This window comes from Streptomyces sp. NPDC004667, from assembly GCF_040609475.1.
GTDB lineage: Bacteria > Actinomycetota > Actinomycetes > Streptomycetales > Streptomycetaceae > Streptomyces.
This window is the reverse complement of the sequence record NZ_JBEXKC010000058.1, coordinates 1-51426: the sequence shown is the minus strand read 5'-3', so window position 1 is coordinate 51426 and position 51426 is coordinate 1. Positions and strand designations below refer to the sequence as shown.

Here is a 51426-nt window from a genome sequence, read left to right as displayed (position 1 = left end):
TCACCGTCCAGGGGACGGTGACCGGGCCACGGCCGTTCCCCCCGCAACCGCCGGAGGACAAAGGCAGGAGCCCTGTCTCCCCCGCCTGGGCGGGGGAGACAGGGCTCCTTGGGTACTGCTTAATCCAGCCGCGATCCGGCCGGCCAGGCGACTAGGCCGGGGTGACGTTCTCCGCCTGCGGGCCCTTCGGACCCTGCGTGACGTCGAAGTTCACCTGCTGGTTCTCCTCGAGGGAGCGGAAGCCAGAGGCGTTGATCGCGGAGTAGTGGACGAAGACATCCGGGCCGCCGCCGTCCTGGGCGATGAAGCCGAAGCCCTTTTCAGCGTTGAACCACTTCACGGTTCCGGTAGCCATGAGCCCTCCTATGGGCCAAAGGGTCGCCCTGCTCCAGAACCTGCTAAGAAGTCTGAAAACTACAAAAGCCTGCGGGTTACATGCTCCGCAGGCCTCGTACTGCAAGGGAAACCAAACTGCAACTTGCGTCGAGCCTAGCACGCACCCTCGGGGCGAGACCAGAGGGAAAGATCACGTCACCCGGACGTTTGAGACCCGCCTGATCGCTGACGGAGAGCCGGGGGCTAGTCTCGCGATGTGGACGTCTATCGCAGCCGGCCCCGTGTCGGCCACATCCAGTTCCTGAACTGCCTTCCCCTCTACTGGGGACTGGCCAGAACCGGCACGTTGCTGGACATGGACCTGACCAAGGACACCCCCGAGAAGCTCAGCGAGCGCCTCGTGCGGGGTGAGCTGGACATCGCCCCGATCACCCTCGTGGAGTTCCTCCGCAACGCCGACGAGCTCGTCGCCTTCCCCGATCTCGCGGTCGGCTGCGACGGTCCCGTCATGTCCTGCGTGATCGTCTCGCAGGTCCCGCTGGAGCAGCTGGACGGCGCCCGGGTCGCCCTCGGATCGACCTCGCGCACCTCCGTACGCCTCGCCCAGCTGCTGCTCGCCGAGCAGTACGGGGTCCGCCCCGACTACTACTCCTGCCCCCCTGACCTGGGGCTGATGATGCAGGAGGCCCAGGCGGCGGTGCTGATCGGCGACGCCGCACTGCGCGCCTCGCTGCACGACGCCCCCCGGCTCGGCCTGACCGTGCACGACCTCGGGCAGATGTGGAAGGACTGGACGGGACTGCCGTTCGTCTTCGCCGTCTGGGCGGCCCGCAAGGACTACCTCGCCCGTGAGCCGGAGGTGGTCCGTGAGGTCCACGAGGCCTTCCTCGCCTCCCGTGACCTCTCCCTCGAAGAGGTGACCAAGGTGGCCGACCAGGCGGCCCGCTGGGAGGCCTTCGACGCCGAGCTGCTGGAGCGGTACTTCACCACCCTCGACTTCCGCTTCGGTCCCGAGCAGCTGGCCGGCGTACGGGAATTCGCGCGCCGAACGGGGGCCGACACCGGGTACCCGACGGATGCCGCCGTAGAGCTGCTGAAGGCGCCCGTCCCGGAGCGCTGACCGTCTTATCCCGGTGATCTCCGGCGCCGCCAAACCGGTGATTGTTCCGTTTGCCGTGAATTCGTTCCCCTTTCGTATTCTCGTCCCTCGAAGGTGAATACGAACGAGGGACGGGGGATCCCATGGCATTCGGCAGGAACCGGCCCACCGGACCGATTGAACAGGTGCCCTGGGAAGAGATCACCCGGTTCACCGTCGGCCGGTCGCTGCGCGACGCCGTGCGCGCCTCCCGGCGCGGCGCGGGACCGTACGCGATACGCGTTCCGAGGACGCTCGGCGGGGACATGGTCCCGGCCGTGTTCATCACACCGGCCGTGCCCGGTGCCCCGCCGCGCCGGGGATTCCGGTTGTCCGCGGACGAGGGCGGTCCGCGCCCGCTGTGCTCGGTGGCCCCGGCCGGTCCCGAGCCGGGGGAGGGCCCCTACCGGGTCACCGGACCCGACGGGCGGGAGCTGGGCTCCGTCCACCGGACCCCGGCCGCGCAGCGGCTGGTCCGCCACGGCTGGTGGCTGGAGCGCCCCGGGCAGCCCGAGGCGGTGGCCGTGCGCGGCTGGGCCCGCGGCGGCCCCCGGCGGACCCTGGAACGCGGCGCGGGCAAGCTGCTGGGCGGCGTCGTCGACAACCTGCTGAGCCTGGGTGCCGAGGACGAGGCGGCCGACGGCCCGGCGCCGGTGGTCTGGCGGGCCGGGGAACGGCCCGTGCTCACCTTCCAGCCCTCCCAGGGCCCGCGCTGGTACACGGTGGACCGCGACGGCCCGCTCGACCCGCGGCTGGCCTTCGCCCTGGCGGTGCTGCGCGAGAGCGAGGTGTGGGGAGGTGACCGCCGCTGAACCCCGGCGACCGCGGCGCGCGTGAGTGGCCGCGGATCCGCGGTCCGGCGATGATGGGCAGACGTGGCCAGGACGCCCGCCCCCACGGTGGCGGTGAGCGCGGGCCGCGCGTACGTCACGGCGCGGCGCGGCCGTCGGCCCACCGCACGGATCCTGCACGGCCCCGCACCGGCCCCGGCCGGAGCCCGTGGCCTAGGAGGCGCTGTGAGCGACTACCCAGCGATCGCCGATCACGGAATCGTCGGCGACCTGCAGACCGCGGCGCTGATCGCCGCCGACAGCACCGTCGACTGGTGGTGCACCCCGCGGTTCGACTCTCCCAGCCTGTTCGCCTCGCTGCTCGACAGTGACCGCGGGGGCTACTGCCGCCTGCGCGCCGACATCGGCGACGACGCCACCGTCCGCCAGCTCTACCTGCCCGACACCGCCGTCCTGATCACCCGCTTCATGGCACCGGGCGGGGTCGGCGAGGTCGTCGACTTCATGCCGCCCGACACCTCCCCCACACCGTCGGCCCGGCACCGGCTGGTCCGTGCCGCGCGGGTGGTGCGCGGCAGCCTGCCGTTCGAGCTGGTGTGCCGGCCCCGCTTCGACTACGGCCGGGCCCCGCACGACCTCCACCGCCTCGACGACGGATCCGTCCTGTTCCGCGGACCCGGCACCGACCTGCACGTGCAGGCCACCGCGCCGGTCGACCTGCACGAGGAGGGCACCGACGTCCATGCCCGGTTCACGCTGAACGCCGGGGAGCGCGCCGCGTTCGTCCTCACCAGCGAGAGCGGCGGGCCGGCCGGGCTCAGCGGCCGCCCCGGCGGCCCGCTGCCCACCGCCGACACGGTCCTCGCCGACTTCGAGGAGTGCTCCGCGTTCTGGCGGAACTGGCTGCGTTCCTCCCGCTACCGGGGCCGTTGGCACGAGATGGTCGCCCGCTCGGCCATCACCCTCAAGCTCCTCACCTACGCCCCGACCGGTGCCCCGGTCGCCGCCGCCACCATGGGCCTGCCCGAACAGATCGGCGGCGAGCGCAACTGGGACTACCGCTACACCTGGGTCCGTGACGGCTCGTTGTCCGTGCGGGCCCTGATCGACCTCGGCTTCACCGCGGAGGCCGACGCCTTCCGCCGGTGGCTGCGCGCGCGCCTGGACGCCGGAGCCACCGAGTCGGGCGAGCCGCTGCAGATCATGTACCGCGTCGACGGCGAGCCCCACCTCACCGAGGAGACGCTCCCCCATCTGGAGGGCTACCGGGGCTCCGCCCCGGTGCGGGCGGGCAACGCCGCCGCCGACCAGATCCAGCTCGACATCTACGGCGAGGCGGTCTACGCCATCGCCCAGGCCGAGGACATCGGCGGCATCCGGGGCTGGCAGGCCTTCGCCGACGTCGTCGACTGGCTGACCGACCACTGGGACCGTCCCGACGAGGGCATATGGGAGACCCGGGGAGGCCGCCAGAACTTCACCTACAGCCGCCTGATGACCTGGGTCGCCTTCGACCGTGCCGTCCGGATCGCCACCGCCCGCTCCCGCCCCGGCGACATCGCCCGCTGGCAGGAAGCCCGCGACGCCGTCTTCCGGCAGGTCATCGACCGCGGCTGGAGCGCGGAGCGGCGCGCCTTCGTCCAGCACTACGACACCCACGTCCTCGACGCGTCCCTGCTCCTCATGCCCAAGGTCGGCTTCCTGACCCCCAACGATCCGGACTGGCTGAGCACCCTCGACGCCATGGACACCGAGCTGGTGAGCGACAGCCTCGTCTACCGCTACGACCCCGCCGCCTCCCCCGACGGCCTGCGCGGCTCCGAGGGCACCTTCAACCTGTGCACGTTCCTGTACGTGGAGGCCCTCGCCCGCGCCGGACGCCTCGACCAGGCCCGCTACGCCTTCGACAAGATGCTCACCTACGCCAACCACGTGGGCCTGTTCGCCGAGGAGATCGGCCCCTCCGGCGAACAGCTGGGCAACTTCCCGCAGGCCTTCACCCACCTGTCCCTGATCGACGCGGCCCTCGCCCTCGACGAGGAACTCGACCGCGCCGAGGGCCAGTCGGGCTGACCCGGTGAGTCAGTCCGGCTGACCCGGTGGGCCGCGCCGCCGTCACCGCGGGCCGGGCGGTCCTCCCGTACCGGTCGCCGCGTTCGCCGCGGTCGCCTGCCGGGGGCCGCGCGGCAGCAGCGCCGCTGCCGCCAGCCCCGCCAGGCCGATGACCCCGAGGACCGCCATCGCCGCGGCGTAGGCGCCCTGGCTGAGCCCCGAGACCAGGATCGTGCCCGCGACCGCGGTCCCCAGCGAGGAGCCGAGGTTGGAGACGCTGCGCGACAGCCCGGAGATCTCGCCCTGCCGGGACTCGGGGAAACACGACTGGACCACGTTCACCGACGGGGTGAGCATCACGCCCAGCCCAAGCCCGATCAGCAGCAGGCCCGGGGCGAAGGCCCAGACCCCGGGCGTCCGGGCGACCAGGGCCAGCAGCAGGGCGACGCCCGCGATCGTCACGACGAAGCCGGTCATGATCAGGGTGCGCTGCGCATGCCGCCGCGCCAGCTTCTCGGCGGCCAGCGACGAGGCGAGGATGCCCAGCGTCGCGGCGGTGAAGATCACGCCGGTCCGGATCGCGTCGTAGCCGCGCACCACCTGGAGGTAGGCGGCGACGGTGAACGAGACGCCCATCAGCATCAGCCACTGCGTGTTCTGGGTGACCAGGCCGAGGTTGGAGGTGCGGTTGCGGAACAGGCCGGTCGACAGCAGGGCCTCCCGGCCGGTGCGCTCGCGGGCCCGGACCCAGGCGAAGAACCCGGTCAGTACCAGGGCGCCGGCCACCAGGAGGCCCAGCGCCAGCCAGCCGTTGTTGTCCACCGCGAGGATGCCGGTCACCAGCAGCACCAGGCCCGCGGCCGACAGCACCGCCCCGACGGTGTCGAAGGGCCGCGCGGGGTCGGGCGGCAGCGGATCGGCGATGCCGCGGCTCAGCACCACGATCACCACGATCACCAGCGCCTGGAACACGAACGCCGCCCGCCAGCTGATCGCACTGGTGATCAGCCCGCCGATCAGCGGGCCGGCGGCCGCGCCGACCCCGCCCATCGCCATGATCGTGCCGAACGCGCGCGCCCGGGACGCGGTGTCGGTGAACAGCAGCGTGGTGAGGATGTAGACCGGTGGGATCAGCAGGGCCGTCCCGACCCCTTCCAGGATCGAGTTCCCGAGGATCAGCACCCCGAGCCCCGGCGCGAGCGCGCTGAGCACCGCCCCCACCCCGTAGACCACCAGACCCGCCACCAGGCAGCGCTTGCGGCCCCATTTGTCGGTCAGCTTCCCGCCCGGGATCATCAGCGCGGCCATCACGAGCAGGAAGATCGTGATGGCGATCTGGACGCCCTGCACCGTGGTGTCGAGGTCCTCGCTGATGTCGTTGATCATCACGTTCATGTTCGAGCCCGCGAAGCTGCAGATGAACTGCGCCAACGCCAGCGGGGCGAGCACGCCCCGCGCCGCCGGAGCAGGTCCTGGAGCTCCCGCGGCAGCCGATCCCGCCATGACACCCGTCCCGTCCGTCCGCCGGCCCCGGGGGCCGAACCCCTCGCCGCGCGCCGCCGCCGTCCGCGGACCGGCGCCGTCCGCCGCCCCGACCGTCCCACGGACACCCGCCGTCACGGCGAAGACGCGCAGCACCCGGGCGCGCCGGTCACCGTGATGCCTGCGGCGCCCGGCGGCCGGCCGTACGGGCCCGGCGAAGACGCAGGTGGGGGGAGCGAGTTGGGGAGTAGCCTGCTCGGGTGCGGCCGGCGCCGCCGGAGGCCGGACCGGACGCGACCCCGGCCGCGGCCCTGTACCCGATGCGGTTCCCCGGGGGATACAGGGACACCACACACACCGGGGGACGGGGGACGGGGACGCGATGCAGCCGCTCGAAGCCGGAGAGCCCCGGGTCATCGGCGCCTACCGACTGCTGGGCCGGCTCGGCGCCGGCGGGATGGGCCGGGTCTACCTGGGGCGCAGCGCGGGCGGCCGGACCGTCGCCGTCAAGATCGTGCACCCGCACTTCGCCGCCGACGAGGAGTTCCGCGCCCGGTTCCGTCGTGAGGTGGAGGCCGCGCGGCGGGTGGGCGGGGAGTGGACCGCGCCCGTGCTGGACGCCGATCCGGAGGCGGCCGTGCCGTGGGTGGCGACCGGGTACGTGGCGGGGCCGTCGCTGGACCGGGCGGTGGCCGGGCACGGTCCGCTGCCGCAGGCGTCGGTGCGGGCGGCGGGCGCGGGGCTGGCCCGGGCGCTGGTGGCGGTGCACGCGCTGGGACTCGTCCACCGGGACGTGAAGCCGTCGAACGTGATGCTGACCCTCGACGGGCCGCGGCTGATCGACTTCGGGATCGCGCGGGCCACGGACGGCACGGCCTCGCTGACCTCCACCGGGGTGTCCATCGGTTCGCCCGGCTACATGTCCCCGGAGCAGATCCTGGGCAAGGGCGTCACCGGTGCCTCGGACGTGTTTTCGCTGGGCGCGGTGCTGGCCTTCGCGGCGACCGGGCGGCCGCCGTTCACCGGGGACAACTCGGCGACCCTCCTCTACAAGGTGGTCCACGAGCCGCCGGAGCTGGACGGGGTCCCCGCCGGGGAGCTGCGCGACCTGATCGCGTCCTGCCTGGAGAAGGCGGCGGCGCGGCGCCCGGCGCCCGAGGCGCTCGTGGCCGCCCTGGGCGGGGCTCCGGGCGGCCGGGGGTGGCTGCCGGGGCCGCTGGTGGAGGAGGCCAGCCGGGCGGCGGTGGCCCTGCTGGACCTGGACGCCGATGCCTCCGAGGGCGGTGGCGGGGGACCGGCGGGGCCGGGCGCGGGCGGGGCGTTCGCGGGCGCCGGCTCGGGCTCCGGTTCCGGTTCCGGAGCAGGCTCCGGGTACGGTCCGGCCTCCGGCTCCGGGCCGGTGCCGTTCACGCAGGGGTCCTTCGGTGAACCCGTGGGCGTCGGCTTCGGCACCCCCGATCCGTCCTACGGGGGGCGGGTCCCGGGGGCCGCGCCGTACTCCGCCCCGGCGGGTCCGTACGGCTCCTTCGGCGCGCCCGGCGGCATCTACGGGGTCCCCACCGAGACGGCGGGCGGCGCGCGGGGCGCGGGCGGCGCGGCGGGTGTGCCCGGCGGCCCCGGCGGCCCCGGCGCGGCCGTGCCGGGGCAGCGGACGGCCGGTCCCGGCGGACGCCGGGCGAGCCTCAGCGTCGCGGGCCGCCGCTTCAGCTGCACCCTGGTGCTCGGCGCGGCCGCCGTGCTCGCGGCGCTGTCCGGAGGGCTGTACGGGACCGGGCTGCTGCCCGGTCAGGGGGACGCCCGGGACGCGGCGGCGGGCAGGCCCCCGACCGCCTCGACCCCGGATCCCGCCGCCTCCGCCCCCTCGTCCTCCCCCTCCGCACCGAAGGGGAAGCGCAACGAGGTGCCCGAGCAGTTCATCGGCACGTGGAAGGGCAGCGTCACCACCAGCATCAAGGCCACCACCGAGTTCGAGATCACCATCAAGGCCGGCAAGATCGGCGAGGTCGTCGGCCGGGACAAGTCGGTCCTGCCGGTCCTCGGCACCGACTGCAGCGGCGACTGGAGGCTGTCCTCCGCCACCGACGGCTCCCTGGTCCTGGACAGCTCGGTCGGCCCCAACCCGGCCCCGGGCATCTGCTCCGGCGGCTCCGCCGACGAGCGGTTCACCCTCAACCCCGGCGGCACGCTCCACTACAGGTCGGGCGACCGGGGGGCCGGCAACCCGGAGGGCGACCTCGTCCGCAGCCCCTGACGCGGGTCCGCGCCCCCTGGAGGAGCCCGGCACGGCCCCTGGCGTAGGCTGGATCGGTCCGAACCCCTTGACACACCGCCGAAAGGTGACGCACCGGTGACCGACCAGGCCGCTCTCCAGTCTGTCCTCGACCGTGCCGCCGCAGGGGGCCGGATCACCAGGGAAGAGGCGCTCGACCTCTACCGGCACGCCCCGCTGCACGCGCTCGGCCAGGCCGCCGACGCCGCGCGCCGGCTGCGCTACGCCGGTACGGAGCACATCGCGACGTACATCATCGAGCGCAACATCAACTACACCAACGTGTGCGTCACGGCGTGCAAGTTCTGCGCCTTCTACGCGGCCCCCAAGGACACGAAGAAGGGCTGGTCCCGCGACCTCGACGACATCCTGCGCCGCTGCGCGGAGACCGTCGAACTGGGCGGTACCCAGGTCATGTTCCAGGGCGGGCACCACCCGGACTACGGCGTGGAGTACTACGAGGAGCACTTCTCCGCCATCAAGAAGGCGTTCCCGCAGCTGGTGATCCACTCCCTCGGCGCGTCCGAGGTGGACCACATGGCCCGCATCTCCGGCGTCAGCGCCGAGGAGGCCATCAAGCGGATCCACGCGGCGGGCCTCGACTCCTTCGCGGGCGCCGGCGCCGAACTGCTGCCGGAGCGGCCGCGCAAGGCGATCGCCCCGCTCAAGGAGTCCGGCGAGCGCTGGCTGGAGATCATGGAGCTCGCCCACGGGCTGGGCGTGGAGTCCACCTCCACCATGCTGATGGGCACCGGCGAGACCAACGCCGAGCGCATCGAGCACATCGCGATGATCCGTGACACGCAGGACCGCACGGGCGGCTTCCGCGCCTTCATCCCGTACACGTACCAGCCCGAGAACAACCACCTCAAGGGCCGGACCCAGGCGACCGTCTTCGAGTACCTGCGCATGATCGCGATCGCGCGGCTCTTCCTCGACAACATCGCCCACATCCAGGGCTCCTGGCTGACCGTCGGCAAGGAGGCGGGCCAGCTCTCGCTGCACTACGGCGCCGACGACCTCGGTTCGATCATGCTGGAGGAGAACGTCGTCTCCTCGGCCGGTGCCAAGCACCGCTCGAACCGCCAGGAGATCATCGACCTGATCCGCAAGGCGGGCCGCGTCCCCGCGCAGCGCGCGACGACGTACGAGCACCTGCTGGTGCACGACGACCCGGCCAACGACCCCGTCGACGACCGCGTCGTCTCCCACATCTCCTCGACCGCGATCGAGGGCGGCACCGCGCACCCCGAGCTGAAGCTCATCTCCACGAACTGACGCCCGCCGATGCTGACGCTGCACACCGCCGAGCTGCTCGTCGCCGGACCGGGATCGGCGCCCGTCGAGGGCGGCGCGGTCCTGGTCGAGGGCGACCGGATCGTCCGCGTCGGCCCGTACGAGGAGCTCGGCGCGGCCGTCCCGCACGCCCGGGTCCGGCGCTGGCCCGGGGTGCTCACCCCGGGGCTGCTGGCCCGCGGGGCGGACGTCCTGCTGGAGGGGACGTACTACCCCGACGACCCGTCCGAGACCACCGATCTCGGCGCCGGACCGATCACCGGCGCCGAGGCGCTCGCGGCCCTGGGGATGACCGAGGCCCGCTGGGGCCACAGCGCCCGGCGCGGTACGCAGAAGCTGCTCGCGCGCGGGGTCGTCGCGGTGGCCGGGCGGTTCACGATCCCCTCGGTGCGCACCGCGGTGGTCCGCTCGGGCCTCACCGTCGTGCCTCCCGTCCCGTACGGGGGCACGCCGTCCCTCGACCCGTTCGCGGGGCTCCGCACGCCGCAGGAGGCCTTCCACGGGGAGCTGCGGGAGGGCGCGGCGGCCCGTTTCGCGGTGTTCGCCGTCGCCGGGCCGGCGGAGCTGCCCGAGCGGGGCGCGAGCACCTGCGTGGCCACCGTCATCGCGGGCCGGCTGCTGCACCGCCGCCGCTGATCCGTCCTCAGGGGACGCGGGGTCCGGCCAGGTAGGTGCCGTCGGCGGAGTAGGGCCAGGCGTTCGAGGTGCAGCCGAGCAGGCCCTTGATCTGCTGCATCATCGCGGGGGCGGGTGCTCCGGGGCGCGGGCAGGTCTCGTGCTCGTGGCCGAGTTCGTGGCCCACCTCGTGGTTGACGATCAGCGCCCGGTACTCCTGCGGGGACCCGCTGAACTGGGGCGAACCCTCCTGCCAGCGCTTGAGGTTCACCACGACGGTGTGGCCGACCCGGCAGTTCGTCTCCCCGACGAGCTCCGGCGTGACCACCTCGCACAGCCGGTCGGTGGTCCCGGGGGTGGCGATCTTGACGACGAAGTCCACGGGTTCCCCGCGCCCGGCCAGCCGGAAGCCGTACGCGGGGTCGCGTATCCAGCCGCGCCGGTCCCCGAGGATCGCCTCGACGGTCCGGGCCGCGCCGTCCGGGTCGACCCCGCTGCCGTTCTCCACCTCCACCCGCCAGCGCAGCGCCGGCCCCTCGCCCTGGGCCTTGCCGCCGGCCGAGGAGGCCGTGAACCCCACCGAGGGGGAGGTCCCGGGCCCCTGGGCGGCGCCGTCGGCGTTCCCCCGGTCGGAGCGGGCCGGGGGGCGTGCGTCGGCGGGGCGTGCGTCGGCGGGGCGTGCGTCGGCGGGGCGGTCCTGCGCCGGCCCGAGCCGGTAGGCGGCGACCGACAGGGCGGCTAACGCCGCCGCCCACAGGACCGTGCGGCGCAGCCGCCTGCGCCGCTCGATCCGTCCCGCGCTGAGTGTCTGGCCTGTCGGCATCCTGAAACCCTTTGTTCGGTATGTCCGTCCAGTGTGCCCGGCAGGCTTGTGGCCGCGCCGGATCCAGGGCGGGGCCGGACCCGGGACGGGGGCCTGAGAGGATGGGCCCGTACCCGCCGAACCGCAGATCCACCGAGCACCGAGGGGCCAACGCCAGTGACAAGGGCTTCCCTGGACAAGCAGCCGCACGAAGTCGCCTCCATGTTCGACGGTGTGGCCGCCAACTACGACCTCACCAACGACGTCCTGTCCCTCGGCCAGGCTCGGCTGTGGCGCAAGGAGGTCGCCAAGGCGGTCGCCGCCCGCCCCGGCCAGCAGGTGCTCGACCTGGCCGCCGGAACCGCGACCTCCTCGCTGCCCTTCGCCGCGACCGGCGCCTACGTCGTGCCCTGCGACTTCTCCCTCGGCATGCTGCGCGAGGGCAAGAAGCGCAACCCGTGGCTGCCGCTGACGGCGGGCGACGCGACGAAGCTGCCGTTCAAGGACGACGCCTTCGACACCGTGACGATCTCATTCGGCCTGCGCAACGTCCAGGACACCGACGCCGCGCTGAGCGAGCTGTACCGGGTGACCAAGCCCGGCGGACAGGTCGTGATCTGCGAGTTCTCGCAGCCGACCTGGGCCCCCTTCCGGACGGTCTACACCGAGTACCTGATGCGGGCGCTGCCGCCGGTGGCCCGCGCGGTCTCCTCCAACCCCGACGCGTACGTGTACCTCGCCGAGTCCATCCGCGAATGGCCCGACCAGCCCGCGCTGGCCGCCCTGCTGCAGAAGGCCGGCTGGGGCCGGGTCGCGTGGCGCAACCTGAGCGGCGGCATCGTGGCGCTGCACCGCGGGGTCAAGGCGTAGCGCACGGTGGAGACCCGGCCCTTCGACTACGCGGGACTCCTGGAGCGGGTCGCGGCCGACGTCGCCCCGCTCGTGGGCAGCGGCACCCCCGCCGAATACATCCCGGCACTGGCGTCCGTGGACCCCGGGCAGTTCGGGATCGCGATCGCCGACCTGGACGGGAACGTCTACGGGGCGGGGGACTGGCGCGTCCCCTTCTCCGCCCAGTCCGTCACCAAGGTCTTCGCGCTCGCCCTGGCGCTGGCGGAGGGCGGCGACAGCCTGTGGGACCGGGTGGGCCGGGAGCCCTCCGGCAACCCGTTCAACTCCCTGGTCCAGCTGGAGTACGAGAACGGCATCCCCCGCAACCCGTTCATCAACGCGGGCGCGCTCGTCGTCACCGACCGGCTGCAGACCCTGACCGGCGACGCGAGCAGCGAACTCCTGGACTTCCTGCGCCAGGAGAGCGGCAACCCGGACATCGGCTTCGACGCGGAGGTGGCCGCCTCGGAGCACGAGCACGGTGACCGCAACGCGGCCGTCGCGCACTTCATGGCCTCCTACGGCAACATCGACAACCCCGTACCGGCACTGCTGGACCACTACTTCTGGCAGTGCTCCATCGAGATGAGCTGCGCCGACCTCGCCCTGGCGGGCGGCTTCCTCGCCCGGCACGGCCTGCGCGCGGACGGCTCCCGGCTCCTCACCCGCAGCGAGGCGAAGCAGATCAACGCGGTGATGCTGACCTGCGGGACGTACGACGCGGCGGGCGAGTTCGCGTACCGGGTCGGGCTGCCGGGCAAGAGCGGGGTCGGCGGCGGCATCGTCGCGGTCGTCCCGGGCCGGTGCAGCCTGGCGGTCTGGAGCCCGGGGCTCGACGCCCAGGGCAACTCGGTCGCGGGCGTCGCGGCCCTCGACCGCTTCACGACCCTGACGGGCCTGTCCATTTTTTGACGCGCAGCTCGCACCGCTCAGCGCTGGCGCGCTTCCCGGGCTTCGCTGCGCTGCGCCGGACTCCGTCCGGCGGCCTGCCGGGCGGGGCCGCTGCCGGTGGCCGGTGTCCGGCCGTCGGGTGCGGGTGGGTGGCCGCTGCGCGGGGCTGCTCCCCTACCCGCCCTTCCACCGTTCCCGCCTCAGTCGCCGGCGCGGCTGGATGACCCGTGCGGGTCAGGACACGGCGCTCCGCGCCCGCGCCTCAAGCGCCGGCGGGGCTGGAATTGCCCTGCGGGCAATCCAGCCGCCGCCAGGCGGAAATCCAGCCTCGCCGGCGTTTGAGGCGCGGGGGTCCGGGGGCGGAGCCCCCGAAGGGGTCCGGGCGGAGCCCGGGGAACGGGGGAAGGGCGGGTAGGGGACAGCCCCGCGCAGCGGCAACCCCGCCCCCGGGGGGAACCGGCAGGCCCCCCTACCCCGCCACGAGCGACAGCTCGTAGCGCCGCCCCACCCGCCGGCCCCCCGGCAGGGGAAAGGTCTCCGCCAGGGTCATGCCCAGCCGCTCCGCCACCGCCGCCGAGCGGACGTTCGCATCGTCGATCATCGCCACCACCTTCGGCACCCCCGCCTCCCGCACCCGTTCCAGCGTCGCCAGCGCAGCGGCGTAGGCGTAACCCTGCCCCCACGCCTCGCGCCCGAGCCGCCAGCCGATCTCGATCTCGCCGACGGGGCCCCACGCCTTCGCCGCCGGCCACGGCTGCGCCCCCGTGAAGCCGAGGACCTCGCCCTCGCCGTCCAGGAGCGTCCACAGGCAGTACCCGAGCTGCGCGTCGTGCATCCGCTGCCGGGCGGTGATCTCCTCGTAGAAGGACAGCTCTGCCGGGCCGCCGAGGAACTCCATCACGTCGGGGTGGTCGAAGACGTGGTGCCAGGCGTGCGCGTCCTCGTCCGTCGGCACGCGCAGCGTCACGTCGGGGAGTGGCCGGGTCGGTGAGGTGGTCATCGGGGCAGCCCTTCGGGATCGCGATCTCTCTCGCTGCATAGACTGCGTCATGTCCCGTGCCGTTGGGCACCCCTTATCGAGCCTTCGGGAGACCCCGCAGTGACCGAGCCCCTCTCCGAACACTCCGCGGATGTGATCGTCGTCGGGGCCGGGCCCGCCGGCTCCACGACCGCGTACCACCTCGCCCAGGCCGGGCTGGACGTCCTGCTGCTGGAGAAGACGGCGTTCCCGCGCGAGAAGGTCTGCGGCGACGGTCTGACCCCGCGGGCGACCAAGCAGCTGGTGTCGATGGGCATCGACATCTCCGAAGAGGCCGGCTGGCTCCGCAACAAGGGTCTGCGCATCATCGGCGGCGGGCAGCGGCTCCAGCTGGACTGGCCGGAACTGGCCTCGTACCCGGACTACGGACTCGTCCGAAAGCGTGACGACTTCGACGAGACCCTGGCCCGCCAGGCGCAGAAGGCCGGTGCCCGGCTGTACGAGCGCTGCAACGTCGGCGAGCCCGTCCGCGACCCCCGTACCGGGCACATCACGGGCGTTCAGGCCAAGCTGGGCGAGGAGAAGACCCCGGTCACCTTCCACGCCCCGCTCGTGGTCGCGGCGGACGGCAACTCCTCGCGGCTGTCGCTCGCGATGGGCCTGCACCGGCGCGAGGACCGTCCGATGGGCGTCGCGGTGCGCACCTACTTCACCTCCCCCCGCCACGATGACGACTACCTGGAGTCCTGGCTGGAGCTGTGGGACCGGCGCGGCCCGCAGGACCGGCTGCTGCCGGGCTACGGCTGGATCTTCGGCATGGGCGACGGCACGTCCAACGTCGGCCTCGGCATCCTCAACTCCTCCTCCGCGTTCAAGGAGCTGGACTGGCGCGAGGTCCTCAAGGCCTGGTGCGCGTCGATGCCGGAGGACTGGGGTTACAGCCCGGAGAACATGACGCAGCCGATCCGCGGCGCGGCGCTGCCGATGGCGTTCAACCGTCAGCCGCACTACACCAAGGGCCTGCTGCTGGTCGGTGACGCGGGCGGGCTCGTCAACCCGTTCAACGGCGAGGGCATCGCCTACGCGATGGAGTCCGGGCAGATCGCCGCCGAGGTGATCGTGCAGGCCCACGCGCGGGCCACCCCGGCGCAGCGGGAACTGGCGCTGCACGGCTACCCGAAGGTGCTGAAGGAGACGTACGGCGGTTACTACACGCTGGGCCGCGCCTTCGTGAAGCTGATCGGCAACCCGACGGTCATGAAGATCGCGGCGCAGCGCGGTCTGACGCACCCGGTGCTGATGCGCTTCACCCTGAAGATGCTGGCGAACCTGACCGACCCGACGGGCGGCGACGCGATGGACCGCATCATCAACGGCCTCTCGAAGGTGGCCCCGAAGGCCTGAGGCGCGGCCCCTGGCGCCGCCGAGCCGCCTCCCGGTCCGTCGGGGGGCGGTTCAGTCGTTCCCGGGGCCCTCGGGGGCGTTCTGGACGTCGTGTACCGCGCGGACGCAGCGGGTCAGCAGGACCAGGCCGGACACCAGCAGGGCGCCCGAGAGGGTCCAGCCGAGGGCCAGGGTGAGGGGATGGCCCGGTTTCTGCCAGGGGCGGGCGGTGGTCAGGAGCCAGCCGCCGACGGCGAGGAGGGCGAGCCCGGCTGCGGCCGGGACGGCGGTGGGGTCGTCGCCGGTGCCGTGGTCCTCGTAGGACCGTCTGCTCACCGGGTCACCACCTCCAGGTCTCGGTCCGGCGCCCGCCCATCTTCTCAGGGCCCCGGGGGCTTGGGTACCGCGTGGCCGATCGCGCGCGGGCGCGCCCGAGGGCCGGCACTCCGCCCCCGAGCGGGGGAGTGCCGGCCCTCGTGGCGACCGGAAGGATCAGAGGACGCGGACGGCGCCCGTCGGCATGTCGTAGCTGAGGTTGCGCTCGACGATGCCGGTGCTGGGGTTCTGCGCGCCGACGAACTTGCCGCCGCCGACGTAGATGGCGACGTGGTAGGCGCTGCCCTTGGGGCCCCAGTAGAGGATGTCGCCGGGCTGGAGGTTGCTCAGCGAGACCGAGCTGCCGGCCAGCGACTGGTCCTGGGAGGTGCGGTCCAGGGAGATGCCCGCCTGGCGGTAGGCGGCCTGGACGAGGCCCGAGCAGTCGTACGCGGAGGAGCCGGTGGCGCCCATGACGTACGCCTTGCCGATCTGGGCGCGGGCGAAGTTCACGATGGCGGCGGCGGAACCGGTGGCCTTGGAGGAGGAACCGGTGCTGGCGGAGCCGCTGCCCGAGCCGTTGGAGGTGAAGCCGCTGTCGTCCGACGCGGAGGCGTTGGTGAGCGAGGTGCGGCCGGCGCCGCGGGTGGCGCGCTCGGCGTCGGCCTTGCGGTCGGCCTCCTGCTTGGCCTTCTGCTCGGCGGCCTTGGTGGCGTCTTCCTTGGCCTGCTTCGCCTCGGCGGCGGCACCCGTACGGGCGCTCTCCTCCTGGGCGTTCAGCTCGCCGGTCACGGCGGCCTCTACGGCGGCGACGCGGGTGTTCTCGGCGGCGGTGGTGACCGCGTTGGAGACCTCGGCGCCCAGGTTCAGGTCGAGGACCGGCATTTCGAGCGTCGTCTCGGCCACGGGCTCGGGGGACGAAGGGGTCGCGCTCGCGGTGCCGGCCATGGCGAGGGTGCTGAGGACGCCACCGGCAACTCCGGCGCGAACCGCGAGCTTCGAGGCGCTACGGCGCGGCTTCCGGTGGCTGGGTATGTGAGCGGTGTGGGACATGGGACAACCGCTATCAGGGGTGCCGGGTTTCCTTCAAGAAACGTGGTCTGCGCCACAGTTGCGGAATTCGGCCGCGAACCGGGCGCGTCGCGATGCTTATTGACGCCGTAACGGGCGAAACGGACACACCCTCACAAGGCTGTGATCATGGGGTTTCAGCAATAAGTCCGAATTGATCCACTGCCTACCATCGACCCGCACAGATGGCCAAGCCCCCTTTTCGCGGTCTCGATCCGGTGTGGTGCAGGTCACAGTTACCTCCTGTCGTGAGGGCGCTGTGGCCGGTCCGTGATCCGACCGTGAACTTGCCGTGCGGTTCGTGAACGGATGCACAGCATCGACCCCCCGTTCCGCTCGCCGTCGACTCTCGGCCACCGCGTCCACTCCCGTACCCCCGGGCCCCCCGACCGGGGGACGTGGGTTCCCTTATCACCTGGGCGGAGGGAGGGCCAATTTGCCTGCGATGGACATCATTTGATAGGGCGACACGCCTTTCACCTGGGACGACGGGCTCGGATGTCACCTTTGGTGATCATGTGGATGCCTTGCGTACGAAGATCACCCCTCGATGGGCTTCATGATCGTTCGTCAGGTGGTGGAGATCACAAACTCGGTGTTGTTACCCGTGTCGCAGATCACAGACCGGCAGGCATAAGATGCGCACCAGCCCGGCTTGTGAACTGCCTCACATGCGGTCCCCCGGCTCCCGGGGCGATCTTCACGAGGGGGGAGCTCACCCGTCGCCGGCGCAGCGGTCCAACGGTCAAGGACGACTGGAAGGAGCGAGGAGCGTGAATGCGTACGCACCCATCCTCGTGCTCGGCGCCATCGGCGCAGGGTTTGCGATCTTCTCCGTGGTCATGGCCACGCTGATCGGCCCAAAACGGTACAACCGGGCGAAGCTTGAAGCCTACGAGTGCGGCATCGAACCCACCCCGATGCCCGCCGGGGGCGGTCGCTTCCCCATCAAGTACTACCTGACGGCGATGCTCTTCATCGTCTTCGACATCGAGATCGTCTTCCTCTACCCCTGGGCCGTCACCTTCGACTCCCTGGGGATCTTCGGGCTCGTCGAGATGCTGCTCTTCGTGCTCACCGTCTTCGTCGCCTACGCCTACGTCTGGCGCCGCGGCGGCCTGGAATGGGACTGAGGGGCTGAATTTTCCATGGGACTGGAAGAGAAGCTGCCGAGCGGCTTCCTGCTGACCACCGTCGAACAGGCCGCGGGCTGGGTGCGCAAGTCATCCGTCTTCCCGGCAACCTTCGGCCTGGCGTGCTGCGCCATCGAGATGATGACCACCGGAGCCGGCCGCTACGACCTGGCCCGCTTCGGCATGGAGGTCTTCCGCGGCTCCCCGCGCCAGGCCGACCTGATGATCGTCGCCGGACGGGTCAGCCAGAAGATGGCGCCGGTGCTGCGCCAGGTGTACGACCAGATGCCCGCCCCCAAGTGGGTCATCTCCATGGGCGTGTGCGCCTCTTCGGGCGGAATGTTCAACAACTACGCGATCGTCCAGGGCGTCGACCACATCGTCCCGGTGGACATCTACCTCCCCGGCTGCCCGCCCCGCCCCGAGATGCTGATGGACGCGATCCTCAAGCTCCACCAGAAGATCCAGGGCTCCAAGCTCGGCGTGAACAGGGAAGAGGCGGCGCGCGAGGCGGAGGAGGCGGCCCTCAAGGCCCTCCCCACCATCGAGATGAAGGGGCTCCTCCGGTGAGCGACGACCCGGCCGTCGAGAACGGCAACGCCGAGAACGGCAACAACGTCCCCGCTCCCCGTACCTCGGCCGGGCCCGAGGTGATCGGCGTGCGCAAGGGCATGTTCGGGGCGGAGAACGGCGGCGACACCAGCGGCTACAGCGGCCTCGTCCGCACCGTCGCCCTGCCCGGGGCGACCGCCCGCCCCTACGGCTCCTGGTTCGACGAGGTGGCCGACGAGCTCGAAGGCGCCCTGGAGGAGCAGGACCTGCTCCCCGGGCACGCCATCGAGAAGACGGTGGTGGACCGCGGCGAGCTCACCTTCCACATCGCCCGCGAACACCTCGTACGGGTGGCCTCCACCCTGCGCGACGACCCGGCGCTGCGCTTCGAGCTCTGCACCGGCGTCAGCGGGGTCCACTACCCCGGCGACAAGGGCCGCGAGCTGCACGCCGTCTACCACCTGCGCTCGCTCACCCACGGCAGGATCGTCCGCCTGGAGGTGTCGGTCCCCGACGCCGACCCGCACGTGCCGTCCCTGGTCGCGGTGTACCCGACCAACGACTGGCACGAGCGCGAGGCCTACGACTTCTTCGGCATCGTCTTCGACGGCCACCCGGCCCTCACGCGGATCATGATGCCGGACGACTGGCAGGGCTTCCCGCAGCGCAAGGACTACCCGCTCGGCGGCATCGCCGTCGAGTACAAGGGCGCCCAGATCCCGGCTCCCGACCAGCGGAGGTCGTACAGCTGATGAACACCCCGAACGCATCGCACCCCGCGTCCTCCCGCGAGACCACCGAGGGCACCGTCCACACCGTCACCGGCGGCGACTGGGACGAGATCGTCCAGTCGGCGGCCCGCGCCGACGACGAGCGCATCGTCGTCAACATGGGTCCCCAGCACCCCTCCACCCACGGGGTGCTCCGGCTGATCCTGGAGATCGACGGCGAGACGGTCACCGAGGCCCGCTGCGGCATCGGATACCTGCACACCGGCATCGAGAAGAACCTCGAATTCCGCAACTGGACGCAGGGCACCACCTTCGTCACGCGCATGGACTACCTGACGCCGTTCTTCAACGAGACGGCGTACTGCCTCGGCGTCGAGAAGCTCCTCGGCATCACCGACCAGGTCCCGGACCGCGCCACCGTCATCCGCGTCCTGCTGATGGAGCTCAACCGGCTCTCCTCCCACCTGGTGTGCATCGCCACCGGCGGCATGGAGCTGGGCGCGACCACGATCATGATCTACGGGTTCCGGGACCGCGAGCTGATCCTCGACGTCTTCGAGCTGATCACCGGCCTGCGCATGAACCACGCCTTCGTCCGCCCCGGCGGCCTCGCCCAGGACCTGCCCCCCGGCGCGGTCGACCAGCTGCGCGAGTTCGTGAAGACCATGAAGAAGAACCTGCCGGAGTACGACAAGCTCGCCACCGGCAACCCCATCTTCAAGGCCCGCATGCAGGACGTCGGCTACCTCGACCTCACCGGCTGCATGGCCCTGGGCGCCACCGGCCCGATCCTGCGCTCCGCCGGGCTGCCGCACGACCTGCGCAAGGCGGACCCGTACTGCGGCTACGACACCTACGAGTTCGACGTCCCCACCACCGAGAGCTGCGACTCCTACGGACGCTTCCTGGTCCGCCTGGAGGAGATGCGCCAGTCCCTGCGGATCGTCGAGCAGTGCCTGGACCGGCTGGAGCCCGGCCCGGTCATGGTCGCCGACAAGAAGATCGCCTGGCCCGCCCAGCTCGCGATGGGACCCGACGGCCTCGGCAACTCCCTCGACCACATCAAGAACATCATGGGCACCTCCATGGAGGCCCTGATCCACCACTTCAAGCTCGTCACCGAGGGCTTCCGGGTACCGGCCGGGCAGGCGTACGCCGCCGTGGAGTCCCCCAAGGGCGAGCTCGGCGTGCACGTCGTCTCCGACGGCGGAACCCGCCCCTACCGGGTCCACTTCCGCGACCCGTCCTTCACCAACCTGCAGGCCATGGCCGCGATGTGCGAAGGCGGCCAGGTCGCCGACGTCATCGTCGCCGTCGCCTCCATCGACCCCGTGATGGGAGGCGTCGACCGATGACAGCCAATCCGACCGGTCAAGGGGTGAGCCTGGGGATGCCCCAGCTTCCCGCCCCCGACTTCCCGGCCGACGTACGCGCCCGGCTGGAGGCCGACGCCGCCGAGGTCATCGCCCGCTACCCCGACAGCCGCTCCGCGCTGCTGCCGCTGCTGCACCTGACGCAGTCCGAGGAGGGCCACGTCTCGCGCACCGGCATCCGCTTCTGCGCCGAGGTGCTGGGCCTGACCACCGCCGAGGTCACCGCGGTCGCCACCTTCTACACGATGTACCGGCGCAAGCCCTCCGGCGACTACCAGGTCGGCGTCTGCACCAACACCCTGTGCGCCGTCATGGGCGGCGACGCCATCTTCGACGAGCTCAAGCAGCACCTGGGGGTCGGCAACAACGAGACCACCCCCGACGGCAAGGTGACGCTGGAGCACATCGAGTGCAACGCGGCCTGCGACTACGCCCCCGTGGTGATGGTCAACTGGGAGTTCTTCGACAACCAGACCCCCCAATCCGCCAAGGCCCTCGTCGACGACCTGCTGGCCGGGCGCCCCGTCGAACCGACCCGGGGCGCGCCGCTGTGCACGTACAAGGAGACCGCCCGGATCCTGGCGGGCTTCCCCGACGAGCGCGAGGGCGCGGTGGCCGCGAGCGGCGGCGCCGGACCCGCCTCCCTGATCGGACTGCGCATCGCCCGCGGCGAAGCCCCGCACGCCCCGGTCGTGCACCCCCGCGGCGAGGCCCGCGGCGAAGCCACCACAGAGGGAGGGGAGTGATGAGCGTGTCCACGGAACTCAGCAAGAACGGCACCAGCCCGGAGAAGCTCCTCGCGCCCGTCCTGTCGGCGTTCTGGGACGAGCCCGAGTCGTGGACGCTGGAGACCTACCGGCGCCACGACGGGTACGAGGGCCTGCGCAAGGCGCTCGCGATGACCCCGGACGAGGTGATCGCCTACGTCAAGGACTCCGGACTGCGCGGACGCGGCGGCGCGGGCTTCCCCACCGGAATGAAGTGGCAGTTCATCCCGCAGGGCGACGGCAAGCCGCACTACCTCGTCGTGAACGCGGACGAGTCGGAGCCGGGAACCTGCAAGGACATCCCCCTCCTCTTCGCCAACCCGCACTCCCTCATCGAGGGAATGATCATCGCCTGCTACGCGATCCGGTCGGAGCACGCCTTCATCTACCTGCGCGGCGAGACCGTCCCCGTGCTGCGGCGCCTGCACGAGGCCGTGCGCGAGGCGTACGCGGCCGGGTACCTCGGCAAGGACATCGACGGCAGCGGACGCGACCTCGACATCACGGTGCACGCGGGAGCGGGCGCGTACATCTGCGGCGAGGAGACGGCACTGCTCGACTCCCTCGAAGGCCGGCGCGGTCAGCCCCGGCTGCGTCCCCCCTTCCCCGCGGTCGAGGGGCTCTACGCGTGCCCCACTGTCGTCAACAACGTCGAATCCATCGCCTCGGTTCCCGCGATCCTGAACAAGGGCAAGGACTGGTTCAAGGCGATGGGGACGGAGAAGTCCCCCGGCTTCACGCTCTATTCGCTGTCCGGGCACGTCGTCGGCCCCGGCCAGTACGAGGCGCCCCTCGGCATCACCCTGCGCCAGCTCCTCGACATGAGCGGCGGCATGCGCCCCGGCCACCGGCTGAAGTTCTGGACCCCCGGCGGCTCCTCCACCCCCATGTTCACCGACGAGCACCTCGACGTCCCGCTGGACTACGAGGGCGTCGGCGCGGCCGGCTCCATGCTCGGCACCAAGGCCCTCCAGTGCTTCGACGAGACCACCTGCGTGGTGCGCGCCGTCACCCGCTGGACCGAGTTCTACGCCCACGAGTCCTGCGGCAAGTGCACGCCCTGCCGCGAGGGCACGTACTGGCTCGTCCAGCTGCTGCGCGACATCGAGGCCGGCAAGGGCGTCATGTCCGACCTCGACAAGCTGAACGACATCGCCGACAACATCAACGGCAAGTCCTTCTGCGCCCTCGGCGACGGCGCCGCCAGCCCCATCTTCTCCTCGCTGAAGTACTTCCGCGCCGAGTACGAACAGCACATCACGGGCAAGGGCTGCCCCTTCGACCCCAGGAAGTCGACCCTCTGGGCTGACACGGAGGTGAACGCATGACCGTCACCACGAACGCTCCGACCGGTGGCGGAGAGGCCGCCGTGCCCCCCGACTCCGTGTCCCTGACCATCGACGGGCTCGAACTGTCGGTCCCCAAGGGCACCCTCGTCATCCGGGCCGCCGAACAGCTCGGCATCGAGATCCCCCGGTTCTGCGACCACCCCCTCCTCCCCCCGGCCGGCGCCTGCCGCCAGTGCATCGTCGAGGTCGAGGGCCAGCGCAAGCCGATGGCCTCCTGCACGATCACCTGCACCGACGGCATGGTCGTCAAGACCCAGCTGACCTCCCCGGTCGCCGACAAGGCCCAGCGAGGGGTGATGGAGCTGCTGCTCATCAACCACCCGCTGGACTGCCCCGTCTGCGACAAGGGCGGCGAATGCCCCCTGCAGAACCAGGCGATGTCCCACGGCAACGCCGAATCCCGCTTCGAGGGCCACAAGCGCACCTACGAGAAGCCCGTCCCGATCTCCACCCAGGTGCTCCTGGACCGCGAACGGTGCGTGCTGTGCGCGCGCTGCACCCGCTTCTCCAACGAGATCGCCGGCGACCCCATGATCGAGCTGCTGGAACGCGGCGCGCTCCAGCAGGTCGGCACCGGCGAGGGCGACCCCTTCCAGTCGTACTTCTCCGGCAACACCATCCAGATCTGCCCCGTCGGCGCCCTCACCTCGGCCGCCTACCGCTTCCGCTCCCGCCCCTTCGACCTCGTCTCCTCCCCGAGCGTGTGCGAGCACTGCGCGGGCGGCTGCGCGACCCGGACCGACCACCGGCGCGGCAAGGTGCTGCGCCGCCTCGCCGCCGAGGACCCCGAGGTCAACGAGGAGTGGATCTGCGACAAGGGCCGCTTCGGGTTCCGCTACGCGCAGCGCCCGGACCGGCTGACCACCCCGCTGGTGCGCGGCGCCGACGGCGTCCTGGCCCCGGCGAGCTGGCCGGAGGCCCTGGAGGCCGCCGCGCGGGGGCTGGCCGCCGCACGCGGCCGGGCCGGCGTGCTGACCGGTGGCCGGCTCACCGTCGAGGACGCCTACGCGTACGCCAAGTTCGCCCGGGTCGTCCTCGACACCAACGACATCGACTTCCGGGCCCGGGTGCACAGCGCGGAGGAGGCCGACTTCCTGGCCGCCACCGTGGCGGGCACCGGCAAGGACCTCGACGGCACGGGCGTCACGTACGCCTCCCTGGAGGCCGCGCCCACCGTGCTGCTCGCCGGGATCGAGGCCGAGGAGGAGGCCCCCGGGGTCTTCCTGCGGCTGCGCAAGGCCCACCGCCGCAACAGGCAGCGGACCTTCGCGCTGGCGCCCTTCGCCACCCGCGGCCTCGCCAAGGCGGGCGGCACCCTGCTGGCCGCCGCCCCCGGCACCGAGCCCGAGTGGCTGGAGGCCCTCGCGACCGGGACCGGACTGGAGGCCGGCGGCGCCGAGGCCGCCGAGGCGCTGCGCAGGCCCGGCTCGGTCCTCGTGGTCGGGGAGCGCCTGGCCGGCGTGCCCGGCGCGCTGACCGCCGCCGTACGGGCCGCGACCGCGACCGGGGCCCGGCTGGTGTGGATCCCGCGCCGGGCCGGGGAGCGGGCCGCCGTCGAGGCGGGCGCGCTGCCGTCCCTGCTGCCGGGCGGCCGCCCGGCCACCGACCCGCGGGCCCGTGCCGAGGTCGCCGGCGCCTGGGGGCTGGACGAACTCCCGCACCGCTACGGCCGGGACACCGGGCAGATCGTGGAGGCGGCCGCCACCCGCGAGCTGTCCGCACTGCTGGTCGCGGGCGTCGAACTCGCCGACCTGCCGGACCCGCGGCGGGCCGAGACCGCCCTGGAGGAGGCCTTCGTGGTCTCCCTGGAGCTGCGGCCCGGCGCGGTCACCGACCATGCGGACGTGGTCCTGCCGGTCGCCGCCGTCGCCGAGAAGACGGGCACGTTCATCAACTGGGAAGGCCGGGTCCGGCCGTTCGAGGCCGCCCTCAAGCCCGACCAGATGACCCGCCGGCTCGCCCCCGCCGACGCCCGCGTGCTGCACATGCTGGCCGACGCGGCCGACCGGCCGATCGGGCTGCCCGACGTACACGCCGTACGGCGCGAGCTGGAGCGGCTCGGCCCCTGGGAGGGGGAGCTCGCGGCGGAGCAGTCCACGGCCACCGAGCCGCTGCCCCGCCCCGGCGCGGGCGAGGCGGTCCTCGCGGGCCACCGGCTGCTGCTGGACCAGGGCCTGCTCCAGCAGGGCGACGACGCCCTGGCCGGCACCCGGCACGAGGCGAACGCCCGGCTGTCGGCCGCCACGGCCGCCGAGACCGGCGTCAAGGACGGCGACCTCCTCGCCGTCACCGGCCCGGCCGGCCCGGTGGTGCTGCCCCTGAAGGTCACCGAGATGCCCGACCGGGTGGTCTGGCTCCCGCTGAACTCCACCGGCCGCGGCGTCCTCGCCGACACCGGAGCCCGTCCGGGCACCCTCGTGCGGATCGGCCCGGCGACCCCGGCCGACAGCAGCGACCCCGATGCGGAGGTGGGCGCGTGAACGCGGTACAGCTCGCTGCCGAGGACCTCTCCCTGTTCGGCAGGGACGTCTGGTGGCTGGTCCTCGTCAAGGCGGTGTTCTGCTTCGCCTTCCTGATGGTGACCGTGCTCTTCTCCATCGTGTGGGAGCGCAAGGTCGTCGCCTGGATGCAGCTGCGCATCGGCCCCAACCGGCACGGCCCCTGGGGCATGCTCCAGTCCCTCGCCGACGGCGTGAAGCTCATGCTGAAGGAAGACCTCATCGTCAAGCGGGCCGACAAGGTCGTCTACGTCCTGGCCCCGATCATCGCGGCGATCCCGGCCTTCATGGCCATCGCGGTGATCCCCTTCGGCCCGGCCGACGACCAGGTCTCCATCTTCGGCCAGCGCACCTCGATGCAGCTGACCGACCTGCCCATCGCGATGCTCTACGTCCTCGCGGTGGCCTCCGTCGGCATCTACGGCATCGTCCTCGCCGGCTGGTCCTCCGGCTCCACGTACCCGCTCCTCGGCGGCCTGCGCTCCTGCGCGCAGATGATCTCGTACGAGATCGCGATGGGCGCGGCCTTCGCGTCGGTGTTCCTCTACTCCGGGTCGATGTCGACCTCGGCGATCGTGGAGGCGCAGGCGGACCGCTGGTACATCGTGCTGCTGCCGGTGTCCTTCATCATCTACGTCATCACGATGGTCGGCGAGACCAACCGCGCCCCCTTCGACATGCCGGAGTCCGAGGGCGACCTGGTCGGCGGTTTCAACACCGAGTACTCCTCCATCAAGTTCGCGCTGTTCATGCTGGCCGAGTACGTCAACATGGTCACCGTCTCGGCGGTCTCGGTCACCCTCTTCCTGGGCGGCTGGCGGGCCCCGTACCCGATCAGCCACTTCTGGGAGGGCGCGAACCACGGCTGGTGGCCGATGCTCTGGTTCGTCATCAAGGTGCAGCTGCTGCTGTTCTTCTTCATCTGGCTGCGCGGCACGCTGCCGCGCGTGCGCTACGACCAGCTGATGAAGCTCGGCTGGAAGGTGCTGATCCCGGTCTCCGTGGTGTGGCTGATGCTGGTCGCCACCGTCCGGGCGCTGCGCAACGAGCGCTACGACTTCAGCGAGATCGTCCTCTACGTGGGCGGCGCGGTCGTCGCGATCCTGCTGCTCTCCTTCGTCGCGGACCTCTTCCGCGACAAGCGGGAGAAGGCGGCGGCCGAGGAGGCCGGCGAGGCCGAGGCGGCCAGGGCCTTCGACCCGATGGCGGGCGGCTTCCCCGTACCGCCCAAGCCCGGCCAGCACCTGGCGCCCGTACCGCGCCGGCGCCCCCGCGCGGAGCGGGAGCTGATCGTCAGCGGCGGGGCGAACCCCGACAGCGACCGAGAGGAGGGTTGAGACGTGTCCGACGAAAAGTGGCAGAACCCGGTGGCCGGGTTCGGCGTGACCTTCAAGGCCATGTTCAAGAAGCGCCTCACCGAGCAGTACCCGGAGCAGGAGAAGACCACCGCTCCGCGCTTCCACGGACGGCACCAGCTCAACCGCCACCCCGACGGTCTGGAGAAGTGCATCGGGTGCGAGCTGTGCGCCTGGGCCTGTCCCGCCGACGCGATCTACGTGGAGGGCGCGGACAACACCGAGGAGGAGCGCTACTCCCCGGGCGAGCGCTACGGGCGGGTCTACCAGATCAACTACGCCCGCTGCATCCTCTGCGGGCTGTGCATCGAGGCCTGCCCCACCCGGGCGCTGACGATGACGAACGAGTTCGAACTCGCCGATTCCAGCCGCGAGGCGCTGATCTACACCAAGGAGCAGCTCCTCGCGGGTCTGACCGAGGGCATGGTGGAGACCCCGCACTCGATCTTCCCGGGGACGGACGAGCAGGACTACTACCGGGGGCTGGTGACGGGCGCCGCCCCGGGCACGGTCCGGCAGGTGGCGGTCTCCAAGGGCGAGACGGCCGCGGACTCCTCCGAGGAGGTGCAGGCATGAGCGCCCTCGCAGCCGCCGGCGCCACGATGACCTCCACCGGCGAGGCCGTGCAGTTCTGGGTACTGGGCACCGTCGCCGTCATCGGCGCGCTGTGCACGGTCCTGATGCGCAAGGCCGTCCACAGCGCCCTCTGCCTCGCCGGGACGATGATCATCCTGGCGGTGTTCTACCTCGCCAACGGGGCGTACTTCCTGGGCGTCGTCCAGGTCATCGTCTACACCGGCGCCATCATGATGCTCTTCCTCTTCGTGGTCATGCTCGTCGGCGTCACGGCGGCGGACTCGCTGAAGGAGACCCTCAAGGGGCAGCGCTGGCTGGCGGTCCTGTGCGGGCTCGGCTTCGGCATCCTGCTGATCGCCGGCATCGCCAACGCCGGGCTCACCCACTTCAACGGGCTCGGCCGGGTCAACTCCGCCGGGCACGTCCAGGGCCTGGCCGAGCTGATCTTCACCCGTTACATCTTCGCCTTCGAGATCACCGGCGCCCTGCTGATCACGGCGGCCGTCGGCGCGATGGTGCTCACCCACCGCGAGCGCACCGAGCGGGCCGCCACCCAGCGCGAACTCGCCGAGCAGCGCGTGCGCGAGGGCGTACAGCTCCCGCCGCTGCCGGCGCCCGGCGTCTACGCCCGGCACAACGCGGTCGACGTGGCCGGCCTGCTCCCGGACGGCACCCCGTCCGAGCTGACCGTCAGCAAGACCCTGCGGGCCCGCGGTCAGGTCCGTGACGTGTCGGGCCAGGCCCTGGACGACCTCAAGGCGCTGGAGCAGGCCTCCGCGGAGCGTCTCGGCCGTGAGGAGGCCTCGAAGTGAACCCGGTCAACTACCTGTACCTGGCGGCCCTGCTGTTCACCATCGGCGCGGCCGGGGTGCTCGTCCGGAAGAACGCGATCGTGCTGTTCATGTGCATCGAGCTGATGCTCAACGCCTGCAACCTCGCGTTCGTGGCCTTCTCCCGGATGCACGGCAACCTCGACGGCCAGATCATCGCGTTCTTCACGATGGTCGTCGCCGCCGCGGAGGTCGTGGTGGGCCTCGCGATCATCGTGTCGCTGTTCCGTACCCGCCACTCGGCCTCGGTCGACGACGCCAGCCTGATGAAGCTGTAAGGGGCGTTCACACAGTGGAGAATCTGATTGCGCTGCTGATCGCGGCGCCCCTGCTCGGAGCGGTGGTGCTGCTCTGCGGCGGCCGGCGCCTCGACAAGGCCGGGCACTGGCTCGGCACCCTGCTCGCCGCCGTCTCCTTCGGCATCGGCGTGGCCCTGTTCATCGACATGCTGGGCCGCAGCGCCGACGACCGGACCCTGCACCAGTTCCTGTACACCTGGATCCCGGTGGAGGGCTTCCAGGCGGACATGGCGTTCCAGCTGGACCAGCTGTCGATGACCTTCGTCCTGCTGATCTCAGGCGTGGGCACGCTCATCCACATCTACTCCATCGGCTACATGGAGCACGACGAGCGGCGCCGCCGCTTCTTCGGCTACCTCAACCTGTTCGTCGCGGCGATGCTGCTGCTCGTCCTCGCCGACAACTACCTGCTGCTGTACTTCGGCTGGGAGGGCGTGGGCCTGGCCTCGTACCTGCTGATCGGGTTCTGGCAGCACAAGCCCAGCGCGGCCACGGCCGCGAAGAAGGCCTTCCTGGTCAACCGCGTCGGTGACATCGGCCTGTCGATCGCGATCATGCTGATGTTCACCACGTTCGGGACCTTCGCCTTCGGGCCGGTGTTCGGCGCGGTGGGCCAGGCCTCCGAGGGCAAGCTGACGGCGATCGGCCTGATGCTGCTGCTGGCCGCCTGCGGCAAGTCGGCGCAGGTGCCGCTGCAGTCCTGGCTCGGCGACGCGATGGAGGGCCCGACCCCGGTCTCGGCCCTGATCCACGCGGCGACCATGGTCACCGCCGGCGTGTACCTGATCGTCCGCTCGGCCGCGATCTTCAACGGGGCGCCGGACGCCCAGCTGGTGGTCACCGTCGTCGGCGCGGTCACGCTGCTCTTCGGTGCGATCGTCGGTTGCGCGAAGGACGACATCAAGAAGGCCCTCGCCGGGTCCACGATGTCGCAGATCGGCTACATGATCCTCGCGGCGGGCCTCGGCCCGATCGGCTACGTCTTCGCGATCATGCACCTGGTCACGCACGGCTTCTTCAAGGCGGGCCTCTTCCTCGGCGCCGGTTCCGTGATGCACGGGATGAACGACGAGGTGGACATGCGCAGGTACGGCGGTCTGCGGACGTACATGCCGATCACCTTCGTGACCTTCGGCCTCGGCTACCTCGCCATCATCGGCTTCCCGGGCCTGTCGGGCTTCTTCTCCAAGGACAAGATCATCGAGGCGGCCTTCGCGAAGGGCGGCACCGAGGGCTGGATCCTCGGCGGAGTGGCCCTGCTGGGTGCGGCGATCACCGCCTTCTACATGACCCGGGTCATGCTCCTCACCTTCTTCGGCGAGAAGCGCTGGCAGCCGGACGCGGAAGGCCACGCCCCGCACCCGCACGAGTCCCCGAAGTCCATGACCATCCCGATGATCGTCCTCGCCTTCGGGTCGGTCTTCGCCGGCGGGTTCTTCTCGATCGGCGACCGCTTCGTGGACTGGCTGGAGCCGGTCACCGGCGAGGCGCACGGCAACCCGCCGATCAGCGCCCTGACGGTCACCCTGTCCACCATGGTGGTCCTGGTGATCGGTGTCGCCATCGCCTGGGGGATGTACGGCAGGAAGCCCGTCCCGGTCGTCGCCCCGCGCGGCTCGCTCCTCACCCGGGCGGCCCGCCGCGACCTGTACCAGGACGACTTCAACCACGTCGTGCTGGTGCGCGGCGGAGAGCACCTGACCCGCTCGCTCGTCTACGTGGACCACAGCCTGGTCGACGGAGTCGTCAACGGGACGGCCGCCTCGGTCGGCGGGCTCTCGGGCCGGCTGCGCAAGCTGCAGAACGGCTACGCCCGCAGCTACGCGGTCTCGATGTTCGGGGGCACGGCGATCCTGATCGCCGCGACCCTGCTGATGAGGGCGGTGTGACATGAACTTCCCGCTTCTGACGGTGACGGCGGCCGTGCCCGCGGTCGGCGCGGTCCTCACGGCGGCCGTCCCGGCCGCCCGCAGGACCGCCGCCAAGTGGCTGGCGCTGCTGTTCTCCCTGGCCACGCTGGCCCTGGCCGTGCTGGTCGCGGTCCGCTTCGAGCCCGGCGGCGACCGCTACCAGCTCACCGAGTCCCACGCCTGGATCAGGGACTTCGGAGTCCGCTACGAACTGGGCGTCGACGGCATCGGGGTGGCGCTGATCGCGCTCACCGCACTGCTGATCCCCTTCGTGATCGGCGCCGGCTGGAACGACGCCGACCCCCTGGAGACGAACTCCTCCCGCTGGCGGCCGACGCAGGGCTTCTTCGCCCTGATCCTGATGGTCGAGGCGATGGTGATCATCTCCTTCGAGGCCACCGACGTCTTCCTCTTCTACGTCTTCTTCGAAGCCATGCTCATCCCGATGTACTTCCTCATCGGCGGCTTCGGGGACCGGGCGCACTCCGGGACCGACGAGAACGCGGCCGCGCAGCGCTCGTACGCGGCGGTCAAGTTCCTCCTCTACAACCTGGTCGGCGGCCTGATCATGCTGGCCGCCGTCATCGGGCTGTACGTCGTCGCCGGGAACTTCTCCCTCCAGGAGATCACCGCCGCCCGCGCCGCCGGCACCCTGGACATGTCGACCAACACCGAGCGGCTGCTCTTCCTCGGCTTCTTCTTCGCCTTCGCGGTGAAGGCCCCGCTGTGGCCGCTGCACACCTGGCTGCCGAACGCGATGGGCGAGGCCACCGCCCCGGTCGCCGTCCTGATCACCGCGGTCGTCGACAAGGTCGGCACCTTCGCGATGCTCCGCTTCTGCCTCGGGCTCTTCCCCGACGCCAGCAAGTGGGCCACCCCGGTGATCCTCGTCCTGGCCCTGATCAGCATCGTCTACGGCGCCCTCCTCGCGGTCGGGCAGCGGGACATCAAGCGGCTGGTCGCCTACGCGTCGATCTCGCACTTCGGCTTCATCATCCTGGGCATCTTCGCGATGACCTCCCAGGGCCAGTCGGGCGCGACGCTCTACATGGTCAACCACGGCATCTCGACGGCCGCGCTGATGCTCGTCGCCGGATTCCTGATCTCCCGGCGCGGCTCGCGGCTCATCGCCGACTACGGCGGTGTCCAGAAGGTGGCCCCGGTCCTCGCCGGCACCTTCCTGATCGGCGGCCTCGCCACCCTCTCCCTGCCGGGCCTGGCGCCCTTCGTCAGCGAGTTCCTGGTGCTGGTCGGCACGTTCGCCCGCTACCCGGTCGTCGGGATCATCGCCACCGTCGGCATCGTGCTGGCGGCGCTCTACACCCTGGTCCTGTACCAGCGCACCATGACCGGCCCCGTCAGGGAGGAGGTCTCCGGCATGCGGGACCTGCGCCTGCGCGAGGTCCTCGTGGTCGCCCCGCTGATCGCGCTGCTGATCGGCCTGGGCGTCTACCCGCAGCCGCTCACCACGATCGTCAACCCGGCGGTGGAGCACACCATGTCGGACGTGAAGCAGACCGACCCGAAGCCCGAGGTGGCCGTCGAGGCCAAGAATGGGGAGGCGGCGAAGTGAGCACCGCGACTGCTGCCCAGGCCCTGCTGACCCTGGCGGCCAACGGACCGGCCGACAAGATCCCGGCCCCGCACATCGAGTACGCGCAGCTGGCGCCCACGCTGATCGTGGTGGGCGCGGCCGTCCTCGGAGTCCTCGTGGAGGCCTTCGTCCCGCGCAGGTCCCGTTACTACGTCCAGGTGTTCCTGGCCGTCGCCGCGCTGGCCTCGGCCTTCGCGGCGGTCGTCGGCCTCGCCGCCGGCGGCTACGGCAGCACCAAGGCGCACATCGCGGCCATGGGCGCCATCGCCGTGGACGGCCCGGCGCTGTTCCTCCAGGGCACGATCCTGCTGGCCTCGATCGTGGCCGTGTTCACCTTCGCCGAGCGCCGCCTGGACCCGAAGGCACACGGCAACCGGGTGGACTCCTTCGCCGCCCAGGCCGCGTCCGTACCGGGCAGCGAGAGCGAGAAGGCCGCCGTCAAGGCCGGGTTCACCACCACCGAGGTGTTCCCGCTGGCCCTGTTCGCCATCGCCGGCATGCTGATCTTCCCGGCGGCGAACGACCTGCTGACGCTGTTCATCGCGCTGGAGGTCTTCTCCCTCCCGCTGTACCTGCTCTGCGCCGTCGCCCGCCGCCAGCGGCTGATGTCGCAGGAGGCCGCGGTCAAGTACTTCCTGCTCGGCGCGTTCTCCTCCGCCTTCCTCCTCTTCGGCATCGCGCTGCTCTACGGCTACGCGGGCTCGGTCTCCTACGCGGTGATCGCCGACGTGGTCGACGGCACCGTCGCCAAGCTCGACCCGGCCCTGGCCTCCACCATGGGCAACGACGCGCTGCTGCTGATCGGCGGCGCGCTGATCCTGATGGGCCTGCTGTTCAAGGTCGGCGCGGTCCCCTTCCACATGTGGACCCCGGACGTCTACCAGGGCGCCCCGACCCCGGTCACCGGCTTCATGGCCGCCGCGACCAAGGTGGCCGCCTTCGGCGCGCTGCTGCGCCTGCTCTACGTGGTCCTGCCCGGCCTGCGCTGGGACTGGCGGCCGGTGATGTGGGGCGTCGCGATCGTCACGATGCTGGCGGGCGCGGTGATCGCCGTGACCCAGACCGACGTGAAGCGGCTCCTGGCGTACTCCTCGATCGCGCACGCGGGCTTCATCCTGGCCGGTGTGATCGCGACCTCGGCGGAGGGCGTCCAGTCCGTCCTCTTCTACCTGCTGGCCTACTCCTTCGTGACGATCGGCGCCTTCGCGGTGGTCACGCTGGTGCGCGACGCGGGCGGCGAGGCCACGCACCTGTCGAAGTGGGCGGGTCTGGGCCGGCGTTCGCCGCTGACGGCGGCGGTCTTCGCGGTGTTCCTGCTGGCCTTCGCCGGCATTCCGCTGACCTCGGGCTTCGCGGGCAAGTTCGCCGTGTTCTCGGCGGCGGCGGAGGGCGGTGCGGGGGTGCTGGTCGTGGTCGGTGTGATCTCGTCCGCGATCGCCGCGTTCTTCTACATCCGGGTGATCGTGCTGATGTTCTTCAGCGAGCCGAAGGCCGACGGCCCGACCGTGGCCGTTCCCTCGCCGCTGACGATGACGACCATCGCGGTCGGCGTGGCCGTCACCCTGGTGCTGGGTCTGGCCCCGCAGTACTTCCTGGACCTGGCGGGCCAGGCGAGCACGTTCGTGCGCTGATCCTGCCGTACGCGACAGGGCCCGGCTCCCTCGGGGGAGCCGGGCCCTGGTGCGTTGCGCTATACCGCTCGGGTGAGGTCCAGGTCCATGCGGAAGGGGACCGGGACGCGCAGCCGGTCGCGGAAGATGCCCGTGGCCACGTACCCCTTGGTCGCGGGGTCGAGTTCGTAGACGTAGACCACGGCCCGGCCGTCCCTGTTCTCCACCCGCCAGAAGTGCGGGATCCCGGCACGGGCGTACTTGACCGGTTTGGTCTCGCGATCACGGTTGACCGATTCCGGTGTGACGACCTCGACCGCGAGCCGGACGGACGCGGCCGGAAGACGGGTCTGGTCCGGGTCCGCGTCGGTGTCCTCCACGGTGACGATCACGTCCGGCTCGGGGCGGTTGTGGCGGTCGATGTCGATGGTGAACTCGCGCAGGACTTCCAGTCCAGGGGGGACCGTCTCCTCAAGTCGTCGCTGGAAGAAGCTGACCGCTCGCATGTGAAAGAGGGTCTGCGGACTCACGAAGATCAGGCTCCCGTCGATCAGCTCCGTGTGGGGAGGCAGATTCGGAAGCGTGTCCAGGTCGTCGGCAGTCCAGCCGCCCGGCGGGGGGATCGGCCAGCTGTGTTCCGGGTTCATCGGTGCTCCCATGAGCCGGAGTCTCGCGCGTACGGTCGGCGTGGCGCCGGGCGATCGCGGAACCCCGTCCCTTCGGGTGAGTCATATGCGGGAGGCAGTTGACGGCGCCGATCGGTGCCGTCTAGTGGCCGTGCGGGTGTGTGGACTGGGTGGTGCCGCCCGGTACCACCGGGGCCTTGTTCGGGCAGGGAAGGGCCGGGTTCCAGTTGTGGAAGCGGCCCGCCGGGTTCTTCTCGTACGCCCACATGTGCAGGTCGTAGTGCTTGGGCATGCCCGCCCAGTGGCCCGGCATCGGCCCGTCGAAGGGCAGTCCGAACATGCTCGGCCGGTCGTCGGTGGTCGTCAGGTCCTGGTCGCGGTCGGTGGACATCCACTCCACGGTCTGGAGTTTGCGCCGGCCGTTGCGGTCCTTCGTGTAGCTGTAGAGGAGCGCGGTCGGCTTGGCGGGGTCCTTGGAGCCCCAGTAGGCCTCCTTGACGTAGTGGTAGCCCATGGAGCCGACCCCGAAGGGGTTGCTCATGCACGCCTCGCCGTGCGGGACGTAGCCGTCCTTGATGGCCTCCCGCTCGTCCACGTACTTGGCCGTCACCGCGATCGCCGTCGCCATGTCCCGCATGGCCTGCCGGTTGCGCGGGTCGGGCGCGGGACCGTCGACCGCGTGGGCCGCGGGCACGGCGGCCAGGCCCAGCGACACGGCGGCCGCGCAGGCGAGAGCGGTCTTCAGGCTGCGAACGGGCATCGGAACTCCTGGTGGGGTGAGGCCGTTTCGTCCACCATCAGGGCGGTGCGGGGGCCGTGCACGCGGCGGACGTCCGAACGGGGGGCCGGGCCGTTCACGGGGTGGTGGCGGCGGGGGCGACCGGGCGGGGTCTGGTGGTGCCGGGGCGGCAGGTGATCGCGGTGTTGAAGGGCTCGAACCGTCCGGCGGGGTTGTCCTTCCACAGCCACAGGTGCAGCGAGTAGTGGACCTTCTGCCCCGGGAAGCGCGGGGGCAGCGGGCCGCGGAAGGGCTCCCCGAACAGGGACGGGCGGTCGTCGTCGGTCTCCACCAGGCCGTCCTTGTCCACGACCATCCATTCGAGGCCGGCCAGCCGCCAGCGGCCCTTGCCGTCGCCCTCGTAGAGCAGGGCGGTGGGCTTGGCCGGGTCGACGGAGCCGTCGTAGGCGTGGTTGAAGTGCGGGTAGCCGAGGGAGCCGGTGCCGCCGGACGGGTTCGTGACGCAGTACTTGTCGGGGACGTACCCGTCGGCGACGCCGACGCTGTGCCGGTGGTACTTGGCGGTGGCCCGGTAGGTCAGGGCCAGCTGGGCGGCGGGCGCGAGCCGGTACGAGGGCCCGGCGGCCGCGGCGGCCGGGGTGGGCGGCGCGGGCGCGGCGGCGGCCGACGGTGCGGCGGCCAGGGTCGCGGCGGCAGCGAGGGCCAGCGGGACGAGCGGGATGTGCTTCGTGTGGCGAGGGGGCATGCGAGCAGCCTCACCCGGCCCGTGCGGGCCCGCCACGGGTGGGGGAGCGTACGGGTGGTGGGGCCGCCCGTGCGGCCTACGCGCGGGCGGCCCGGTCCCGGCGGGGCGGCGGGAGGCCCGCCACCCCGCGGGAGGGTCTAGCCGGCCGAGCCCACGATCCGGCCGGTGACCTCGCCGAGGCCGACGCGGGTGCCGTCGGCGCCGGGGGCCCAGGCCGTGAGGGTGACGGTGTCGCCGTCCTCCAGGAAGGTGCGCTTGCCGTCGGCGAGCTCGATGGCGTCGCGGCCGTTCCAGGTGAGCTCCAGGAGGGAGCCGCGCTGGTCGACCTCGGGGCCGCTGACCGTGCCGGAGCCGAACACGTCGCCGGTGCGCAGCGAGGCGCCGTTGACGGTCATGTGGGCCAGCTGCTGGGCGGCGGTCCAGTACATCGAGGCGAACGGCGGACGCGCCACCTCCTGCCCGTTGATGGAGACGGTGATGTGCAGGTCGAAGCCGCCGGGGCGGTCGGCCGCGGAGTCGTCGAGGTAGGGCAGGAGCGGGAAGTCCCGGGCGGGCGGGGCCACGCGGGCCGCGTCCAGGGCCTCCAGGGGGGTCACCCAGGCGGAGACGGAGGTGGCGAAGGACTTGCCGAGGAAGGGGCCGAGCGGCACGTACTCCCAGGCCTGGACGTCGCGCGCGGACCAGTCGTTGAGGAGGAAGAGGCCGAAGACGTGGTCCTCGAAGTCGCCGAGCGCGACGGGGCGGCCCAGCTCGGAGGGGGCGCCGACGACGAAGCCGACCTCGGCCTCGATGTCGAGCTTGACCGAGGGCCCGAAGACGGGCGCCGGGTCGGTGGGGGCCTTGCGCTGCCCGGAGGGGCGCACGACGTCCGTGCCCGACACCACGATCGTGCCCGACCGGCCGTGGTAACCGATGGGCAGGTGCTTCCAGTTGGGGGTCAGCGCGTCCCCGTCCGGGCGGAAGATCTTGCCGACGTTGGTGGCGTGGTGCTCGCTCGCGTAGAAGTCGACGTAGTCCGCGACCTCGTACGGCAGGTGCAGGGTGACGGCGTTGAGCGGCAGCAGGTGCGGCTCCACGGTCCCGCGGTGGCCGGGGTCGGTCACCCAGGCGGTCAGGGCGCGGCGCACGTCCCGCCAGGCGGTGCGGCCGGCGGCCAGCAGGGGGTTCAGCGAGCCCTGGGCGAGGAGTCCGGCGTACGGGGACCCGAGCGCGACCGCCACGGCCCCGGCGTCGAGCACGTGTCCGCCGATGCGCACGCCGACGCGGCGGCGCTGCGGCTCCTCGGGGGTGCTGAACACGCCGTAGGGGAGGTTGTGCGGCCCGAACGGGTCGCCCTCGGGAACGTCGAGGGGGCTCTGCTGGGGCATGGGGTACTGCCTCGCTTTCCATGCGGTCCGGGGGTGTCCCGGGGGCTGGCTGACACGTTACGTGTCTGGTGGGGTCTGTGGGAGGCCGGATTCGGGCGCTATTTGTAGGACTTGTCCACTGGGGTCCGTATCCTTGGCGCCGTGACTTCCGCCCTTCCCTATGCCTTGATCGCCACTGACCTGGACGGGACTCTGCTGTGCGACGCGGACACCGTCTCCGCCCGCTCGCACGCGGCTCTCGCCACGGCGCGCGCGGCGGGAGCCCAGCACATCGTGGTCACCGGACGCCCCGTCCCGCAGGTCCGGAAGATCCTTGAGGATCTTGGGTATACGGGGCTCGCGGTGTGCGGGCAGGGCGCGCAGGTGTACGACACGGCGCGCGGGCGCCTGCTGCACTCCGTCTCGATGGACCGCGGCCTCGCGGAGGTGGCCCTCGGCAAGATCGAGGCCGAGGTCGGCGAGGTCTACGCGGCGGTCAACCAGGAGGGGCTCCACGGGGAGACCCTGATGGGGCCGGGCTACCGGATGTGGCACCCGCACCTGCCCATGGTCGGCGTCCCCCGGCGTGACGACCTCTGGTCGGCGCCGATCATCAAGGTGCTGCTCCAGCACCCGCACCTGGGCGACGACGAGCTGACGCGGGTCGCGCGGGCGGTGGTCGGGGACCTGGTGAACGTCACGATGGCGGGGGAGCACACGGTGGAGCTCCAGCCGCCCGGCGTGGACAAGGCGGAGGGGCTGGCGCGGGCCGCCGAGGTCCTGGACCTGGCGGCCTCGTCGACGATCGCCTTCGGCGACATGCCGAACGACGTCCCGATGTTCGCCTGGGCGGCGCACGGGGTGGCGATGGCCAACGCCCACCGCGAACTGCTGGCCGTCGCCGACGAGGTGACCCTCTCGAACGAGGCCCACGGCATCGCGGCGGTCCTGGAACGCCTCTATTCCTGAACGCGCCGCCCGCGCGGCTCGGCCGCCGGCGGCCTCCCCGGCTTCGCACCGCTGCGCCGGACTCCATCCGACGGGCCGCCGGGCGGAGTGGGCTTCCGGGCGCGCACCCTGCCCACCTCAGGGCTGCCGGACCGGACTCCGCCCGACGGCCCAGGGCGGGGTGAGCTCCCAGGTGTGCGCTCCGGGGTGGGCCAGGTACGCCCAGCAGCCCGTACCACGGCCGGGGGTGGTGGCCGGGCAGTCGGGCAGCGCGACGACTGTTTCCAGCCACCCGTCGCCGCCGTCACCGTGACCGCCGCCCGGTCCGGGCCACTGGGCCCACAGGGCCGTGCCGGAGCCGGAGTCGTGGACCAGGTCCATGTGGGGCCCGGAATGCCGTTCGAGCGCGCAACGCAGCTCGGGGCCCTCCTCCAGCGCGGCCCGCAGGGCGCGGGCGTTGCCGGTGAGGAGTTCGGCGAGGGCGTCGAGGTGCGCGGCCGACAGCAGTCCGGGCGCCCCGCAGGTGTTGCTCACGCGGACCACCCCCGGGCGACGATGCAGGCCACGCAGCACACCCAGGCGACGGCCCCGAGGGTCACGGCGAGCGCGGTGGCCCGCTCGGCGGGGGGTCGTTCGGGCCCCCTCACGGCCGGCCCTCCGCACTGCGGGCGTTGCGCCGCGCGATCTCGGCCCGGAGCCGCTCCATGGGCCCGGCGAGCCGCACCTCACGCGGCTCCGCCTCCCACTCCGGCCCACCGCGCACGGGGCGCAGCGCCCAGTACGGCCCGGCGAGCCCGCGGAACTCCGCGAGGCGGTCGTCGCGGGCGGTGTCCACGACGAGTGTTCCGGGAAGCGGGGGTGGTGCCTGCGGGTGGGGCGCTTCACACATGGCCATGCCTCTCCGTAGCGGTTCCACTACCAAGCGGATTCAGCGTGGCCTAGAGTCGGGAGGTCTTCAACTTGCGCAATTTGCACGAGGAGTTGGGTGGTCGTCGTTGAACCGCAAAGAGCTGGACCCTGAGAAATCCCCTGGGGCGGCGTTCGGTCATCGTCTGCGTGCGCTGCGAGACGAGCGCGGCTGGACGCAGGACGAGCTGGGGGAGCGTATGGGGTGCTCCGGGACGCATATTTCCGCCGTCGAAACCGGCCGTCGACCTCCAACTCGCCGTTTTGCGGCAAGTGCTGACCGGGTGTTTGCGACGGGCGGCCGACTCGAACGCCAGAGCAGTGCCGTGCGGAGTACTGCCCTCTTGGAGGGCTTTCCGGAGTACGTCACGCACGAGGCGCGAGCTGCGGAGATCAGGCTCTACGAGGTCGGCGTCATGCCGGGAATCCTCCAGACGTCGGAGTACGCGACCGCGCTCAACGAGCGTGCCGTCGAGCGCGGCGCAAGTACTGCCGAACAGGCCGAGGAGCGGATCTCGATCGTCGCGGAGCGACAGGCGGCACTTTTGCGGACGCCGCCGCCCCTGGTTTTCGTCGTCCTGGACGAGAGCTGCCTCAGGCGCCCGGTGGGCGACCCTGTCACGATGGACGGCCAGTGGGATCGGCTGATCGATTTCGCTGCCCTGTCGAACACTGTGCTCCAGATCGCGCCGTTCGACATGGGCGATCGTCGTCCAATCAGCCTGCCTCTCTACATCCTGACGATGCAGAACCGCTCACTGGTCTCCTACGCGGAGTCTGCTCAGCGGGGGCAACTCGAACGGGACAGCGGCTCTGTCGTGCCCCTGCTGACCGCCTACCATCAGCTTCAGGCCGAGGCCATGTCGCAAGCCGAATCGGTGGCCTTGATCCGTCAGCTACGAAAGGGCACCTCGTGAAGGCCGAATCCCCCCGCTGGTTCAAGTCCTCCTACAGCGAGAACGGTGGCGCGTGCGTCGAGGTCGCCACCAATCTCGCCGCCTCGCGCGGTGTCGTGCCGGTCCGGGACTCCAAGCGGGCCGACGGCCCGGAACTCGGCTTCGCCGCAGCCGCATTCTCCGTGTTCGTCGACGGCCTCAAGGCCGTCTGAGCGGACCGCCGGGCCCCCGTGGGCCCGGTGGGCTCAGCCCGCCGGGCGCGGGAGTCGGCGCGGCAGGACGCGGACAGTGGGTCCGCGTCAGAGAAGGTGCGGTGGTGGTACGACCAAGACCACGGCGAGGAGGCGGGGCCGCATCCGGGGAAACGCCTGGGTCTCGAACCATCCTCCGGAAGCGAGCGTGTGGCGGCGTGCCGTTCCGGGAGTGGGGTCGCCCAGTTCGGCCGGGTCGATGCCGAGGTTCGCGAGTTCGACGATCTGGTCGGCGACGGCCTTCACCTCGTCCCGGACGGTCTTCGGGTAGCTGACCTCGTCCTCGGCATGGAAGGCGTACTCCCATGCCCAACGGTCATCGGTCACCAGGCGGTCCCGCCGACCGTGCGGACGCCCGCCTCGGTGGCTGCGGTTCTGCGGATGCGGCTGATCTCGGAGGCGATCTCGCGGGCCTCGGCGAGGTCGGCGACTTCGCCGGCACGGGCCTCCAGCGCGCGAAGCCTGCCGGCGGTCTCCGGGTGCCGCGCGATGGCCACCTCGACGGCCCAGGCCTCGGTGAAGGTGCGAAGGGGCGTGGCGGACACCTCGGCACGTGCGCGGGCGGTGCTCGCCGCACGGTCACGGTCGAAGTCGGCGAGGAGGTGAGGGGCGATCTGGGCGAGGGCCGAGCGGATCGCCTCGGGCTGGATGGGCGGCTGCGGGGTGGCCGATGGCTGGGGCGCGGTACTCATACGGCTTCGGCCCTCTCCTGCTGCTCCGGTTCGCCCGCCCGGTAGGCGCCGGCGAGAGTGGTGACGTGCTGGTGCGCCTGCCCCAAGGCCTGCTCGGCCCGGCCTACGGCCCTGAGGGCGTCCGGATCGCTCTTCTCGCCGCCGCTCAGGGGACCGCTCGCTGCTCGCACGAGTCGAGCGTAATCCGTCGCGAACGGATGACGCCATGAGTGCCTTGAGGCCAATGGCCGAGCCGAGGGCCCGCGTCTCGGCCAGGCTCAGCCCGCCGTCCTCGGGAGGCGGCGTTCCCACGTGCGGTGGAAGACGATCTCCTCGCCCTCCCGGCACACCACCTCGTTCGACGTCAGGAAGCCGCCCTCGTCGCACGTGATTTCCGAGCGGGTCTCCACGCGGGCGTCCCAGCCCTCCTCCGGTCGGTGGAGGCGGATGCGCCACTGGGAGCGGCAGGACGCGGACAGCGGGTCGGCGTCCTGGATCTCGTAGACCTCCTCCGCCTCCTCCTCGTACTCCAGCCCGTCCGGGTAGACCCGGGTGCCGCCGTAGCGGGGGTCCACCTCCAGGCGCCAGGTGCCGCGCGCCACGTCCCGTACGACCACCCGTTCCGGGTGCGGCCCGTCCAGGGTCTCCGGGTACGCGACACCCAGCGGCTCCGCCTGTTCCGGGGCCTCGAAGACGATGCCCCCGTCCGTGGCGGGGGAGGCCGTGCGGACCGGGAGTTCGAGGGTGGAGCCCGTCGGGTCGACGGTCCAGCCGGCCTCGGAGCCGGCCCGGGGCCAGATCCACGGCCAGTACGCGGAGGACAGGGCGAGGCGGATCCGGTGGCCCGGCGGGAAGGCGTGGCCGATGCCGTTCAGCTCGAAGGTGACGTCCTCCTGCGCGCCCGGGGTCCACGGCGCCGCCCGGTCCCGGCCCCGGCGCGCCGACAGGTTCAGCGCGCCCCGGGTGACCAGCGTCGAGGAGCCGTCGGGGGCGACGTCGCACAGCCGGGCCACGACCTGCCCGTACGGGACGTCCATCCGCAGCCGCAGGGTCACCGACGGGCGGCCCAGGATCTCCACCGGCTCGCCCGGCGCCACCGGGAACTCGAAGCAGGCCGACTTCGCGTCCTCCTCGCGCTGGTCCGGCGGCAGGTCGGCGGCGTTGCCGAAGGGGAAGAAGCGGCCCGCGTCCAGCCCGGTGTGCTGGGGCGAGGCCACGACCACCGGGGCGCCCTGGAGCCCGTAGGAGACGGGCACCACCGCCGGGGAGGGCCAGGCGCGGTCGCCGACCCAGCGGCCCTCCAGCCGCTCGTAGACGGTCGCGGGGCGGTGCGACTCGCTGATCCAGGAGCGCAGCAGCGGCTCCTCCATGACCCCGTTGTCCTCGCCCTTGAGCCAGTGGTCCCACCAGCGCAGGGTCTCCTGGAGGAAGCCGATCGCCGGGCCCGGCGGCAGGCCCCGGTCCGGGTACTGGTGCGACCAGGGGCCGATCAGCCCCCGGACGCGGGAGGCGGGCAGCGCGGAGACCAGGCGCAGGACCGTGTCCCGGTACGGGTCGTGCCAGCCGCCGACGGCGAGGACGGCCGCGCGGACGGCCCCGTAGTCCTCGCAGACGCTGCCGTGGCGCCAGTAGGCGTCCCGGGTCTGGTGGGAGAGCCAGGTGTGGATCAGGGGTTCCATGCCCTCCAGGCGGTCGGTCCACTGGCGGCGCCAGCCGTCCCCGGCGTAGCGGGGGTCCGGCGGGCGGGAGGAGAAGGCCAGCATCGTGGCGGCCCAGGCGTGCATGTCCACGGCGAGGACCGAGCCGCCCATGTAGTGCACGTCGTTGTCGTAGCGGTCGTCGGTGGAGCAGACGGTGACGACGGCCTTCAGCGCCCGGGGGGCGAGGGCGGCGATCTGGAGGCTGTTGAAGCCGCCCCAGGAGATCCCGAACATGCCGACCGCGCCCGTGCACCAGGGCTGCGCGGCCAGCCACTCCACCACGGCGACCCCGTCGGCCAGTTCCCGGGCGTCGTACTCGTCGCCGGGGCGGCCCCCGCTGACGCCGTGGCCGCGCACGTCGACCCGTACGGAGGCGTAGCCGTGGCCCGCGTACCAGGGGTGGCGCTGGGCGTCGCGCGGGGCGGTCCAGTCGGTGAGCCGGTACGGGACGTACTCCAGCAGGGCCGGGACGGGGGCGTCCGTGACCGGGCGCCAGATGCGGGCGTACAGCTCGACGCCGTCGGGCATCGGGATGCGGACGTCCTCGTGGGTGGTCGCGTACGGGAATTCGGTTCGGATGATCATCGGAACGGGTTCACCGGTCCCCTCAGTGGACGGGATGCATCGTGCGGCGCAGCCAGGGCGCCAGCGCGATCACGGCCAGGCCCGCCGCGACCGCGACGGCGCCGTTGACGCCGAAGTACACCGGGTCGGACACGGTGCCGTAGACCTTGACCACCTGGGCCTGGATGCCGTTGGCGAGGGCCAGGGAGAGGAACCACAGGGCCATCGTCTGGTTGGTGTAGGCCTTGGGGGCGAGCTTGGTGGTGGCCGACATGCCGGAGGTCTGCAGCAGCACGTCGCCGAGCCCCAGCAGCACGTACGAGCCGATGATCCACCAGGCGGCCATCTTGTACGCCTCGCCGCCGTGGCCCGAGGTGGGGATCACCATCAGCAGGAACGACAGGCCGCCCAGGACCACCCCGATGGCGATCTTGTTGGAGGCGTGCGGCTGGCGGGGCCCCATGCGGACCCACAGCGCGGCCACCACCGGGGCCAGCAGCACCTCGAAGGCGCCGAGGGCCGACGCGTACCAGCCGGCCGGGAAGTCGAAGCCGAGGATCTCGGTGCGGGCGTTCGTCGAGGCCAGCAGCATCATCGTCGAGTAGGCCTGGAAGAGGATGAAGTTGAAGGCGACCGACGCCAGGAAGAGGACCACGTAGGGGCGCAGGCGTCCGCGTTCCTCGGCGCTGACGCGCGGGCTGCGGAACATGAGCGTGAAGTAGACCACCGGGGCGATCACCGAGGCGAGGGTCAGGAGGTCGACGAGACGGCCCGTCGTCAACCAGCCGACGACCGCCAGGAGGGTGGCGATGACGGCGAAGGCGACGCAGCCGCCGACGATCTTCCGGACGGCGGCGCGCATCGCGTCGGGGGCCAGGGCGTACTCGGCCGAGTGCTTGCGTCCGGCCAGATGGCGGCGGCCGAGGACGTACTGGACGAGCCCGGCCGTCATCCCGATGGCGGCGGCGGAGAAGCCCCAGTGCCAGCCCTTGTGCTCGCCGAGCCAGGCGGTGACCAGCGGTCCGGCGAAGGCGCCGATGTTGATGGCCATGTAGTAGAGGGCGAAGCCGGCGTCGCGCCGCTGGTCGGCCGTCCGGTACAGCTTGCCGACCATGCCGGCCACGTTGGGCTTGAGCAGGCCGGTGCCCGCGCTGATCAGGCCGAGGCCCACCCAGGTCATGGCGGCCGTGGGGACGGCCATGGCGTAGTGGCCGCAGGCGATCAGGATGCCGCCGGAGAGGACGGCGCGGTAGGAACCGAGGATGCGGTCGGCGAGCCATCCGCCGGCCACGGAGACGAGGTAGACCATGGTCCCGTAGGCCGCCGAGACGGAGGCGGCCGTGGCCGGGTTCATCCCCAGGCCGCCGTTCGCGACCGTGTCCGCGAAGTAGAGGACGAGGATGGCCTGCATGCCGAGGAAGGAGAACCGCTCCCAGACCTCCAGCCCGGAGAGGGTGGCGAGACCCCTGGGGTGACCGAGGAAGGCGTGGTCGTCGCCGGGTGGCGGCTGGTCCGCCTCCGGGCCTCTGGGTTCGTCTATATCGGTCGCAGTTCTGGACAAAACGTACTCTCCGGTTGTTTCGGGTCCCTTAGAACATACCGGTGCGCATCGGGCGATGCGCACGTGGCGACCGGGCAGGCGCTCTGGGTGATCGAAAACAGACCGGATACGCTGGCTTGAGTGATGGCAGCGACACATCGACAATCCAGGTGATCGTCAGCGTGATCGTCAGCAGACAGGAGTACCCCTCGTGACCGTCGTCGGGCCGTTCGGACTGAGCGTGCGGGACCAGGCTCTTGAAACCGATGTCCAGGCCGGACTGGCCGCCGTCGAGGCGGGTCTGCTGGAAGCCACCAAGAGCGAAGTCCCCTTCATCACCGAGGCCGCCCAGCATCTGGTGCGCGCCGGAGGCAAGAGGTTCCGGCCGCTGCTGGTGATGCTCGCCTCCCGCTTCGGCGACCCCTACGCGCCCGGGATCGTGCCGTCCGCGGTGGTCGTGGAGCTCACCCACCTGGCCACGCTCTACCACGACGACGTCATGGACGAGGCGGACGTACGCCGCGGGGTGGAGAGCGCCAACGCCCGCTGGGGCAACTCCGTGGCCGTCCTGACGGGTGACTTCCTCTTCGCCCGCGCCTCCCACATCCTGGCCGACCTCGGACCCGAGGCCGTACGCATCCAGGCCGAGGCCTTCGAGCGCCTGGTGACGGGCCAGATCCTGGAGACGGCCGGCCCGCGCGACGGCCGCGACCCGGTCGCGCACTACCTCGACGTCATCGCCGGCAAGACCGGCTCGCTGATCGCGGTCTCCGGCCGCTTCGGCGCGCTGATGTCCGGCGCGGACGAGTCGGTCGTCGACATCCTGACCCAGTACGGCGAGCGCCTCGGCACCGCCTTCCAGCTCGCCGACGACGTCCTCGACATCGCCTCCGACTCGCACGAGTCCGGCAAGACCCCCGGCACCGACCTGCGCGAGGGCATCCCCACGCTCCCCGTGCTGCGGCTGCGGGAGATGGCCGCGCGGGACGGGCGCGAGGAGGACCTGGAGCTCGTGGAGCTGCTCGACGGGGACCTGAGCGACGACGCCCGGCACGCCGAGGTCCTCGCCCGGCTGCGGGTGCACCCCGCGCTGGAGCAGGCCCGCCGCGACACCATCCAGTACGCGCAGGACGCGCGCGCCACGCTGGCCCCGCTGCCGGAGTGCTTCGCGAAGTCGGCCCTGGAAGAGCTGTGCGACGCGGTGGTCCACCGGGCCGGCTGAGCCGTCCCCGCAGACGCAGGAGGGGCCCCTCGCCCGCCCGCGACCCCTACGGGTCCGGGGTGAGGGGCCCCTTCCGTGTCATCCCACGGTCGTACGCGCAGTTGATTCCGGGGACTGACGCCCCGGAGCCGTCCATTTGGTCAGATGGAGTCATCAACCCCACCGGATCGGGTGAGAGCGGTGACACGGGGGTCACCGCCACATACACAGAGGGCAGGGCACTGACATGGCAGCGAACACGAAGACCTCTCGCAAGGCCGCCCGGTACGCCGTACCGGTCGCGGTGGCGGGCGTCGCCGCGGCGACCGTGGCGATGGTCCCGGCCTTCGCCAACGCCGGCGGCCCGGACCTGCCCAAGGTGACGGCGCAGCAGCTGATCGAGAAGGTCGCCGCCTCCGACGTCCAGCAGCTCACCGGTACGGCCAAGCTCACCACCGACCTGGGCCTGCCCACGCTCGCCTCCGGCCTGCTGGGCGGCGGCGGGGTCGCGGGCGGCTCGGCCGACCCGCAGGACAAGGTCGCGCAGCTGGCCAACGGCACGCACACCTTCCGCGTCGCGGCCGACGGCCCGGACCGGCAGAAGCTGACCTTCCTGGACGGCAAGGACGAGTACACCCTCGTCCACAACGGCACCGACGTCTGGGGCTACGACTCCAAGTCCAACGAGGCCTTCCACGAGAAGGCCGACGGCAAGGACGCGGCGGGCAAGGAAGCCGGCAAGGGCAAGGAGCACCCGAAGACGGCCGACCGGCTCGCGGCCTCGCCGCAGCAGATGGCCCAGGACCTGCTCAAGCAGGCCGGCCCGACCACCGACATCGCCGTGGGCGACACCGCACAGGTCGCCGGCCGCGACGCCTACCAGCTCGTCCTGAAGCCCAAGCAGAGCGGCTCCACCGTCGACTCGGTCCGGATCGCCGTCGACGCCAAGAACGGCGTGCCGCTGCGCGTCCAGGTGCTCTCCAGCCAGGGCGGCAAGCCGATCGCCGAGGCGGGCTTCACCCAGGTCGACTTCGCCAAGCCGGCCGCCGACGCCTTCTCCTTCGCCCCGCCCAAGGGCGCCAAGGTGACCGAGGGCGCGGACAAGGCCGCCGGGAAGGGCGGGGACCACGGCAAGGAGTTCGGGCCGCTGGAGTCCTTCCCCGGTCTGGACGCGCTGACCGGCGGGGCCGACGGCAAGGGCGGCAAGGACGGCAAGGGTGACGTCAAGGTCCTCGGCGAGGGCTGGGCGACGGTCGCGCGCATCGACACCGGCGCCGGCAAGAGCCTGAGCGACATCGAGAAGGACAAGAACGCGCCGAAGGAGGCCAAGCAGTTCCTGAACTCCCTCGGGGACAAGGTCACCGGGAAGTTCGGCGAGGGCCGGATCTTCTCGACCCGCCTGGTCAACGCGCTGATCACCGATGACGGCAAGGTCTACGTCGGCGCGGTCACCAAGGACCAGCTGGTGAAGACGGCGGACTCCGCCAAGTAGCCGCAGCACCGACGGGGGTGGCCGGGGACGTGTGTCCCCGGCCACCCTTTGTCCGGTTCCGCTCCTGCGTACAGCACGGCCGCTGTACCGTGAACGCCATGTCGAGACACGTCACCATCCGCCTGGACGAAGAGTTCCACGAGCGCCTCAAGGCGCGCGCGGCGGCGCTGGGGACGACGGTGACCGCGCTGATCACCGAGGTCACCGAGCGCGAACTCGACGAGGACCGGAAGACCTTCCTGTCCGGCATCGAGGAGTTCGCCGACCACTGGGGCTATTTCCAGGAGCGGTTCGGCAATTGAAGATCACCATGGAGTGGGCCTGGACGGCCCTGGCACACCATCTGCCATCGGATCCCGCCGTGTGGGACCCCTCCGGGGTCGCCGCGGCCGTCGCCCGGCACCAGAACGACCTGGTGCTGGTGCCCGAGCAGCCCGCTCCCGACACGGCCTGGCGGGCCGCCGCGTTCCTGCACACCCTCGCCGTGTGCCCCGCGCTGGAATCCCCGATGAACGAGTTCTACGCGGCCGCGGCCACCCGCTCGTACCTGCGGGTGGCCGGGGCCAGGCAACTGCCCTCGCCGGAGGAGCTGGGCGACCTGGTCGAGGCCGCGAAGCTGGGCCGGGTGGACATCGGGGCGGTCGCGGAGGAACTGCGCGCCCGCATCCAGGACCCCCTGCCCGCCTCGCTGCGCCCGGCCGGCGAGGACGCGTAGCACCACCGGAGGGCTACACCGTTCAGAAGGTGATCTTCCAGCTGTTGATGTAGCCGACGTCCTGCGCCCCCACGTCCTTGACCTGGAGCTTCCAGACCCCGTTGGCCACCTCGCTCGATGCGTTCACCGTGTAGGTGGCGATCACGTTGTCGGCCGAGTCCGAGCTGGAGTTCTTCAGCAGGTACGCCGTGCCGTCCGGGGCGATCAGGTTGATCACCAGGTCGCCGCGGTAGGTGTGGACGATGTTGACGTCGACCTTGGTGGTGGCGGGCGCGTTGCCCGTGACGCCGGAGACCGTGATCGGCGAGGTCACCGCGGCGCCGGGGGAGTCCGGGATGTTCACGTCCGCGGTGTTCTCGAAGGACGGGCCCGGCGGGACCGGGGTGGCCGCCCCGAGGTTCCAGATCGCGTAGGCGATGGCGTCCGCGTTGCGGTCCAGGGCGGTGTCGTTGATGTTCGCCGTGGTGTCGCAGGAGGAGTGGTAGCAGGCGTCGAAGGCCTTGCCGGAGGTGCCGCCCCACTTCTGGGCCTGCGCCGCCGTCTTGGTGTAGTCGGCGCCGGAGAACAGGCCGCCGACGGGGATGCCCGCGCTCTTGAAGGGGGCGTGGTCGGAGCGGCCGTCGCCCTCGGTCTCGATCTCGGTGGGGATGCCGAGGCCCGCGTAGTAGTTCTTGAAGGTCTGCTCGATGGTGGGGTCGTCGTCGTAGACGAAGTAGCCCGGGTTCGGCGAGCCGATCATGTCGAAGTTCAGGTAGCCGGAGATCTTCGCCTTCTCGGCCGCCGGCAGGTTGTTGACGTAGTACTTCGACCCGACCAGGCCCAGCTCCTCCGCGCCCCACCAGCCGAAACGCAGGTGCTTGGTGGGCTGCAGGCCCGCGCGGGAGACGGCCAGCGCCGACTCCAGGACGGCCGCCGAGCCGGAGCCGTTGTCGTTGATGCCCGCGCCGGCCGTCACCGAGTCCAGGTGGGAGCCGGACATCAGCACGGAGTTCGGGTCGCCGCCCGGCCAGTCGGCGATCAGGTTGTAGCCGGTGGCGCCGCTGGAGGTGAAGGTCTGCAGCGTGGTGGTGAAACCGGCCGCGTCCAGCTTGCCCTTCACGTAGTCGATCGAGGCCTTGTAGCCGGACCGGCCGTGGGCGCGGTTGCCGCCGTTGGCGGCGGCTATCGAGGAGAACTGCGCCAGGTGCGCCTTGACGTTGGCCAGCGGGATGTCGGGTGGCGTCGGCGCGGCGGCGACGGCCGTGGGCGCGGCGAGCGCGGCGGGGGAGGTGGCGGCCAGCAGGCCCGCGACCGCGAGTGCGGTCACGGCGGCCAGGCGCCGGGAGACGGACAGGCTCATGTGGGGGCTCCGGGATTCCGTATGGGGATGAGACGGAACGTGCGGTATCGATCAGGTGAACGATGATGCGCCAGTGCGAGCCTGATGTTCAGTGAGGGCGTGACTGTCCGTCAAGACCACGATTCGGTCAAGGGAGTTCGGTAAACGGACGGTCCCCGGTACGAAGGTTTCGTACCGGGGACCGGGGGAGAGGAGTGAAGGCCGTTACGCGGGCCCGCGGGTCGGGGATGCCCCCGCCGCGGGGGCGTCGGCGGGCGGGACGGCGGCAGGCGGGGCGGCGGTCTCCGCGGCGGGGGCCGCCGCGTTCCCCGCGGCCTGCGCGGCCTCCGCGAGCCGGGCCCGCGAGCGCCGGGAGCTGCGCAGCGCGTCCCAGCTCAGCAGCACCAGCGCGGCCCAGACCAGGGAGAAGCCGGCCCAGCGCTCCGGCGGCATCGCCTCGTGGAAGTACAGCACCCCGAGCCCGAACTGGAACACCGGCGCCAGGTACTGCAGCAGCCCCAGCGTGGACAGCGGCACCCGGATCGCGGCCGCCCCGAAGCAGACCAGCGGGATCGCGGTGACCAGCCCGGTCGAGGCGAGCAGGGCGGAGTGTCCGAGCCCCAGTGAGGCGAACGTCGAGCGTCCCTCCGCGGCGAGCCACAGCAGGTAGCCCAGGGCGGGCAGGAACAGCATCGCCGTCTCGGCGGTCAGCGACTCCAGCCCGCCCATGCCGAGCTTCTTCTTGATCAGCCCGTAGGTGGCGAAGGAGGAGGCCAGGGCGAGCGAGATCCACGGCGGACGCCCGTACCCGACGGCCAGGACCAGGACGGCGGCGAAGCTGATGCCGACCGCCGCCCACTGGACGCGGCGCAGCCGCTCCCCGAGGACCAGGACGCCGAGGGCGATGGTCACCAGCGGGTTGATGAAGTACCCGAGGCTGGCCTCGACCACGTGGCCGTTGTTGACCGACCAGATGTACAGGCCCCAGTTCACGCTGATCACGGTCGCGGCCAGCGCGGTCAGCGCCAGCTTGCGCGGCTGGCGCAGCAGCTCCGCCATCCAGCTCCAGCGGCGCAGCGCGATCAGCGCGACGCCGACCACCGCCAGTGACCACACCATGCGGTGGGCGAGGATCTCGATCGCCCCGGACGGCTTGAGCAGCGGCCAGAAGAGGGGGACCAGCCCCCACATCCCGTACGCGCCGAATCCGTAGAGCAGACCCGCGCGCTGCTCGTTCTGTGCCTTCACGGGCCCTCCAGTGCGACTTCCGGCCAATCTCACAACCTCACGACCGTAGCGCCGCGGGGAGCCGCTGTCATGCCCGTTACGGCGAGATACTCATGACACCGTTCAGCCGGCCAGGACGGCGCCGATGGCGTCGGCGACCGGGGTCGTCGGCCGGCCGATCAGCCGGGCCAGGTCCCCGCCGGTCCCGGCGAGGCGGCCGCGCGAGATCGCCGCGTCCACGTCGACCAGGATCGCCGCGAAGCCCTCGGGCACCCCGGCCCCGGTCAGCGCCGCCAGGTGCGCGTCCGCGGGAAGGGCGGCGTACGCGACCTCGCGCCCGGACTGCCGCGCCACCTCGGCGGCGTACTCGGCCAGGCTCCAGGCGGTGTCCCCGGAGAGCTCGTAGACCCGGTTCAGGTGGCCCTCGCCGGTCAGCACCTCGGCTGCCGCCGCCGCGTAGTCGGCGCGGGCCGCCGAGGCGATCCGGCCCTCGCCCGCGCTGCCGAGGACCGCCCCGTGCTCCAGGACCGAGGCCAGCTGCGCGGTGTAGTTCTCGTGGTACCAGCCGTTGCGGAGGAAGGTGTGGGGCAGGCCGGAGTCGAGGATCGCCTGCTCGGTGACCTTGTGCTCGGCCGCCAGCTCGAAGTCCGCCTCGGGCCCGCCGAGGATCCCGGTGTAGGCCAGCTGGGCCACCCCGGCCGCCTCCGCGGCCTTGATCACGGCCGTGTGCTGCGGGACGCGGCGGCCGACCTCGCTGCCGGAGATCAGCAGCACGCGGTCGCCGGCCCGGAAGGCACCGGCCAGGCTCGCGGGGTCGTCGTAGTCCGCGACCCGGACCTCGATACCGCGCGCGGCCAGGTCGGCGGCCTTCGCCTCGTTCCGTACGACGACGGCCAGCCGGTCGGCGGGGACCTTCGCCAGCAGCTCCTCGACGACGAGGCGGCCGAGGGATCCGGTGGCTCCGGTGACGACGATGCTCATGACGCTCACGCTCCTGTGCGGGTTTCTGTGCTCTCCTACGGTGATGACACGAGCCTATGGAAAGCGCTAACTATCCGTAAGTACCCACTTCAAAGTAAGGTACTGGTATGGAAGTAAGTGTCAAAGCCCCCATGTGTCCCTCGCGCGGAATCCTGGAGCACGTCACCAGCCGCTGGGGCGTCCTGGTGCTCGCCGCCCTGTTCGAGCGCTCGTACCGGTTCAGCGAACTGCGCCGCGAGGTGGGCGGGGTCAGCGAGAAGATGCTGGCCCAGACCCTCCAGACCCTGGAACGCGACGGGTTCGTCCTGCGCCACGCCCGCCCGGTGATCCCGCCCCACGTGGACTACTCCCTGACGGACCTGGGCCGGGAGGCCGCCGAGCAGGTGTGGGCGCTGGCGCGCTGGACGGAGCGGCGCACCGGCGAGGTGGAGCGGGCCCGCGTCGCCTACGACGAAGCCCGGACCCCGTAGCGGGATCCGGGCTTGCGTCTTCGTGAGAGCACGGCGACTGCCCGCTAGCCGACGACCGTCCAGGTGTCGTTGCCCGCGAGCAGGGTCGCCAGGTCGCCCTTGCCCTTCTGCTCCACCGCCGCTTCGAGCTGGTCGGCCATGAGGGTGTCGTAGACGGGGCGGGTGGTGTCGCGGAAGACGCCGATGGGGGTGTGGTGGAGGG

At 71.7% G+C, this 51426-nt stretch carries 51 protein-coding genes and 1 pseudogene; 31 read left to right on the top strand and 21 right to left on the bottom strand.

What is annotated here, in order from left to right; all coding sequences use genetic code 11:
* Window positions 1–151: 151 nt before the first annotated feature.
* Window positions 152–355, bottom strand: coding sequence for a cold-shock protein (locus ABZW32_RS27515; protein WP_007265804.1), 204 nt, complete (start codon window positions 353–355; stop codon window positions 152–154).
* A 237-nt stretch (window positions 356–592) separates the two neighbouring features.
* On the opposite strand from ABZW32_RS27515, the gene ABZW32_RS27510 reads away from it, so the two are divergent.
* The 3 genes from ABZW32_RS27510 to ABZW32_RS27500 all read left to right on the top strand — a co-directional run bounded on the left by ABZW32_RS27510 (window position 593) and on the right by ABZW32_RS27500 (window position 4338).
* A complete protein-coding gene (locus ABZW32_RS27510) occupies window positions 593–1456 on the top strand; it encodes a menaquinone biosynthesis protein (RefSeq protein ID WP_356220639.1) in 864 nt (287 codons plus the stop codon).
* Between the two features lie 164 nt (window positions 1457–1620).
* Window positions 1621–2286 (top strand): hypothetical protein, encoded by a 666-nt coding sequence (locus ABZW32_RS27505; protein ID WP_356220637.1) that lies wholly within the window; start codon window positions 1621–1623, stop codon window positions 2284–2286.
* Between the two features lie 204 nt (window positions 2287–2490).
* Complete coding sequence (locus ABZW32_RS27500) at window positions 2491–4338, top strand: glycoside hydrolase family 15 protein (protein WP_356220635.1); 1848 nt, start codon at window positions 2491–2493, stop codon at window positions 4336–4338.
* 42 nt (window positions 4339–4380) lie between these two features.
* Here the strand turns inward: ABZW32_RS27500 and ABZW32_RS27495 are convergent, their stop codons facing one another.
* Entirely contained in the window at window positions 4381–5820 is a 1440-nt protein-coding gene (locus ABZW32_RS27495) for an MFS transporter (protein WP_356220632.1), read from the bottom strand.
* A 361-nt stretch (window positions 5821–6181) separates the two neighbouring features.
* Here ABZW32_RS27495 and ABZW32_RS27490 point away from each other — a divergent pair, with 361 nt between their 5' ends.
* The 3 genes from ABZW32_RS27490 (at window position 6182) to ABZW32_RS27480 (ending at window position 10000) form a co-directional block, all read left to right on the top strand.
* Complete coding sequence (locus ABZW32_RS27490; protein WP_356220630.1) at window positions 6182–8050, top strand: serine/threonine-protein kinase; 1869 nt, start codon at window positions 6182–6184, stop codon at window positions 8048–8050.
* Window positions 8051–8146: 96 nt separating this feature from the next.
* A complete protein-coding gene (gene mqnC / locus ABZW32_RS27485; protein WP_356220627.1) occupies window positions 8147–9346 on the top strand; it encodes a cyclic dehypoxanthinyl futalosine synthase in 1200 nt (399 codons plus the stop codon).
* A 9-nt stretch (window positions 9347–9355) separates the two neighbouring features.
* Complete coding sequence (locus ABZW32_RS27480) at window positions 9356–10000, top strand: hypothetical protein (protein ID WP_356220624.1); 645 nt, start codon at window positions 9356–9358, stop codon at window positions 9998–10000.
* Window positions 10001–10007: 7 nt separating this feature from the next.
* Here ABZW32_RS27480 and ABZW32_RS27475 read toward each other — a convergent pair whose 3' ends face one another.
* Window positions 10008–10802 (bottom strand): DUF3152 domain-containing protein, encoded by a 795-nt coding sequence (locus tag ABZW32_RS27475; RefSeq protein WP_356220622.1) that lies wholly within the window; start codon window positions 10800–10802, stop codon window positions 10008–10010.
* A gap of 156 nt (window positions 10803–10958) precedes the next feature.
* Between ABZW32_RS27475 and ABZW32_RS27470 the strand changes: the two genes are divergently transcribed.
* Complete coding sequence (locus ABZW32_RS27470) at window positions 10959–11651, top strand: demethylmenaquinone methyltransferase (RefSeq protein WP_356220619.1); 693 nt, start codon at window positions 10959–10961, stop codon at window positions 11649–11651.
* A gap of 6 nt (window positions 11652–11657) precedes the next feature.
* Complete coding sequence (locus ABZW32_RS27465) at window positions 11658–12584, top strand: glutaminase (protein ID WP_356220618.1); 927 nt, start codon at window positions 11658–11660, stop codon at window positions 12582–12584.
* Between the two features lie 448 nt (window positions 12585–13032).
* Here the strand turns inward: ABZW32_RS27465 and ABZW32_RS27460 are convergent, their stop codons facing one another.
* Complete coding sequence (locus ABZW32_RS27460; protein WP_356220615.1) at window positions 13033–13563, bottom strand: GNAT family protein; 531 nt, start codon at window positions 13561–13563, stop codon at window positions 13033–13035.
* 99 nt (window positions 13564–13662) lie between these two features.
* Here ABZW32_RS27460 and ABZW32_RS27455 point away from each other — a divergent pair, with 99 nt between their 5' ends.
* The gene (locus tag ABZW32_RS27455) at window positions 13663–14946 is read left to right on the top strand and encodes a geranylgeranyl reductase family protein (RefSeq protein ID WP_356220613.1); all 1284 of its coding nucleotides are present in this window, start codon (window positions 13663–13665) and stop codon (window positions 14944–14946) included.
* A gap of 51 nt (window positions 14947–14997) precedes the next feature.
* Here the strand turns inward: ABZW32_RS27455 and ABZW32_RS27450 are convergent, their stop codons facing one another.
* Both ABZW32_RS27450 and ABZW32_RS27445 read right to left on the bottom strand, forming a co-directional pair.
* On the bottom strand, window positions 14998–15261 hold the full coding sequence (locus ABZW32_RS27450) for an LPXTG cell wall anchor domain-containing protein (RefSeq protein WP_356220610.1): 264 nt from the start codon (window positions 15259–15261) through the stop codon (window positions 14998–15000).
* A 156-nt stretch (window positions 15262–15417) separates the two neighbouring features.
* Window positions 15418–16293 carry an NlpC/P60 family protein gene (locus tag ABZW32_RS27445; RefSeq protein WP_356220607.1) on the bottom strand — a complete coding sequence of 292 codons (876 nt, stop codon included), beginning with the start codon at window positions 16291–16293 and terminating at the stop codon, window positions 15418–15420.
* Window positions 16294–17084: 791 nt separating this feature from the next.
* Here ABZW32_RS27445 and ABZW32_RS27440 point away from each other — a divergent pair.
* Genes ABZW32_RS27440 through nuoN form a run of 14 tightly spaced genes read left to right on the top strand, consistent with a single transcriptional unit; the run spans window position 17085 to window position 32909 of the window.
* Entirely contained in the window at window positions 17085–17444 is a 360-nt protein-coding gene (locus ABZW32_RS27440) for an NADH-quinone oxidoreductase subunit A (protein ID WP_045946775.1), read from the top strand.
* 15 nt (window positions 17445–17459) lie between these two features.
* Window positions 17460–18014 (top strand): NADH-quinone oxidoreductase subunit B, encoded by a 555-nt coding sequence (locus ABZW32_RS27435; protein WP_007265818.1) that lies wholly within the window; start codon window positions 17460–17462, stop codon window positions 18012–18014.
* Window positions 18011–18748 carry an NADH-quinone oxidoreductase subunit C gene (locus tag ABZW32_RS27430; RefSeq protein WP_356220604.1) on the top strand — a complete coding sequence of 246 codons (738 nt, stop codon included), beginning with the start codon at window positions 18011–18013 and terminating at the stop codon, window positions 18746–18748. Before ABZW32_RS27435 ends, ABZW32_RS27430 begins: the two co-directional genes overlap by 4 nt.
* The gene (locus tag ABZW32_RS27425) at window positions 18748–20082 is read left to right on the top strand and encodes an NADH-quinone oxidoreductase subunit D (protein WP_356220602.1); all 1335 of its coding nucleotides are present in this window, start codon (window positions 18748–18750) and stop codon (window positions 20080–20082) included. Before ABZW32_RS27430 ends, ABZW32_RS27425 begins: the two co-directional genes overlap by 1 nt.
* Window positions 20079–20846: an NADH-quinone oxidoreductase subunit NuoE gene (gene nuoE / locus ABZW32_RS27420; protein WP_356220599.1), complete on the top strand. Its 768-nt coding sequence runs from the start codon at window positions 20079–20081 to the stop codon at window positions 20844–20846. The genes ABZW32_RS27425 and nuoE overlap by 4 nt, the downstream gene beginning before the upstream one ends.
* Complete coding sequence (nuoF, locus tag ABZW32_RS27415; RefSeq protein WP_356220597.1) at window positions 20846–22195, top strand: NADH-quinone oxidoreductase subunit NuoF; 1350 nt, start codon at window positions 20846–20848, stop codon at window positions 22193–22195. The genes nuoE and nuoF overlap by 1 nt, the downstream gene beginning before the upstream one ends.
* Window positions 22192–24696 (top strand): NADH-quinone oxidoreductase subunit G, encoded by a 2505-nt coding sequence (locus tag ABZW32_RS27410; protein WP_356220595.1) that lies wholly within the window; start codon window positions 22192–22194, stop codon window positions 24694–24696. Before nuoF ends, ABZW32_RS27410 begins: the two co-directional genes overlap by 4 nt.
* A complete protein-coding gene (gene nuoH, locus ABZW32_RS27405; protein WP_356220592.1) occupies window positions 24693–26051 on the top strand; it encodes an NADH-quinone oxidoreductase subunit NuoH in 1359 nt (452 codons plus the stop codon). Before ABZW32_RS27410 ends, nuoH begins: the two co-directional genes overlap by 4 nt.
* A gap of 3 nt (window positions 26052–26054) precedes the next feature.
* The gene (gene nuoI / locus ABZW32_RS27400; protein ID WP_356220590.1) at window positions 26055–26645 is read left to right on the top strand and encodes an NADH-quinone oxidoreductase subunit NuoI; all 591 of its coding nucleotides are present in this window, start codon (window positions 26055–26057) and stop codon (window positions 26643–26645) included.
* A complete protein-coding gene (locus ABZW32_RS27395) occupies window positions 26642–27457 on the top strand; it encodes an NADH-quinone oxidoreductase subunit J (RefSeq protein ID WP_356220587.1) in 816 nt (271 codons plus the stop codon). The genes nuoI and ABZW32_RS27395 overlap by 4 nt, the downstream gene beginning before the upstream one ends.
* A complete protein-coding gene (nuoK, locus tag ABZW32_RS27390; protein ID WP_030236326.1) occupies window positions 27454–27753 on the top strand; it encodes an NADH-quinone oxidoreductase subunit NuoK in 300 nt (99 codons plus the stop codon). Before ABZW32_RS27395 ends, nuoK begins: the two co-directional genes overlap by 4 nt.
* Window positions 27754–27767: 14 nt before the next feature.
* Window positions 27768–29663, top strand: coding sequence for an NADH-quinone oxidoreductase subunit L (gene nuoL / locus ABZW32_RS27385; RefSeq protein ID WP_356220584.1), 1896 nt, complete (start codon window positions 27768–27770; stop codon window positions 29661–29663).
* 1 nt (window position 29664) lies between these two features.
* Complete coding sequence (locus ABZW32_RS27380; protein WP_356220582.1) at window positions 29665–31257, top strand: NADH-quinone oxidoreductase subunit M; 1593 nt, start codon at window positions 29665–29667, stop codon at window positions 31255–31257.
* Complete coding sequence (gene nuoN / locus ABZW32_RS27375; protein ID WP_356220579.1) at window positions 31254–32909, top strand: NADH-quinone oxidoreductase subunit NuoN; 1656 nt, start codon at window positions 31254–31256, stop codon at window positions 32907–32909. The genes ABZW32_RS27380 and nuoN overlap by 4 nt, the downstream gene beginning before the upstream one ends.
* A gap of 59 nt (window positions 32910–32968) precedes the next feature.
* Here nuoN and ABZW32_RS27370 read toward each other — a convergent pair whose 3' ends face one another.
* The 4 genes from ABZW32_RS27370 to fahA all read right to left on the bottom strand — a co-directional run bounded on the left by ABZW32_RS27370 (window position 32969) and on the right by fahA (window position 36365).
* Window positions 32969–33547, bottom strand: a complete 579-nt coding sequence (locus ABZW32_RS27370; RefSeq protein ID WP_356220576.1) for a Uma2 family endonuclease — start codon at window positions 33545–33547, stop codon at window positions 32969–32971.
* A gap of 109 nt (window positions 33548–33656) precedes the next feature.
* A complete protein-coding gene (locus ABZW32_RS27365; RefSeq protein WP_356220573.1) occupies window positions 33657–34274 on the bottom strand; it encodes a hypothetical protein in 618 nt (205 codons plus the stop codon).
* Window positions 34275–34368: 94 nt separating this feature from the next.
* Window positions 34369–34998: a hypothetical protein gene (locus ABZW32_RS27360; RefSeq protein ID WP_356220571.1), complete on the bottom strand. Its 630-nt coding sequence runs from the start codon at window positions 34996–34998 to the stop codon at window positions 34369–34371.
* A 137-nt stretch (window positions 34999–35135) separates the two neighbouring features.
* Window positions 35136–36365 (bottom strand): fumarylacetoacetase, encoded by a 1230-nt coding sequence (gene fahA / locus ABZW32_RS27355; protein WP_356220568.1) that lies wholly within the window; start codon window positions 36363–36365, stop codon window positions 35136–35138.
* Between the two features lie 141 nt (window positions 36366–36506).
* Here fahA and ABZW32_RS27350 point away from each other — a divergent pair, with 141 nt between their 5' ends.
* Window positions 36507–37313, top strand: a complete 807-nt coding sequence (locus tag ABZW32_RS27350) for an HAD family hydrolase (RefSeq protein ID WP_356220565.1) — start codon at window positions 36507–36509, stop codon at window positions 37311–37313.
* Between the two features lie 117 nt (window positions 37314–37430).
* On the opposite strand, the gene ABZW32_RS27345 is transcribed toward ABZW32_RS27350, so the two are convergent.
* Window positions 37431–37826, bottom strand: a complete 396-nt coding sequence (locus ABZW32_RS27345; protein WP_356220563.1) for a hypothetical protein — start codon at window positions 37824–37826, stop codon at window positions 37431–37433.
* 109 nt (window positions 37827–37935) lie between these two features.
* Window positions 37936–38181 (bottom strand): hypothetical protein, encoded by a 246-nt coding sequence (locus ABZW32_RS27340; RefSeq protein ID WP_356220561.1) that lies wholly within the window; start codon window positions 38179–38181, stop codon window positions 37936–37938.
* A 106-nt stretch (window positions 38182–38287) separates the two neighbouring features.
* Between ABZW32_RS27340 and ABZW32_RS27335 the strand changes: the two genes are divergently transcribed.
* Together ABZW32_RS27335 and ABZW32_RS27330 are read left to right on the top strand one after the other, a co-directional pair.
* On the top strand, window positions 38288–39115 hold the full coding sequence (locus ABZW32_RS27335; RefSeq protein WP_356220558.1) for a helix-turn-helix transcriptional regulator: 828 nt from the start codon (window positions 38288–38290) through the stop codon (window positions 39113–39115).
* Complete coding sequence (locus tag ABZW32_RS27330; RefSeq protein WP_356220556.1) at window positions 39112–39306, top strand: DUF397 domain-containing protein; 195 nt, start codon at window positions 39112–39114, stop codon at window positions 39304–39306. The genes ABZW32_RS27335 and ABZW32_RS27330 overlap by 4 nt, the downstream gene beginning before the upstream one ends.
* 87 nt (window positions 39307–39393) lie before the next feature.
* On the opposite strand, the gene ABZW32_RS27325 is transcribed toward ABZW32_RS27330, so the two are convergent.
* The 5 genes from ABZW32_RS27325 to ABZW32_RS27305 form a co-directional block, all read right to left on the bottom strand.
* Complete coding sequence (locus ABZW32_RS27325) at window positions 39394–39672, bottom strand: hypothetical protein (protein WP_356220553.1); 279 nt, start codon at window positions 39670–39672, stop codon at window positions 39394–39396.
* A complete protein-coding gene (locus ABZW32_RS27320; RefSeq protein ID WP_356220551.1) occupies window positions 39669–40037 on the bottom strand; it encodes a hypothetical protein in 369 nt (122 codons plus the stop codon). Before ABZW32_RS27320 ends, ABZW32_RS27325 begins: the two co-directional genes overlap by 4 nt.
* On the bottom strand, window positions 40034–40207 hold the full coding sequence (locus ABZW32_RS27315) for a hypothetical protein (protein ID WP_356220549.1): 174 nt from the start codon (window positions 40205–40207) through the stop codon (window positions 40034–40036). The genes ABZW32_RS27320 and ABZW32_RS27315 overlap by 4 nt, the downstream gene beginning before the upstream one ends.
* 87 nt (window positions 40208–40294) lie before the next feature.
* Entirely contained in the window at window positions 40295–42301 is a 2007-nt protein-coding gene (locus tag ABZW32_RS27310; protein WP_356220546.1) for a CocE/NonD family hydrolase, read from the bottom strand.
* A 22-nt stretch (window positions 42302–42323) separates the two neighbouring features.
* A complete protein-coding gene (locus ABZW32_RS27305) occupies window positions 42324–43841 on the bottom strand; it encodes a peptide MFS transporter (RefSeq protein ID WP_356220544.1) in 1518 nt (505 codons plus the stop codon).
* 190 nt (window positions 43842–44031) lie between these two features.
* On the opposite strand from ABZW32_RS27305, the gene ABZW32_RS27300 reads away from it, so the two are divergent.
* The 4 genes from ABZW32_RS27300 (at window position 44032) to ABZW32_RS27285 (ending at window position 47228) form a co-directional block, all read left to right on the top strand.
* Window positions 44032–45042 carry a polyprenyl synthetase family protein gene (locus tag ABZW32_RS27300; protein WP_356220542.1) on the top strand — a complete coding sequence of 337 codons (1011 nt, stop codon included), beginning with the start codon at window positions 44032–44034 and terminating at the stop codon, window positions 45040–45042.
* Between the two features lie 226 nt (window positions 45043–45268).
* On the top strand, window positions 45269–46513 hold the full coding sequence (locus ABZW32_RS27295) for a sigma-E factor regulatory protein RseB domain-containing protein (protein ID WP_356220539.1): 1245 nt from the start codon (window positions 45269–45271) through the stop codon (window positions 46511–46513).
* Between the two features lie 98 nt (window positions 46514–46611).
* Window positions 46612–46815 carry a hypothetical protein gene (locus ABZW32_RS27290; RefSeq protein ID WP_234333790.1) on the top strand — a complete coding sequence of 68 codons (204 nt, stop codon included), beginning with the start codon at window positions 46612–46614 and terminating at the stop codon, window positions 46813–46815.
* Window positions 46812–47228, top strand: a complete 417-nt coding sequence (locus ABZW32_RS27285; protein WP_356220537.1) for a hypothetical protein — start codon at window positions 46812–46814, stop codon at window positions 47226–47228. The genes ABZW32_RS27290 and ABZW32_RS27285 overlap by 4 nt, the downstream gene beginning before the upstream one ends.
* Before the next feature lie 22 nt (window positions 47229–47250).
* Here the strand turns inward: ABZW32_RS27285 and ABZW32_RS27280 are convergent, their stop codons facing one another.
* The 3 genes from ABZW32_RS27280 to ABZW32_RS27270 all read right to left on the bottom strand — a co-directional run bounded on the left by ABZW32_RS27280 (window position 47251) and on the right by ABZW32_RS27270 (window position 50754).
* Window positions 47251–48567 (bottom strand): M28 family metallopeptidase, encoded by a 1317-nt coding sequence (locus ABZW32_RS27280; RefSeq protein WP_356220534.1) that lies wholly within the window; start codon window positions 48565–48567, stop codon window positions 47251–47253.
* A gap of 204 nt (window positions 48568–48771) precedes the next feature.
* Window positions 48772–49794, bottom strand: coding sequence for an EamA family transporter RarD (gene rarD, locus ABZW32_RS27275; RefSeq protein ID WP_356220532.1), 1023 nt, complete (start codon window positions 49792–49794; stop codon window positions 48772–48774).
* 102 nt (window positions 49795–49896) lie between these two features.
* Complete coding sequence (locus ABZW32_RS27270; RefSeq protein WP_356220529.1) at window positions 49897–50754, bottom strand: SDR family oxidoreductase; 858 nt, start codon at window positions 50752–50754, stop codon at window positions 49897–49899.
* Window positions 50755–50861: 107 nt separating this feature from the next.
* Between ABZW32_RS27270 and ABZW32_RS27265 the strand changes: the two genes are divergently transcribed.
* A complete protein-coding gene (locus tag ABZW32_RS27265) occupies window positions 50862–51224 on the top strand; it encodes a helix-turn-helix domain-containing protein (RefSeq protein ID WP_356220527.1) in 363 nt (120 codons plus the stop codon).
* 44 nt (window positions 51225–51268) lie between these two features.
* Here ABZW32_RS27265 and ABZW32_RS27260 read toward each other — a convergent pair.
* A pseudogene (locus ABZW32_RS27260) lies at window positions 51269–51426 on the bottom strand (2-oxoacid:ferredoxin oxidoreductase subunit beta); the annotation flags it as partial.

Bases quoted from the DNA above. Each gene is read 5' to 3' on its own strand.
- ABZW32_RS27370 (WP_356220576.1), bottom strand. From the start codon at position 33,547: ATGGGAGCACCGATGAACCCGGAACACAGCTGGCCGATCCCCCCGCCG.
- ABZW32_RS27480 (WP_356220624.1), top strand. From the start codon at position 9,356: ATGCTGACGCTGCACACCGCCGAGCTGCTCGTCGCCGGACCGGGATCG.
- ABZW32_RS27295 (WP_356220539.1), top strand. From the start codon at position 45,269: ATGGCAGCGAACACGAAGACCTCTCGCAAGGCCGCCCGGTACGCCGTA.
- ABZW32_RS27320 (WP_356220551.1), bottom strand. From the start codon at position 40,037: ATGAGTACCGCGCCCCAGCCATCGGCCACCCCGCAGCCGCCCATCCAG.
- ABZW32_RS27380 (WP_356220582.1), top strand. From the start codon at position 29,665: ATGAACTTCCCGCTTCTGACGGTGACGGCGGCCGTGCCCGCGGTCGGC.
- ABZW32_RS27475 (WP_356220622.1), bottom strand. From the start codon at position 10,802: ATGCCGACAGGCCAGACACTCAGCGCGGGACGGATCGAGCGGCGCAGG.
- ABZW32_RS27270 (WP_356220529.1), bottom strand. From the start codon at position 50,754: ATGAGCATCGTCGTCACCGGAGCCACCGGATCCCTCGGCCGCCTCGTC.
- ABZW32_RS27340 (WP_356220561.1), bottom strand. From the start codon at position 38,181: ATGTGTGAAGCGCCCCACCCGCAGGCACCACCCCCGCTTCCCGGAACA.
- ABZW32_RS27280 (WP_356220534.1), bottom strand. From the start codon at position 48,567: ATGAGCCTGTCCGTCTCCCGGCGCCTGGCCGCCGTGACCGCACTCGCG.
- fahA (WP_356220568.1), bottom strand. From the start codon at position 36,365: ATGCCCCAGCAGAGCCCCCTCGACGTTCCCGAGGGCGACCCGTTCGGG.
- ABZW32_RS27460 (WP_356220615.1), bottom strand. From the start codon at position 13,563: ATGACCACCTCACCGACCCGGCCACTCCCCGACGTGACGCTGCGCGTG.
- ABZW32_RS27360 (WP_356220571.1), bottom strand. From the start codon at position 34,998: ATGCCCCCTCGCCACACGAAGCACATCCCGCTCGTCCCGCTGGCCCTC.
- ABZW32_RS27265 (WP_356220527.1), top strand. From the start codon at position 50,862: ATGGAAGTAAGTGTCAAAGCCCCCATGTGTCCCTCGCGCGGAATCCTG.
- nuoE (WP_356220599.1), top strand. From the start codon at position 20,079: ATGACAGCCAATCCGACCGGTCAAGGGGTGAGCCTGGGGATGCCCCAG.
- ABZW32_RS27445 (WP_356220607.1), bottom strand. From the start codon at position 16,293: ATGTCCCACACCGCTCACATACCCAGCCACCGGAAGCCGCGCCGTAGC.
- ABZW32_RS27310 (WP_356220546.1), bottom strand. From the start codon at position 42,301: ATGATCATCCGAACCGAATTCCCGTACGCGACCACCCACGAGGACGTC.
- ABZW32_RS27425 (WP_356220602.1), top strand. From the start codon at position 18,748: ATGAACACCCCGAACGCATCGCACCCCGCGTCCTCCCGCGAGACCACC.
- nuoF (WP_356220597.1), top strand. From the start codon at position 20,846: ATGAGCGTGTCCACGGAACTCAGCAAGAACGGCACCAGCCCGGAGAAG.
- ABZW32_RS27290 (WP_234333790.1), top strand. From the start codon at position 46,612: ATGTCGAGACACGTCACCATCCGCCTGGACGAAGAGTTCCACGAGCGC.
- ABZW32_RS27435 (WP_007265818.1), top strand. From the start codon at position 17,460: ATGGGACTGGAAGAGAAGCTGCCGAGCGGCTTCCTGCTGACCACCGTC.
- ABZW32_RS27365 (WP_356220573.1), bottom strand. From the start codon at position 34,274: ATGCCCGTTCGCAGCCTGAAGACCGCTCTCGCCTGCGCGGCCGCCGTG.
- ABZW32_RS27515 (WP_007265804.1), bottom strand. From the start codon at position 355: ATGGCTACCGGAACCGTGAAGTGGTTCAACGCTGAAAAGGGCTTCGGC.
- ABZW32_RS27410 (WP_356220595.1), top strand. From the start codon at position 22,192: ATGACCGTCACCACGAACGCTCCGACCGGTGGCGGAGAGGCCGCCGTG.
- ABZW32_RS27495 (WP_356220632.1), bottom strand. From the start codon at position 5,820: ATGGCGGGATCGGCTGCCGCGGGAGCTCCAGGACCTGCTCCGGCGGCG.
- ABZW32_RS27395 (WP_356220587.1), top strand. From the start codon at position 26,642: ATGAGCGCCCTCGCAGCCGCCGGCGCCACGATGACCTCCACCGGCGAG.
- ABZW32_RS27490 (WP_356220630.1), top strand. From the start codon at position 6,182: ATGCAGCCGCTCGAAGCCGGAGAGCCCCGGGTCATCGGCGCCTACCGA.